Annotated in this window: 43 protein-coding genes and 1 pseudogene (2 of these 44 cut by a window edge); 35 read left to right on the top strand and 9 right to left on the bottom strand. The window is 52.0% G+C overall.

From position 1 onward, the window contains the following. The 6 genes from hflX to ACYQ15_RS13005 form a co-directional block, all read right to left on the bottom strand. A protein-coding gene (gene hflX / locus ACYQ15_RS13030) for a GTPase HflX (RefSeq protein ID WP_459937943.1) crosses the window boundary here: on the bottom strand, positions 1 to 729 show its beginning. Its footprint begins 780 nt before the window's first position; only the first 729 of its 1,509 coding nucleotides appear in the window; it begins with the start codon at positions 727 to 729; its stop codon lies off the left edge, out of view. A 313-nt stretch (positions 730 to 1,042) separates the two neighbouring features. Beyond that, complete coding sequence (locus ACYQ15_RS13025; protein WP_459937942.1) at positions 1,043 to 1,654, bottom strand: IMP cyclohydrolase; 612 nt, start codon at positions 1,652 to 1,654, stop codon at positions 1,043 to 1,045. Between the two features lie 263 nt (positions 1,655 to 1,917). After that, complete coding sequence (locus tag ACYQ15_RS13020; protein WP_459937941.1) at positions 1,918 to 3,261, bottom strand: glycosyltransferase; 1,344 nt, start codon at positions 3,259 to 3,261, stop codon at positions 1,918 to 1,920. After that, positions 3,261 to 5,798, bottom strand: a complete 2,538-nt coding sequence (locus ACYQ15_RS13015) for a glycosyltransferase family 2 protein (RefSeq protein WP_459937940.1) — start codon at positions 5,796 to 5,798, stop codon at positions 3,261 to 3,263. The genes ACYQ15_RS13020 and ACYQ15_RS13015 overlap by 1 nt, the downstream gene beginning before the upstream one ends. Positions 5,799 to 5,943: 145 nt before the next feature. Then, the gene (locus ACYQ15_RS13010) at positions 5,944 to 8,334 is read right to left on the bottom strand and encodes a glycosyltransferase (protein WP_459937939.1); all 2,391 of its coding nucleotides are present in this window, start codon (positions 8,332 to 8,334) and stop codon (positions 5,944 to 5,946) included. Positions 8,335 to 8,424: 90 nt separating this feature from the next. Beyond that, on the bottom strand, positions 8,425 to 9,345 hold the full coding sequence (locus ACYQ15_RS13005) for a DUF4214 domain-containing protein (protein WP_459937938.1): 921 nt from the start codon (positions 9,343 to 9,345) through the stop codon (positions 8,425 to 8,427). 921 nt (positions 9,346 to 10,266) lie between these two features. Here ACYQ15_RS13005 and ACYQ15_RS13000 point away from each other — a divergent pair. From ACYQ15_RS13000 to ACYQ15_RS12940, 13 genes are all read left to right on the top strand, one after another. Continuing rightward, positions 10,267 to 11,019, top strand: a complete 753-nt coding sequence (locus tag ACYQ15_RS13000; protein WP_459937937.1) for a SapC family protein — start codon at positions 10,267 to 10,269, stop codon at positions 11,017 to 11,019. Next, positions 11,016 to 12,803 carry a type I secretion system permease/ATPase gene (locus ACYQ15_RS12995; RefSeq protein WP_459937936.1) on the top strand — a complete coding sequence of 596 codons (1,788 nt, stop codon included), beginning with the start codon at positions 11,016 to 11,018 and terminating at the stop codon, positions 12,801 to 12,803. Before ACYQ15_RS13000 ends, ACYQ15_RS12995 begins: the two co-directional genes overlap by 4 nt. Before the next feature lie 76 nt (positions 12,804 to 12,879). Next, on the top strand, positions 12,880 to 14,514 hold the full coding sequence (locus ACYQ15_RS12990) for a type I secretion system permease/ATPase (protein ID WP_459937935.1): 1,635 nt from the start codon (positions 12,880 to 12,882) through the stop codon (positions 14,512 to 14,514). Between the two features lie 275 nt (positions 14,515 to 14,789). Next, positions 14,790 to 16,112, top strand: coding sequence for an HlyD family type I secretion periplasmic adaptor subunit (locus ACYQ15_RS12985; RefSeq protein WP_459937934.1), 1,323 nt, complete (start codon positions 14,790 to 14,792; stop codon positions 16,110 to 16,112). Positions 16,113 to 17,010: 898 nt separating this feature from the next. Beyond that, a complete protein-coding gene (locus tag ACYQ15_RS12980) occupies positions 17,011 to 17,472 on the top strand; it encodes a GxxExxY protein (protein ID WP_459937933.1) in 462 nt (153 codons plus the stop codon). A gap of 406 nt (positions 17,473 to 17,878) precedes the next feature. Then, positions 17,879 to 18,106: a ribbon-helix-helix protein, CopG family gene (locus tag ACYQ15_RS12975; protein WP_459937932.1), complete on the top strand. Its 228-nt coding sequence runs from the start codon at positions 17,879 to 17,881 to the stop codon at positions 18,104 to 18,106. After that, positions 18,107 to 18,394, top strand: a complete 288-nt coding sequence (locus ACYQ15_RS12970) for a type II toxin-antitoxin system RelE family toxin (protein WP_459937931.1) — start codon at positions 18,107 to 18,109, stop codon at positions 18,392 to 18,394. Positions 18,395 to 18,767: 373 nt separating this feature from the next. Beyond that, on the top strand, positions 18,768 to 19,784 hold the full coding sequence (locus tag ACYQ15_RS12965) for a hypothetical protein (RefSeq protein ID WP_459937930.1): 1,017 nt from the start codon (positions 18,768 to 18,770) through the stop codon (positions 19,782 to 19,784). Between the two features lie 365 nt (positions 19,785 to 20,149). Further along, entirely contained in the window at positions 20,150 to 21,469 is a 1,320-nt protein-coding gene (locus tag ACYQ15_RS12960; protein ID WP_459937929.1) for a tetratricopeptide repeat protein, read from the top strand. Next, on the top strand, positions 21,466 to 23,358 hold the full coding sequence (locus ACYQ15_RS12955; RefSeq protein WP_459937928.1) for a coiled-coil domain-containing protein: 1,893 nt from the start codon (positions 21,466 to 21,468) through the stop codon (positions 23,356 to 23,358). Before ACYQ15_RS12960 ends, ACYQ15_RS12955 begins: the two co-directional genes overlap by 4 nt. 355 nt (positions 23,359 to 23,713) lie before the next feature. Then, positions 23,714 to 24,067 carry a four helix bundle protein gene (locus ACYQ15_RS12950; protein WP_459937927.1) on the top strand — a complete coding sequence of 118 codons (354 nt, stop codon included), beginning with the start codon at positions 23,714 to 23,716 and terminating at the stop codon, positions 24,065 to 24,067. Positions 24,068 to 24,267: 200 nt separating this feature from the next. Further along, the gene (locus ACYQ15_RS12945) at positions 24,268 to 25,491 is read left to right on the top strand and encodes a coiled-coil domain-containing protein (protein ID WP_459937926.1); all 1,224 of its coding nucleotides are present in this window, start codon (positions 24,268 to 24,270) and stop codon (positions 25,489 to 25,491) included. 203 nt (positions 25,492 to 25,694) lie between these two features. Further along, the gene (locus tag ACYQ15_RS12940) at positions 25,695 to 26,975 is read left to right on the top strand and encodes a class I SAM-dependent methyltransferase (RefSeq protein WP_459937925.1); all 1,281 of its coding nucleotides are present in this window, start codon (positions 25,695 to 25,697) and stop codon (positions 26,973 to 26,975) included. Positions 26,976 to 27,125: 150 nt separating this feature from the next. On the opposite strand, the gene ACYQ15_RS12935 is transcribed toward ACYQ15_RS12940, so the two are convergent. Further along, the gene (locus ACYQ15_RS12935; RefSeq protein WP_459936306.1) at positions 27,126 to 28,862 is read right to left on the bottom strand and encodes a hypothetical protein; all 1,737 of its coding nucleotides are present in this window, start codon (positions 28,860 to 28,862) and stop codon (positions 27,126 to 27,128) included. A gap of 65 nt (positions 28,863 to 28,927) precedes the next feature. Further along, a complete protein-coding gene (locus ACYQ15_RS12930; protein ID WP_459935726.1) occupies positions 28,928 to 29,476 on the bottom strand; it encodes a hypothetical protein in 549 nt (182 codons plus the stop codon). 444 nt (positions 29,477 to 29,920) lie between these two features. Here ACYQ15_RS12930 and ACYQ15_RS12925 point away from each other — a divergent pair, with 444 nt between their 5' ends. The 13 genes and pseudogenes from ACYQ15_RS12925 (at position 29,921) to ACYQ15_RS12865 (ending at position 46,391) form a co-directional block, all read left to right on the top strand. After that, positions 29,921 to 30,376, top strand: coding sequence for a hypothetical protein (locus ACYQ15_RS12925; protein ID WP_459937924.1), 456 nt, complete (start codon positions 29,921 to 29,923; stop codon positions 30,374 to 30,376). A gap of 273 nt (positions 30,377 to 30,649) precedes the next feature. Beyond that, a pseudogene (locus tag ACYQ15_RS12920) lies at positions 30,650 to 31,648 on the top strand (PDDEXK nuclease domain-containing protein). 176 nt (positions 31,649 to 31,824) lie between these two features. Further along, positions 31,825 to 32,244, top strand: coding sequence for a four helix bundle protein (locus ACYQ15_RS12915; RefSeq protein ID WP_459939583.1), 420 nt, complete (start codon positions 31,825 to 31,827; stop codon positions 32,242 to 32,244). Between the two features lie 1,080 nt (positions 32,245 to 33,324). After that, positions 33,325 to 38,274, top strand: a complete 4,950-nt coding sequence (locus ACYQ15_RS12910; RefSeq protein WP_459937923.1) for a glycosyltransferase — start codon at positions 33,325 to 33,327, stop codon at positions 38,272 to 38,274. Between the two features lie 16 nt (positions 38,275 to 38,290). Then, positions 38,291 to 38,941, top strand: a complete 651-nt coding sequence (locus ACYQ15_RS12905; RefSeq protein ID WP_459937922.1) for an acylneuraminate cytidylyltransferase family protein — start codon at positions 38,291 to 38,293, stop codon at positions 38,939 to 38,941. Beyond that, positions 38,938 to 39,411, top strand: coding sequence for a NanQ anomerase/TabA/YiaL family protein (locus ACYQ15_RS12900; RefSeq protein ID WP_459937921.1), 474 nt, complete (start codon positions 38,938 to 38,940; stop codon positions 39,409 to 39,411). Before ACYQ15_RS12905 ends, ACYQ15_RS12900 begins: the two co-directional genes overlap by 4 nt. Beyond that, entirely contained in the window at positions 39,404 to 40,156 is a 753-nt protein-coding gene (gene pgl / locus ACYQ15_RS12895; protein ID WP_459937920.1) for a 6-phosphogluconolactonase, read from the top strand. The genes ACYQ15_RS12900 and pgl overlap by 8 nt, the downstream gene beginning before the upstream one ends. Before the next feature lie 38 nt (positions 40,157 to 40,194). Then, positions 40,195 to 40,788: an SIS domain-containing protein gene (locus ACYQ15_RS12890; protein ID WP_459937919.1), complete on the top strand. Its 594-nt coding sequence runs from the start codon at positions 40,195 to 40,197 to the stop codon at positions 40,786 to 40,788. Further along, positions 40,773 to 41,687, top strand: coding sequence for a phosphoglycerate dehydrogenase (locus tag ACYQ15_RS12885; protein WP_459937918.1), 915 nt, complete (start codon positions 40,773 to 40,775; stop codon positions 41,685 to 41,687). The genes ACYQ15_RS12890 and ACYQ15_RS12885 overlap by 16 nt, the downstream gene beginning before the upstream one ends. Before the next feature lies 1 nt (position 41,688). Next, a complete protein-coding gene (locus ACYQ15_RS12880; RefSeq protein WP_459937917.1) occupies positions 41,689 to 42,432 on the top strand; it encodes an inositol monophosphatase family protein in 744 nt (247 codons plus the stop codon). 60 nt (positions 42,433 to 42,492) lie between these two features. Continuing rightward, on the top strand, positions 42,493 to 43,464 hold the full coding sequence (locus tag ACYQ15_RS12875) for a methyltransferase domain-containing protein (protein ID WP_459937916.1): 972 nt from the start codon (positions 42,493 to 42,495) through the stop codon (positions 43,462 to 43,464). A 1-nt stretch (position 43,465) separates the two neighbouring features. Then, positions 43,466 to 44,470, top strand: coding sequence for a Gfo/Idh/MocA family protein (locus ACYQ15_RS12870; RefSeq protein WP_459937915.1), 1,005 nt, complete (start codon positions 43,466 to 43,468; stop codon positions 44,468 to 44,470). A 133-nt stretch (positions 44,471 to 44,603) separates the two neighbouring features. Next, positions 44,604 to 46,391: an FkbM family methyltransferase gene (locus ACYQ15_RS12865; protein WP_459937914.1), complete on the top strand. Its 1,788-nt coding sequence runs from the start codon at positions 44,604 to 44,606 to the stop codon at positions 46,389 to 46,391. A 285-nt stretch (positions 46,392 to 46,676) separates the two neighbouring features. Here the strand turns inward: ACYQ15_RS12865 and ACYQ15_RS12860 are convergent, their stop codons facing one another. Continuing rightward, complete coding sequence (locus ACYQ15_RS12860; RefSeq protein ID WP_459937913.1) at positions 46,677 to 46,967, bottom strand: hypothetical protein; 291 nt, start codon at positions 46,965 to 46,967, stop codon at positions 46,677 to 46,679. On the opposite strand from ACYQ15_RS12860, the gene ACYQ15_RS12855 reads away from it, so the two are divergent. From ACYQ15_RS12855 to ACYQ15_RS12815, 9 genes are all read left to right on the top strand, one after another. Next, on the top strand, positions 46,950 to 50,342 hold the full coding sequence (locus ACYQ15_RS12855; protein WP_459937912.1) for a hypothetical protein: 3,393 nt from the start codon (positions 46,950 to 46,952) through the stop codon (positions 50,340 to 50,342). The genes ACYQ15_RS12860 and ACYQ15_RS12855 overlap by 18 nt on opposite strands. Then, complete coding sequence (locus ACYQ15_RS12850; protein ID WP_459937911.1) at positions 50,296 to 52,011, top strand: aldolase catalytic domain-containing protein; 1,716 nt, start codon at positions 50,296 to 50,298, stop codon at positions 52,009 to 52,011. The genes ACYQ15_RS12855 and ACYQ15_RS12850 overlap by 47 nt, the downstream gene beginning before the upstream one ends. A 20-nt stretch (positions 52,012 to 52,031) precedes the next feature. Next, a complete protein-coding gene (locus tag ACYQ15_RS12845; protein WP_459937910.1) occupies positions 52,032 to 52,784 on the top strand; it encodes an HpcH/HpaI aldolase family protein in 753 nt (250 codons plus the stop codon). Then, on the top strand, positions 52,777 to 53,463 hold the full coding sequence (locus ACYQ15_RS12840) for an acylneuraminate cytidylyltransferase family protein (protein ID WP_459937909.1): 687 nt from the start codon (positions 52,777 to 52,779) through the stop codon (positions 53,461 to 53,463). Before ACYQ15_RS12845 ends, ACYQ15_RS12840 begins: the two co-directional genes overlap by 8 nt. Then, entirely contained in the window at positions 53,399 to 54,112 is a 714-nt protein-coding gene (locus ACYQ15_RS12835; RefSeq protein ID WP_459937908.1) for an HAD family hydrolase, read from the top strand. Before ACYQ15_RS12840 ends, ACYQ15_RS12835 begins: the two co-directional genes overlap by 65 nt. 471 nt (positions 54,113 to 54,583) lie before the next feature. Then, positions 54,584 to 55,351 (top strand): hypothetical protein, encoded by a 768-nt coding sequence (locus ACYQ15_RS12830; RefSeq protein ID WP_459937907.1) that lies wholly within the window; start codon positions 54,584 to 54,586, stop codon positions 55,349 to 55,351. A 341-nt stretch (positions 55,352 to 55,692) separates the two neighbouring features. After that, on the top strand, positions 55,693 to 55,989 hold the full coding sequence (locus ACYQ15_RS12825) for a type II toxin-antitoxin system RelE/ParE family toxin (RefSeq protein WP_459937906.1): 297 nt from the start codon (positions 55,693 to 55,695) through the stop codon (positions 55,987 to 55,989). Between the two features lie 3 nt (positions 55,990 to 55,992). After that, positions 55,993 to 56,298 (top strand): addiction module antidote protein, encoded by a 306-nt coding sequence (locus ACYQ15_RS12820; RefSeq protein ID WP_459937905.1) that lies wholly within the window; start codon positions 55,993 to 55,995, stop codon positions 56,296 to 56,298. 452 nt (positions 56,299 to 56,750) lie between these two features. Beyond that, positions 56,751 to 57,671 carry the 5' portion of a site-specific integrase gene (locus ACYQ15_RS12815; protein ID WP_459937904.1) on the top strand. The gene runs 231 nt beyond the window's last position, so the window shows 921 of its 1,152 coding nt (coding positions 1-921); it begins with the start codon at positions 56,751 to 56,753; the stop codon falls past the right edge of the window.

Here is a 57,671-nt window from a genome sequence, read left to right as displayed (position 1 = left end):
CTGGGTCCGATCCAGTACCTTGCGTTCACTGAGCTGGGTCAGATTGCGAATCTGGGTTGGGCTCAAATCCTGATCAAAGAGCAGAATCCCGGCATTCGTCCGCAAAGCCAGGACCTCAAGTTCGGAAAGCTTTCCCTTGCCCAGAATGTGCTTGGGATTTTGACGCTGAACCCGCTGAATCATTTTGCCGGCAACGGTGATTCCCGAAGTTTTTGCCAAATCTGAAAGTTCATCAAGGTTGATCTCCTGTTCGGCGCGCGGAAGCGTGTCCACACTGACCAACAGGGCCCTGTCGTCGGTGGGCGTCGGCCCTTGGGCGGCTATGGTCCGGCCAAGCTCTTCCTCGATGGCTTCGGTTTGTTCCAGGAAATTGACATGGACCTGATCCCACGTTGTTGGCGGAAAAACCCGGTACGGGCTTTGTTCCGCACCGCCAGGAAGGAGATGTGCCCAGGAGAAAAGGCTGGGCTGCCCCCAGGAATCAAGGCACAAGGCTGAAATGGAATCCAGGCGCAGGAAGATCAGGTCCATCAGGTCTTCTTCATTCAGAGGATCCTGATTGAGGTGGGTGTGAAACAGGCGCAGTCCGCGCAAGCGTCCCGGCCCATGACGGCCGGGCGGGAGTTCAGGTATGACGATTCCGTGGGCATCGCCGACGACGACGATCTGCGGTTTGCCCTGTCGATCAATAAGCAGACCGATCTGCCGTCCCATGTCGACGCTGAGCATGCACAGTTCCCGAGCCTGCTCAGGGGTGTATCCCTCAGCGGAAGGATAACGCCGCTGGTACAAACGATTCAGCGCTTTGAGCTGGCTGGGCTTCAGGCCTGTTGTGTTGCCTTGGATCTGGCTGGCTATGTCGGGACCTCGGTCGGGTGAAGTTAATTGGTATAACGTCTCTAACGAAGCAGGGTAATTTATGGCTCAGTTCTTCAGCTGGCTTGAGAACATCCTGCCCTCTAGAATTTTCTGTTCAGTACCCTATGCGACAAAATAATTCCCAATCAGGAAAAAGCAATACGATATCCGGATCTTCCTTGAATCAATACGGAGAGGCTTCACCAACCTTGGCAAGATGTTGCGCGATCATGGCATCATAACTCGAAGTCAAGCGGAAGGTCCTCGCCGCGGTCTCCTGGCGCAGGGCGAGGCTGACATGATAATGCTGAGAAGCCAGTTCATCCATTACGCGTGGATAGAATTCAGGATCAGGAACCACCAGGACGCTGTGGAAATTCTTCGCGGCAGCCCGGAGCATGGTCGGCCCGCCGATGTCGATCTGTTCGACACAAGCACGGATATCCAGATTTTGCTCAAGGGCGCTTGCGAAGTCGTACAGATTGACGCAGATCAGGTCCAGGGGCAACAAATTACTTTCCGTAAGGGTCTTCATGTGTGCGGGATTACCCTTGTCCGCCAGCAAAGGCCCATGAATATGCGGATGCAGAGTTTTGACCCGGCCATCAAGGATTTCCGGAAACCCCGTGAGCTCGCTTACCGCCCGAACAGGCAGGCCCGCCTCCAGCAACACCTTCCTCGTCCCGCCCGTGGAAACAAGCTGCACTCCTCCTTGGTGCAAAAAAGTCGCGAAATCTTCCAAGCCGGATTTATTTGTAACGCTGAGCAGCGCCTGTCTGATGGGTAATAATTGCATGTGGTCTCTCTTTTTTATGAGAAAATTAAGCTTGCAGGCTGGGCAGTATCATCAAATTGCCGATGCGAAGCGGATAGTATGGCCATGTCCAAGGCTAGTCCGGCGGCGGACAAATGATGCATCCGTGGCTCACGACGGCCAAAGAAAATCTTCGTGTCCTTGCCGAACAGATCCGCATCTAGCGGGTGATGTGCGAATTCACACGGGGCTGGTGGCAGTGGCCAGGATGAAAAGCATGATCTTAGTTTTGTTGACGAACTCGGTTACGCTCGCAATCTTGGTTTCACTCTTCTGACGGAGGGATTCCGTTTTGCTTTGCCGCCGAGCAGTTTGGGGCCGCTTGCCATCGGCAGCTCCTGTTTCTCTTCCAAGACCGAGTCTTCAAGGCGAGGTTCCGATTCCCGTCCAACAATAATTTCTTTCTGCTGTTGCAACGTCTGCATCAAGTCGAGTTCGGACAGGGAGTTGGGGTTATGGTTCGGACGTTGTTCCAGAACGTGTAGAACAACATCGCTGAGTTCGCCGACCTGATGAAAATCGCAAAGGGAAAGATTGGATAATCCTTCGAACTCCATGACCGGGGCTGTTCGGGAAGCCACGATGGGAACTCCCAAGGCGGCCGCCTCCAGAAAGGACCAAGAAAGGACAAAGGGAGATGTCAGGTAGACGTGGCAGGTGCTGATTTGAAGAGCGGCGAGGTAGGCCTTGTGGTTCTGAAACCCCAGAAAATGGATGGTCTCCAGATTCAGTTGGCCTTTAAGTTCCTCCAGGAGGCTCTGCCGCCATGTAAGTCCTTGCGGGTTCGGTCGTCCATAACCACTGGTAGAATCGCCAGCATCGCGCCCCATGATCAGCACTTGAACGTTTGGATTGGCTTTTTGGATGGCCGGTAGGGCGCGCATGAACTTGTGAAAGCCGCGCACCGGCTCCAGATATCTGGCTGCAAAGGTGAGTATGGTTTTGCTTGCATCCAACTCGATCCCCTTGCCAAGTTTGAGTTTTTGCTGGGGGTTGGGCTTAAGTACAGCCATGTTCAGGCCGTCGTGGACGACCTGAATCTTCTCCGCGGCCCACCTTGGGAATCGGCTTTTCTGCCACTTCGTTGGGGAAATCACGGCATCGGCATCGTTTAAAGCGTGCAGCCAGACGGTGTTTTTAAGCTTGAGTCGTTGCCGGTCTTCAAAGCCCAGCGCTTCGAATTCCGGATCAAAATCCACTTCCTGTCCAGCCAGGTTGTAGTACCACTCACCATAGACAACCAGACGGGCCGAGGGCCAGATGGTCTTGACGAAAAGGCATTCACCCCACCCAGGGTGCGCGTAAATTACATCCGGCGTGAACCCCTTGCTCCGGAGATCTTCGCAGATCCTGGCCACTCCCTCCGCGCGCAGCATCTTCGCATCCTGTTCCTGCATCAGGTAGGGCAAGCCCTGCATGGGCTTGCGGCTCAGCTTGTAGGGAAGAATCTTGACACCGGGTATTTGCGGGGCAGGATGCAGGGTCAGGGCCACTACCTGATGGCCGTCCTTGGCCAGCACCGGGGCCAGGTATCCGAACTGTCCCGGAAAGCTCTGGTGAATGAACAGAATGTTTTTCTTGGCGGGCATTAGCGAACGCTCCTTTTTCCAGGCGGCAGGGCCAACCCGTTAAAAACGCCGATGTAAGTGCTCAGGCTGAGGTTGGGGTTGTAAAACGGATCGTTGAGCAGCCTTGCTCCCCATTGTTCCCTGAGCCGATACATTTCGCGCTTGGCCTGGGCTTGTTTGGCAGGGGTGTCATCCTTGCCGCGGCTGGCTGATTCGTGGTGAAAAAAACAGGCATCCGGGGTCCAAAGGACCCTTTTGCCTTCCTGAGACAATTTCAAGCAGTAGTCCACGTCGTTGAACGTGACAGGAAAGTTGATCTGATCCATGCCCCCGATGCGCAGGTAGTCTTCACGACGAGTCAGCATGCAAGCCGCGGTCACCGCGCTCCATTGACCGACAAGCTGGTTTCGGTACAAATAGCCCGGCTCGTCGCTAAGCCAGTCGTTTCCCACATGGGCCGCCAGCTGGTGGATTCCGGTGACGACGCCGCCGTGCTGCACCAGATTGTTGGGCCAGATCAGCTTGGCCCCAACGACCCCGACGGAATCGGCAAGCAGCAGGCCGAGCATTTCTTCCAGCCACTCCGGGGTCAACAGTTCCAGATCATTGTTCAAAAAGCAGCAGATTTCCCCTACGGCCCGATTCACGGCCAGGTTGTTCATGGCGGCGTAGTTGAAGGGGTGGGGATAGGGAAGGATCGTAACGCCCATGGCCCGAAGTTCCGTGAAATACTCGGCGGTTTCCGTTTCCCGGGAGTCATTGTCCACGATGATAATTTCATATGGCTTGTACGTGGTCAGTTCCAGGATGCTGGAGACGCACGGCTGCAGCAGGTCCACTCGATCCCGGGTGGGGATGATCAGGCTGACCAGCGGGGAAGAGCGGAACTGCCTGCGAACCTTGATTACCCTGGGACAAGCCGGATCCGTTTCGGCTATAAGGTCGGGTTCAAAGCGATTGAAGCATTCCTGGAGCTCGTCGCGTCGGACCCGAACCCTGTCCGCTTCCTGCTTCTCTGGAATCGTCGGACCGTGATAGAGCGGAATCGGGAGGTGCTTGATATCCTCGTCCTCGGCCGCGGTCAGGAGCAGATGCAGCCGGAAGCGCTGATATGCCTGCTCGAATTGCATCCCGGCTTCTTGAGCATCTGCCACCACAATGGACGACGCCAAAGCTCGGAATTCCGGGGAAATCCGGGAGAGCAGCCGCGTATCGAGAAGCAACGGTCCGTCGAGGTAGTCATGGCCATAATATAAAAATTTATCCCAGGCCGGCTTGCATCTGGGCAACGGCCGACCACCCGGCCCGAGCAGGACGCCGTCGCAGTAGAGCACGCCTGCTTTGCCGGATTCAGCTCCGAAAACCAGATTGGCGAGGGCGAACTTCTCCAGGACCGTCCCCGCTTCCACCAAGAGCAGATAGTCGAACTCCAGGAGTTGCCCAAAGATGGTTTCCGGCGTACCGGAAGAGATCTGAAGCAGTTTTTTATCCTTGCGATCCCCATGCCCGGGGCTCCAGATCCGCAGTTGATCATATTTTTGGCTTAGCAGTCCGCGCAGGGACTGTTCCTGGCCTTCTCCGGGCAAGAGTACCGCGCAGACAGTTTTCTTCACGTTCAATCTTGGCATCTCCGGCGGATATACCTTGAGCCAGAGGTCGTACATGTCCAAACCAGCGGACTTCGGAAACCAGTTTTCGTAACGGGTGAGCATTGCCCCCAGTAGTTTGAGCTGCTCAGGTTTGGGACGGGAAAGGTTTTCCAGCCAGGTCGACGCGCCCTGGGCCAGGGAGTGGATCTTGACCGGGCTGCCTGGGAGATGCCTCCCCTGGTTGTCCAGAACATCCACAAGGTGCGGCTTTCCGTCCATCAGCCCCAAGGGCAACGTCAGGGCAAACCCGTGCCCGTCGCCTTCCAGGGGGGAAGCCCGCCGCTGGTCCGCTCGGGCGCGCCCCACTTCCTCGCCATTCAAGACACAACGGACGTCCAGGGTCGCCTTGTCGTCTTCCGGATCACGCAGCCAGCCGGTCACCCGCAGCCCGCCGTCGGAAAAGGCTTGGCCCATGACTTTTTTCTGGTCTTCGAGCCGGTCCAACTGAAGCGGTTGTCCAATGGGTTCCCCGGTATTGGCAACGTGCAGGCTGAGGGTCGAGTCAGAACTTAGCACGCTGTCCGGCAACCGCAGCCAGAAGCCGTAGCATCCGTCGCCGAGGCCTCGCGCCTTGGCCTGATCATGAAACTGATCGGCGCGGCATACGGTCAGCGGCGTGTTGTCCACCCGCACCTCGATCCATAATTGCTGATCCAGGGCGCATTTACGACAGACCCAGCCCGTAAGATAGGGCCCTGCAAGACTGTCTATTTCCCCCAACAGTTCATCTTCCTCTTGTGCTGTGGGAAGTACCTCGGAAGCATTGAGAAGATGCGGCTCCTCCGGCAGCACGTCGCTCCAGTGCATCATATGGATCGTCTCGTTGTTGTTTTCAAAAATACTCTCGGAAATTTCCTCGGAGATTTCCTCGGAAACTCCGAGATGATGCGATAGCGAGTCGGGAACCATGAGAGAATCTGAGTGTGCTGAAATAGTGGACTCTTCAGCACTAGCATTAGGGAGCGACGGCTTGCGTCGGGGATGAAAAAAACGAAGCAGTGAGCGCATGCGTTGAATTGTCGTACTTGACGGTTACACCCTGCAAAGGATTTTTTTAAGGCGTGTCATAGGTATAAAAGGTCATGCCCCGCTCTTCAGCCCAAGCTCGCCACTGCGGGTATGAAGCCGGGTCGTCGTCCAGGGACAGCATGTTCCTCATTCCGGCGTTGTGCCAGATTGCGTCGGGGTCATCAAGCGCCAGCGGCGCAGGATGGACACCAGCTGGGAGATGGGCCGGGACCCAGGCCATTAACCCTGCCGCCCATAGGGAAATCTCTTTGGGCTGCAATATCCTGGCCACCACGCCGAGCTTTGACCAGCCTGTCGGGGAATGCAGACCGCAGACCAGCAGCGAAGGGGTTTCCGTTGCATCCAGGGCACCGATATTCAGCCGCGGCGGATCATCCAGCATGGCCTTCGAATCGATCCGAACGCGACAGGCCTGTTGCAGCCAGCGGCCCAGCCCCGCATGGGAGCAGGAAATCTCGCAGAATACGGACAGGACACGTGCATCCGGCGGTTCCCGTCTTTTCCAGGTCTTTAGCAGCCCACCCGGCAAACGGGTCAGCGCAAGGTGTGTCTCACCATGCACACCATGCAGCATTTCGGCCACGGCCAAGGTTCCGCGTCCGGGCCCAAGGGCATAGATTCGGTCAGGATCCAGTCGACAGAGCATGTCCCGTAACAGCCCCGACTCTTCCGGAAGGCTTAAATGGATATCAGCATGGGGCAGATTGGTGTTCTTGATTTTCAGCGTCAGCCGAATCAGCTTCCCTCTGGGTTCGGCAACGAGAAGCGTCCAGGGGCGGCCGCTGGCTGAAAAATCCCGTTCCTGGGACCAGAGCCGCGGCTGGCCGAGATGGGCCTTGTCCACAATCCAGAGCGGACCATCCAGCTTTTGCAGCACATGCCGGCTGATCCGCTCCCGATAGGGGCGCAGGGGATCACGACGCAAGAAATTCAGGTAGTCTGAACGATAATCCGGGTACCTTCCGTAAAGCACTTTGTTGTTCTGCAAGGCCAGTCGGCGCTTGTCAGCACCGAAGGATCGCCCTCCAAGGTGCCCCACGAACACATCCGGCGCACAACAGTTTCGAAACCCCTTGACCGCTCCCCGAAGGCACAATTCGACTTCCTCGCCGTACCCGCGGTGGAGTTGCGTGCTGTCCATTCCGCCGACCTCACGCAACAGTTTGCCGCGGATATACATGCAGAAACCGACCCCCACGGGCAAATCCGGAGTTTGGGACTGGGTTGCTGTGTTGACGGATGCGCAAGCCTGGTCCAGCAACCGAACCTGATCCAGGGTATCGATGCTGCCCGGCGATTGGGGGTGGGGATAGGAGACAAGCTCACCATAGTTAGTCATCGGCGTCACCGTGCCAACATCGTCCACCGAATATGCACGATTGCGCAGCCTGTCCAGCCAGTCAGAGCAGACCATGGCATCGGCATTGAGCAAGACCACGTCGCGGCCCTGGGCATGCCGCAAGGCCTGGTTGACCGAGTTGACAAACCCCATGTTCCAGGAATTCACGATCAGCTTGATCTTTCCTGCCTGGGCCCATCCGGTTAAATAATCCAGCAATGCAGGATCCGGCCCCGCATCCCAGACCACCAGGATTTCAAAACAAGTCGCGCATACAGCCTTGGAATCCTCCAGCGCCTCCAGGCATTCCCTGGTCGCGGCCAGGTCGTCGTAGACTGGAACAATGACCGTGACCTCCGGCTGTGAGGCTGATTGGCGCCGCGCCTTCTTGCTTGCTCCCTTCTTGCCGTTCTGGTCCAGAACCTGGGCGTAGTGTTTGGACACCTCGGTAACGGGTTCCCCATATAAGGGGCTGCCGGGAAGATGGTTCCCGGTGGGGTCAAGGAGGTGAATGGTCAGTGGGGCGGAAAGGCGCAGCGGAATATGAACGCGCCAGATGCTTTTGTCTTTCTGATGAGCCACCGGGGTCAGGCGTAGTTCCACCGAATCAGTGCCCCAGGTTCGCAGTAGCGGATACTGTCCGTTGGGCAGCAGCACCCACCCCGTCACCTTGCCTCCGGCAACCCCCAGTCCGCCCACCAACTCCAGTCCCATCTCCCGGGCCAGGGTCAGAACCCCAGGAGATGGTGGCCGAGTATAGGTTTTTTCAACGCCCTTCAGCCACGAAACCGCCTGCTCATCCTTTCCCGCCGCCAAGGCCGTCCTGACAGCCTTGGGCAACCACGTGTCATCCAGTGGATCGCGCTCAATGGCCGCATCAAAATAGGCCACTGCCTCAGAAAAGGAACCCTGCTCGGCCAAAACATGTCCACATAGGGCATGCCCTTGGGCAAGGTCAGGAAAAGATCGCGTCACCATCAAGGCCGCAGCCAGGGCGCTTTCATGGTTGCCGGCCTGGATCAGGGATAAAACGCGAGTGATCTGTGCGTTGATGTCGTTAAGGGGAGTGGGAAGCATGATTATCTGTTATCAGTAATCAAACAAAAACAGGGGCCGAAAGCCGACCCCTGTTTTGTGTGCTGCTGATAATGGTGAGTTACAGGGAACCTATTCGTCCATATCGTACAGCGGAATGATGTACTTGGTGCCGTCCAGACCCATAGTCTGGTTGGCTTCTTCGGAGTACGCGAAGGCGTAGGTCACGTGGATCTGGGCGTTGTCTTCATCGCCCTTCCAGGTGCCGATGAAGGCTTCAGGATTGGCCATCACATCGAGCCAGTAGGCCATGCCTTCCGGATCCGCATCTCGCCCGGTCATGCCGAGATACAGGTTTGTCAGGAATTCCTCGTCGTCCAGACCAGCGTACTTCTCGTTGAATTCATCGGAATTCATGAAGGCGTGGGTCACGTCCCACATGTCTACGGAGTCATCCTGCAGGGTGTCAAACCAGTATTCCAGGCCTTCCATATCCGGATCCCGGTCAAAAAGAATCTTGTACATCCGGGCCACGATGGCCTGATCTTCATCCTGAGCCACGACGTGGAAGGTGTCCTCGAACATGATCACTTCAACGCCGGTCAAGGTGAAGCTGGAACCGGTAACAATGACGTTGCCGTCGGCGTCAACTTCGAACTCTACGTTCTGACCGGACTTCGTGATGAACACTCCGTCGAATCCGTCCCCGGTGTTGACGGTGGCTTCCACGCCCGGAGCAACAGTAACGACGTCACGACCAGAGCCGGTTTCCACGGTAGCTTGACCATTTCCAGTCAGAATCAATGTTTGGTCGTCGTTGGACTGGGCAATGATGGCTCGGGGCTGTTCGCCTGCTTCAAAGGTCACGCCCTGTGCGCTGCCTTGGAAAATAACCACGGGGGAACCGGGGTCTTGGGTCAACCCAACTCCTTCGGGCACAATCACGATATCGGCGCCTGTCGGCATGGGACCGTCAACTTCAACCGTAGCAATGTTTACCGATTCCTTGTCTGCGAACTTGGCCGCGATCTGCTGCTTGGTCCCCTCACTCATATTTGAATCTTGGATATTTTGGACAACCTCTTCTCTTGGTGCATCATACTGCGCCATAAAAATCCTCCTTAGGAAAATCAAGTAGGGTTAGTGAAATCGCCTGATCAGACATAATGGCATTATTGGTGCGGACACTAGGACCCATTTAGCCATCAAAAAATAATTGATGTCACGTATCGCTTAAGTATAGGCTTGTCAACAGAAAAACAATTTGACATCTGCTGCACTTGAAGCAATTGATGTCAAGAAAATGACAGCGTTGTTAATCCCAGGAGAGTTGAAACCATTGTTCCAGGCTCGCGTACGCTGATACACGAGCGAAAGGCTTGTAATTGTCGCCCATGATGACCTTTGAGAGCTTCCTGCGGACATCGAAAAAGTATAAGGTCCGCGTCCTTCCATAGCGTGGCGGACGGTGCTTTTTCAATATTTCCTTGCCTGGATCCAGATGGCTAAGATGGGTATCATGCAGAATTGAGACGATTGATGATAGGGTGTGTTCCCGCGCTCAGCTTGAAAAATATCAATATTTTTTGAGTTCCATTAAAACAGCGTGGATCTTTTTCCTGGCGCCATAATAGTATTCGATGGTCTTGAACAAAATGTGAAAGGTCTGTAGGGAACAAGGCGCTTAGGCGGCTTTGCGCTAGATCCCTACCGTGCGAGCTCTCCGTTTGTAGTTTTCAACATGACGACATGATCAAAAGCCGCGATTTCCCTGGTTCATCCGACGATATTGACGGTGTATGCTTTGTTTGTCGCCATATCGAATAGCTCGTCAGACGCATGTCGAGAAAGTGCTCGCACCTGGCCAGTGCGGTTTTATAACCATAGAGATGATGTGCTGAATCATTACGTCCGTCTGCCTGATTCTCCATTAGTATTTTCGAAAGCAAAACTTCCCAAACAAGGTCTGATTGCATGTACAAAAATCTCACCGCCCTCGATCCCTCCCAACACGACACGCTCCGCTTTGATCCCAACGCCGGATACGCTTTTGCCGAAGACATCCCCGTCTGTCTCCTGGCCCCGTTCGAGGCCGCGGAGGCGGCCAAGGAGTATCCGGTGGTCTTCAGCAGCAAGCTGCCTTGCCTGCCTCAGGTGCTGCTCTCCGCTGGCCAAGGCCGACACCCGTACATCTCACCTTCCGGAAAATGGCTCGGCCGCTACATTCCGGCGATGCTCCGCACCTATCCGTTCATCCTCGGGGCCCTCGACGAGGCTGACAATTCCGAGGATTTCGTCCTCATGGCTGATCTTGACGCGCCCCATTTTCGCACCAGTCAAGGCGTCCCCCTCTTCGATGCCCACGGTGCGCCCGGTGAACAGCTTCAGGCCAAAATTCAGCTGCTGCGGAAATTTCTGAAGGGTCTGCAGCTGATCAAGGCCTTCCTGGCGCCGCTGCGGGAGGGCAGTTTCTTCTCCGACGATCCCGTTCTGGTTCGGGACAAGCATGACCAGGGGCTGGAACTGAAGGGCTTTGCCACGGTCAGGCCTCAGGCCTTGGCAAGCCTGGACCCACGGATTCTATCGGCCATGGCCCAGAACGGCCTGCTGGGCCTGTTCTATGCCCACCAGCACTCCATGACCAATTTCGGTCCCATCCTCTTGGCTTCCGGGGGGATCATCTCCGCCGCGCCGGCATCGGACCTGGATCTGCCCCGCCTGGCATGACCACCTCCCTTTCACCGCCGCTCAGTGTTCCAGCGCCGAACTCCGCCCAGTCGCGCGCTACGAAGCCCACCACCTCGCCAGCTCCCTCGGGCGCCATGTCGTCCTCCATGGACCAAGTCCGCGAGGTTTCCCGGCGAGTCGTTCGATACACCATTCTCTTCAGCCTGCTGACCAGCATCCTGGGACTGGCCGGGCTGGCCTGCATGTTGGCCTATCTTCGGTTCGTGATTCCCAGTCAGGACGTGGGCAACATTCCGGCCGTGGCCAGCGCCGGCCTGGGCGCCCTGGCCGCCCTGGCCGTGTTCGAGATCCTCCGCTCCCGGATCATGATCCGTCACGGGCTGTTTATTCACCGCACCCTGGCCGACGACGTGCTGTCCGGGATGCTCGAAGACGCGGCCCGGCAGGGTAAACGCGGATTTTCCAGCGCCATGGCCGACCTGGGCAAGCTGCGCGGCTTTGTCAGCTCCCCTCAGGTCTTCACTTTTTTTGATTGCCTCGTGGCCCCTTTCTTTCTCCTGGCGGTATTCTTCATCAGCCCGATCATGGGCTTCGTTGTCCTTTTCGCCATGGCGGCCATCGGAGCCATCACCCTGGGCATCCGTCGACGGATTTCCGGAACATCCAATAGGATCAGTGGGGCCAATCAGAAAAACGACGCCTATCTCAAGGAAGCCCTGCGATGCCGGCAGGCTGTCACGGCCATGGGCATGGACGCGGCCGTGGAGGAGCGCTGGCGTACGGCACGGGAGGGTTCCATCCGCGCCCAGACTCATGCCGACGACGGCATAGCCGGCTGGACGGCCCTGGCGAAATTCATCTCTGTATCCACCCCGGTGCTGGTGGTGGCCATTGCGGCCTGGCTGATCATCAACGACAAAATGGACGTCTTTGCGCTTATCGTGGTCAAGGTGCTGTCCCTGCGGGCCATCATGCCGGTGCATGGCGTGGCCAACAACTGGGGAAGTCTCCAGAAGGCTCTCGAAGCTTACGCATCTTTGAAAGAACTGCTGACCCAGGCCTCCGACCACTCTCCGGTCATGGCCTTGCCACCTCCCAGTGGTGAGCTGCGGGCCGACCAGATCACCTATACGATCCAGGGGCAAACCCTTGTACGTACCGTCAGCCTGGACTTGGCCCCAGGTGAATTCCTGGGTGTTATCGGGCCCATGGCCGCCGGAAAAACCACCCTGGCCCGCCTGCTCACAGGAGTCCTTCGTCCGGTCATGGGCAAAATTTCCCTGGACCAGGCCGACATGTACCACTGGGATCAGACCAGGCTGGGCCGACATATTGGCTACCTGCCCCAGGAAGTGGACCTGTTCCCCGGCACCTTGGCCGAGAACATTGCCCGCCTGGACCCGCCGGATTCCGAGGAATTGGGCCGGGTCTTGGCCCTGGCCCGCCTGGATGACCTGATCAAAAGGCTGCCCCAGGGTTTGGACACCGTAATCCGCAAAAACAGCGCCGACCTGCCCGGCAGCCTGCGTCAAAAGATTGGCCTGGGCCGGGCCCTCTACGGCCGACCTTGCCTGGTGGTTCTGGACGAGCCCGACGCCAACCTGGACCAGACCGGGACTCAGGATCTCCTGGCCACCCTGGACGATCTCAAATCCGCCAGCACCACCATCGTCATGATCACCCACAAACCAGAACTCCTGGCCCAGGCTGACAAAGTGCTGGTCATGAACGACGGCCGCGCCGTCCACTACGGACCGAAAAAACAGGTCCTGGCCAAACTCCAAGCCGCAACCGGGCAGGGCCCGGTCAGGGTGAAGTTGTAATGCGTGATGCGTGAAGCGTGAACCGTGATGCGACAAAACCCATTACCCATTACCCATAACCCATAACGAACCCCCCATGCTCCGCTTCATCCCCAAATCCCTCCTGCCCATGTACGGGGTGGTCTTCCTGTTCAGCATGGTCATCAGCGTGCTCAGCCTGTTCAGCATGTGGCACTTTCTGTTGGTCATCGACCGGGTCATTCCTGGCCGCAACGAGGCGACGCTCATGGTCATCACCGTGCTGGTCCTGGCGGCTCTGGGCATGATGAGCGTGATGGAGGCCGTGCGTACCCGGCTGCTGACCCGGATCAGCAACCGCCTGGAGGGTCTGATGGCCGGGCCGACGGTGCGGGCCATGCTGGCTCGGGGCCAGGATACGGACTATGATCAGGGTGCGGCGGACCTGCAGAAGATAAAAACCTTTCTCGGCGGGACGGGCATCATCGCCTTTTTCGATCTGCCCTGGCTGCCCTTGTTCCTGGGCGTGATCTATCTTCTGCATCCCTTGCTGGGCCTTGTGGCCACCATCGGAGCCGGGGTGCTGCTGCTGCTTCTTGTGGTCAATCAATTGCTCACCGGGCGGGCCGTAGCCGAGCATGCCCGGTCCACGTCCCGCGCCGACGCGTTGCTGGAAACGGCCGGTCGGCATGTCCACGCCGTGTACGCCATGGGTATGCTGCCCGCGGTGGTGGCCCGTTGGAAACAGGCCGGCGCCCAGGATCTGGCCCTGGAAACCCGGGCCCATCAGCGGGTCGGAGTCGCGGCGGCCATGAACAAATCCGTGGGCATGTCCCTGCGGGTGGTGATCTTGAGTTTTGGGGCTATGCTGGTCATAGCCAACGAAATCACCTTCGGAATGATGATTGTGGCCAGTATGCTCATGGGCCGTGCGCTATCTCCGCTGACGGAGATGCTTGGAGGCTGGAAGCGCTTTCAGGACGCCCGCCTGGCCTCGAGGAGGCTGTGCGCGGCCCTGAATCACGCCGATTCGCCCGTCCCATCGGAGACCTGCGGTCTCGACCTGACACGCCCGGAAAACATGTTGGTGGGGCAAACACCTTCGACCTCCAAAAAGAACGGCCTGGTTGTCCGCAACCTGTGCGTGGACTTTGCCGACGCAGTGGTTCATGACCGCCTTTCATTTTTCGCGCCGCCGGGAACCATCGTCTCCGTGGTCGGTCCCGGTGGTTCCGGCAAAACCACTCTGTTGCGTGTCATTGGCGGTGTGCTGGCCCCCCGGTCCGGCACCGTGACCCTGGACGGCATTGACCTGCTGACTCTGAACGATGGAACTCTACGATCCGCGGCCCTTGGTTATCTGCCCCAGGACGTGGAATTGCAGGCCGTGACCGTGGCCGAGAACATCGGGCGGCTGCGCACCGACGATTCCGAGGCTGTGATCAAGGCGGCCCGGGTGGCCGGAGCCCATGAGATGATCATGCGCCTGCCCAAGGGCTACGACACCCCTATCCAGCCCAAGGCCGCGAATCTTTCCGCCGGGCAGCGCCAACGGATCGCTTTGGCTCGGGCACTTTACGGAAACCCGCGGCTGCTTCTTTTGGACGAGCCCGACGCCAACCTGGACCAGGACGGCCGCGACCATCTGGCCCAAGCTTTGGCCAAACTGAAGGAACAAGGTTCCATCATCCTCATCGTCTCCCACCAATCCTGGATCACCTCCCTCCGCGATCAGGAATTGGCGCTGACGTGAGTGACGGGTAACCCATAACCCATACATAACATACCCATTACGCATAAACCCATTACCCATTACCCATTACCCATTACGCATTACGCATTACGCATTACGCATTACACATTACGCATTACGCATTACGCATTACACATTACGCATTACGCATTACGCATTACCCATTACGCATTACGCATTACGCATTACGCATTACACATTACACATTACGCATTACGCATTACACATTACACATTACGCATTACGCAATACACATAACCCAAAACCCACAAATAATGTCCACCCCCACTCCAAATACGAAATTAAAAGACGACCCACGTCCCCTCATCACCATCGGCCTGCTGTTTGTCGTGATCACCTTTGGCGGGCTGGGGGCTTGGGCCGCGTTGACCAAGGTCAGCGCGGCGGTCATTGCCCAGGGCGTGGTGGTGGTGGATACCCATCGCCGAACGGTGCAGCACCTGGAGGGCGGCATTGTCAGCGAGATTCTGGTCCGTGAGGGCCAGCACGTGACCAGAGGCCAGGTGCTGCTGCGCTTGCAGGCCGAGGAGGTCTTTTCATCTTACGATCTGCTTGCGGGTCAGCGGGAACACCTGCAAGTCATCAAGGCCAGACTGGAGGCGGAACGCGATCGGCTCACCGTTATTCTGTGGCCGGCGGTCCTGCGCGTTGATGGGATCGATCCCAAGACCCGCGAGGTGATGAACGTTCAGGAAAAGGTCTTCCGAGCCAGACTCACCGCCCTGGACGACCAGCTCACCCTTCACCAGAGCCAGATCGACCAGCTCCAGGTGCAAATCCAGAGCCTCCAGGAGCAATCCGTGGCCAACGACAGGATTATCGCCTCCCTGAGTCAGGAACTGGCCCTGATCGAAGAGCTGGTGGAGGGTAAATATCTGGACTTGTCCCGGCTGCTGGAGAAGCAGCGTACTCTCGACACCCACCTTTCGCGAAAAAGCCAATATGTTGGGGATATTGCCCAGGCCCGGGAGCGGATCGAGGAGCTGCGCCTGCGCTCCCGGGAGGCCGTCCACCGTTACGTGCAGGAGGCGGTCAACGAACTCAGTCAGGTGGAGCGGGAATTGTTCGAGCTGGAGGAGCGCCAAAGGCCGTCCGCGGATCAGGCCCGCAGACTGGAGATCATGGCCCCGGAAGACGGCATCGTCGTGGATCTGCGCGTAAACACCGCCGGCGGGGTCATCGGCCCGAGGGAACCGTTGATGGATATCGTTCCCGGCGATTTCCCCCTGATTGTCGAGGCCGGCGTGGCCGTGGACCGGATCAGCCAGGTCCACACCGGCATACCCGCCGAGCTGGTTCTCAGCGCCTTCAAGCAGCGCCTGACTCCCAGGGCCCAAGGCCTGGTCAGCTACGTCTCCCCAGACCGTCTCACCGGCCCCCCCCCCCGAGACTACCCGCATTACCTGATCCATATCGAGATCGACCAGGAATCCGTGCGTCAGGCCATTGGGGACCAGCGCTTACTCACCCCGGGCATGCCAGTGGAAGTGTTTATCAAAACCCGGGCCAGAAGCATCCTGGAATACATGATCGAACCCTTCACCGACGTGCTGCGCCGGGCTATGACTGAGGAATAGGCTTCATCATGCCTAAGGAAACACAATCAGACTCTTTTCCGGCCGACTGGAACGAAAACGAATATCTGGCCAGGAACCAGGACGTCGCCCAGGCAATAGCAGTTGGGAGATGTCGTTCCGGCTATCATCATTATTTAAATTTTGGCCGCTTCGAAGACAGACCTGCTGCATGGATGCCCGAGCCGGATGCCCGCCCGACACGGGACTGCACGGACCCCTGGCGGTATCTTGAAGTTGATGTGAGCGGCAACCTTCGGCCCTGCTGCATCCATCCACCTGTTGCGTCGCTAAACACAGAAGGCGATCTGGGTAATTCAAGCTATTCACGCAATCAGCCACCCATCAGGCAGCTACGGACCAGCCTTTTAACAGGCGAACTGCCTTCGCACTGCCGGACCTGCCATATCCGTCCCATGACCTCGACCTCGCAGCTTCGCCATCGAGTGGTCAATTTGCTACCTCAAAACGCTGAGTTAGCAGATCCGGGCCCTCTGCTGGATCTGCGACTGGATTTGACCACGAAATGCAATTTACGTTGCGTCTATTGCGCAGCAAGCCAGCCGGGGTATCAAGGGGAACACATGTCGCGACACGTTTTTGACCGGGCCCTCTCCCTGATTCGGGATGCCTCAAGTCCCGCAGCGGGCCTCGAGACGCAGAGGGCGCAGAGAGAGAAGAAATATTTTGGCCGTAGGCCGGTTCCCCCTCCGCGTTCTCCGTGCCTCTAGCGAGTCCACGAGCGAGCGAGAGAAAAAAATGAATGTCTCTCGCCCGGCCCGCAGCGGGCCTCGAGACGCAGAGGGCGCAGAGAGAGAAGAAATATTTTGGCCGTAGGCCGGTTCCCCCTCCGCGCTCTCCGTACCTCTAGCGAGTCCGCGAGCGGGCGAGAGAAAAAGTAATGGCAAATATGCAGCTCACTTCGCAGATAATAAATGCAGCCATAGCCGTCCACCAAGAACTCGGACCAGGGCTGCTGGAAAATGTCTATCTCAAATGTTTATCCATGGAACTCAAAGACAGAGGCCTTACCACATTGTCGGAAGTGGATCTGCCTGTCGTCTACAAAGGCCAATACATACAGGGTTTTGGGTATCGCTTGGATTTGTTGGTAGAGGATGAGGTCATCGTAGAACTGAAATCTGTACAACATGTTGAACCTATACATAAAAAACAGTTGCTGAGTTATCTACGTTTATCCCGAAAAGAGGTCGGCCTATTGATCAATTTCAACGAAGTCCTCCTCAAAAACGGCATAACCAGAATTATTAACAGTACAAAAGACGACGGAACCACTCACTCGGCCCGCAGCGGGCCTCGAGACGCAGAGGGCACAGAGAGAGAAGAAATAATATGGCCGTAGGCCGGGAACTTTTTGTAAAGCAGATCTTTCTCCTGCTTTGCAAGTTATTCTCCCCCTCCGCGCCCTCCGTGCCTCTAGCGAGTCCGCGAGCGAGCGAGAGCCGAAGAAAAAGAAAATCTCTCGCCCGGCCCCAGCGGGCCTAGAGACGCAGAGGGCACAGAGAGAGAAAAAATTATGGCTGTAGGCCGGGAACCTTTTTGAAAGCAGATCTTTCTCCTGCTTTCCAAAATCCTCCCTCTCCGCGTCCTCCGTGCCTCTAGCGAGTCCGCGAGCGGGCGAGAGATAATGAAAAAAGAACACCTCTCGATCTACCCGGAGCGGACCTCGAGTCGCAGAGGGTCGAACGGAGAGCGCTTGTCCTGGTGTATCGAAAGCGATACACTCTGAGGCTTGTAAGGAGGACGACATGCCGACAAAAAATCCTAGGGTGAATGTGGTTCTGGATGTCCAGCTTTATGAAGCGGTCAGTGAACTTTCTCAAGGGTATGGTGTTTCCATGTCTATGGTCATGCGCGATCTTGTCAGGGAAGCCGTTGAAATTCGGGAAGATGTCGCATTGGCTCAAATAGCCGAACAAAGAGATCTTTCCTTTGAACAGGACAATGCATTATCCCACGAAGAGGTTTGGGATTAAATGCCGTATCGGTTGCTCTACCACCGTGACGTCAAAACAAAGGATCTGCCGAGGATTGATGCGCGTGTTCAGCAACGGATCAGGATTGCCATTGAGTCACGAGTACAGATAGCGCCGGATGTGTACGGGCTTCCGCTACGCAAAACGTTGAAAGGCTACTGGAAAATTCGGATTGGTGATTACCGTGTGGTTTACAAAGTGGATGGCTATTCGATCCTGATTTACTGCATCTGTCACCGCAGAGATGTTTATCAGGTGGCAACCGCAAGAGAAAAAGCAAAAGAATAGCTCTCGCCCGGCCCGCAGCGGGCCTCGAGCACGCAGATTTCGCAGAGAAGAGAAAGAGAATATTTTTGGCCGCAGGCCGTGGAACCCTTTTATAAGCAGATCTTTCTTCTGCTTATAAAAATCTTCCCCTCCGCGCCTCTAGCGAGTCCGCGAGCGAGCGAGAGCCAAAGAAAAAGAAAATCTCTCGCCCGGCCCCAAAGCGGGCCTCGAGACGCAGAGGGCACAGAGAGAAAAAAAATATGACTGTAGGCCGGGAACCTTTTTGAAAGCAGATCTTTCTCCTGCTTTCCAGAATTCTCCTCTCCTCGCCCTCCGCGCCTCTAGTGAGTCCGCGAGCGAGCGAGAGAATAAAATCAGCCAGCAAAGTAAATACATGAAACGCTCCCTTCTGAAACAACCCAGCTTCAGCCATACCCCCTATGTTCTCAGCGCATGCATCTGTGGTCTGCTGGTTCTGCTGGCTTGGCAGGTTTGGGCCGCGGAAGACTCGGCAATCCCGGACCAAATCATCCTGGACAACGGGATCATCGAACTGCGTCTGGGTATCGCCAACCACGGCGGAGCCATCACCTTCCTCGGACCCTCCGGCGAGGGCCGCAACCTGATCAATAACCACGACCACGGCCGGCAGATTCAGCAATCCTACTACGCCGGAACGGACCGGGACCGCAGCGACCAAGGCCAGCATCCGGCCTGGTCCCCCTGGCCCTGGAACCCGACCCAGGCTGGCGATGCCTTTGGCAATCCCTCCAAAGTACTTGAAGTCAGTGCCGACGAGCAGCAGGCCTATGTCAAGACCGTGCCAAACATGTGGGACATGCCCGATGAGCTTTGCCAGTGCACCATGGAAACGTGGGTCGAGCTGAGCGACAATGTTGTTATGGTCAAAAACCGGCTGCGCATCGACGAAGACGCCAGAGAGTGGGGGGACGCCCCGCGCCACCAGGAAATGCCCGCGATTTACACCGTTGCCGAACTGTCCAGGATCAAGACCTATATCGGCGACGAGCCGTGGACCAATGCCCCCCTGACCCGGATCACCAGAAAGCCCATGCCCGGCAGGGAGGACTTCCTCTGGAACTACTGGCCATCCGAGGAATACCCTGGTGAGACCACGGAAAACTGGGCTGCGGCCGTGGATGAAAGCGGCTTCGGCCTAGGCGTATTCATGCCGGAAACCGAACTGTTCGTCGGCGGCCAGGTCGGCCAACCGACCGACGACGAGTTCGCCTTCTCTACGACCTACATTGCCCCATTGAGAACCATGATTTTACACCCAGGGGACGAAATGAATTTTGTCTACGAATTGATTCTTGGTTACATAGACACGATCCGTGCTCACGCAGCGCCATCAATCCCCCAACAATCCAAACCACAACTAGATAAATGATAACTGGTAAACAATAACAGTCATTCACCCCCCCCCAGATTGCCATGACTCCTATGATGAAACTACCCTCGCGGAAAATGAATCAGTTCCTCTCGAACAGGAACCAGCCACAGCGACTTCCATTGGAATGCCGACTGCTTCGTCAAAGATTGCTCGTAAAGACCCAATCCATTCCACCCTCTGAGCAACCCGTCCAAGAATTTCAAGATAACGAATCCGGTGCTTCCCATGTTCGACCTGCCCCCCCGAGCTCAGGCAACCATATCAAAGGCAGCCCGTCCCAGGCGGAACACGAGGTGATTCACTCCGAGCCCGCTGCCGTTTCTTCTCCTATCACAGGTTTATTTGAACAGATTCATGATGATATGGCATGCGGGTGGGCGTACAACCCGGAATATCCCGACCGCCGACTAAACGTTGAGATCCTCTGCAACGGATCGGTCATAGCCACGGGGCGGGCCGAAAGGTTCCGGGAGGATCTCCAGCAAGCTGGCATAGGCGATGGCCGATATCAGTTTCACGTACCCATTGGCCCCGAGCTGTTCGATGGAAAGAGCCACAACCTGACTGTCCGGGATGCGGAGAGCGGTCAGGAAGTGCCTGGAGGACCCCTTGTTTTTCTGCGCGTTCCGATACATGGCAGTTTTGATGTCATTGCCGATGATCAGGCCCATGGATGGGCTTTTGACCCGGTTCGACCCCACCAGCGACTGGAGGTGGAGATCATCTGCGTTGATTACCCCGACAACCCCATGGTCGTGGCCCGTGGAAGTGCTGAAATGTTTCGCGAGGATCTTCCGGAAGCCGAAATTGGTGATGGCCGGCATGCTTTTATTCTTTCTATTTCCCGGGAACTCTTCGACGGACAACCCCACAATCTTCAGGCCCGGGATGCCCGTACCAAGCAAGTGCTGTCCGGGTTACATGAATTTCAAGCAGAACCCAGGCAATATGATTTCGACCTGATCCCCCGCGACCAAAGCCTGGAAATGATGCGCACACTCTTCGGTCTCCCGGAGTTTGCCGCCCACGCTTCTGACGCCCGGATGCACCTGGAGGCATTTCAGCTCGCCTGCCTGCTGGCCGAGACAGACCGATTCGAGGAGGCCCGGGATGCTTTTGCCGACCTGATTCGGATCATTGGCGACAACGCCATCTGCCAATGCAAAATTGGCGAGACATGGCTGCTTCAGGGGCGGCCGGACAGGGCTTTGGAAGCCTATCAAAGCGCGGCAAAGCTGGACGTGTCACAGCACTGGGCGTACCGGGGCATGGCTCACGCTCTGCGCGACCTCGGGCGCTACATCGAGGCTGAGGACGCTTTTCAATTGGCCATGGACCAGCAGCCCGAGGACCAGACTTTGCGCAGATGGCTGCGTGACCTGGAGACGTACTCCATTCCGGCGCGGGCTGATGAGCTGCTGGCAAAAGGGGAGACGGACGAGGCGATCAGGATGCTCAAGAGGCAATTGATCATCGATCCGGATTCACGCCTCGTGGCTGATCGTCTGGCGCAACTCCTGACAGAAAGGGATAAGCTTGCCATTGATCAGGGCCTGCCAGGTGCAAGAGAGTTCCGGGAAGCCGAAAATGCCCGCCTTCTACTGGATTTGATCCTGAATGAGGAAGAATCATGGGCGAATCCAAATGGCGAGAATACGGCAGTAGTGGGAGGAATGGAATGAAATCGTTTCTTGATTACCTGGCGGAGCAGGGCCTAGCTCCATGCACAACCGCCTTCGTTGTCGGCGCCGGACAGGGAGGCGACCTATCCATGCTACGGCGTCTGGCATTTGATCGCCTGATCCTGGCCGAGGCCCATCCACGGTTGGCCGAGGACCTGCAACAGCGCATCAACCCGGAGGCCGGCGAAGAGGTCTGGCCGATGGCCATCACGCCGCATCCCGGAAAACAGGTCATCCTGAACGTCCTGAACAACACCAGTCACAGCAGTCTCAAAACAGTGCGGGGCCTTCTGGACCATGCCCCTAACCTGCGCGTCACCAACACCCTCAATGTCCCGTCCCGCTCCCTGGCCCAATCCATCGAACTCCTGCACCTCGATGCCGAAAAACGCAACCTGCTCGTCCTGGATGCCCCGGGACTGGGACTGGAATTGATGCAATCCGTCCCCGTCCATCTGCTGCACCGCTTTTCCTGGATCATCCTGCATGGCGGTGCGGTAGCCCACCTTCACGATGATGAAGGCTCACTGCCGGATGCCGCGGATACACTCCATGAAATGGGCTTCGATCATGTCCAGGATGACCCGGAAGCTATTTTCCCCCATTCCGCGGTGCTGCTGCGGCGCAACGATACCCGAGTGGCCATCCTGGAACGAGACGCTCGAATCACTGCGCTCCAAGCCGAGCTTGCCGCATCCAGGGATGAGTCCGCTTGCGCAGTTGCCGACATTCAGGCCCAGCTTGAGGCCCTTGAGACGGACAAAACCCAACTGAACAAAGAGCTTCAAGCCCAAATCACCAAGCTGACCCAGGACCGCGACCAGCAAGGCAAAGCCATCGCCGAGCAAAAAGCCCAACTGGATAAAATTACCCAGGATCGCGACAACCAGCGCAAGCAGGCCGAAGAGCAGAAAACCCTGGCTGAGAAACACGCGGCCCAGTGCGACGACCTGACCAAGGTCCGCCAGGAACTCGAAACCAGGATCGCCGAGACGAATAAGCAACTGGCCGACCTCCACAAACTCGCCGACGAACGCCAGGCACAAATCACCAAGCTGACCCAGGAACACGACCAGCAAGGCAAAGCCATCGCCGAGCAAAAAGCCCAACTGGATAAAATTACCCAGGACCGCGACATCCAGCGCAAGCAGGCCGAAGAGCAGAAAACCCTGGCTGAGAAACACGCGGCCCAGTGCGACGACCTGACCAAGGTCCGCCAGGAACTCGAAACCAGGATCGCCGAGACGAATAAGCAACTGGCCGACCTCCACAAACTCGCCGACGAACGCCAGGCACAAATCACCAAGCTGACCCAGGAACACGACCAGCAGGCCAAAAACATCGACGAGCAAAAAGCCCAACTGGATAAAATTACCCAGGACCGCGACATCCAGCGCAAGCAGGCCGAAGAGCAGAAAAACCTGGCTGAGAAACACGCGGCCCAGTGCGACGACTTGACCAAGGTCCGCCAGGAACTCGAAACCAGGATCGCCGAGACGAATAAACAACTGGCCGACCTCCACAAACTCGCCGACGAACGCCAGGCCCAAATCACCAAGCTGACCCAGGAACACGACCAGCAAGGCAAAGCCATCGCCGAGCAAAAAGCCCAACTGGATAAAATTACCCAGGACCGCGACATCCAGCGCAAGCAGGCCGTGGAACAACAAGCAAAGGCGAAAAATGCTGCGGCTGAACGTGACGCCCACGCCAAATCCATTGCTGAACTCAAGGAAGAAGTCCGTCGAAAAGACGCCAGCATCACCCAGTTGGATGCCGCTAACAAAGAATTGGAACACCGACAGATGCTGATGAACGAGGAAATGGTCCGCGCGGAAGGCCAGATTGATTTGATCAAGGACGTACTACTTCGGGAGCAGGGATTGTAGGTCGTGATGCGTGAAGCGTGAGGCGTGAAACGTGAGGCGTGAGGAGTGAAGCGTGAGGCGTGAAGCGTGAGGCGTGAAGCGTGATGCGTGAGGCGTGAAGCGTGATGCGTGATGCGTGATGCGTGAGGCGTGAGGCGTGAGGAGTGAGCTGTTATTACCCATCACCCATTACCCATCACGCATCACTCCCAACCCATCACGCATCACTCCCAACCCATTACGCATCACTCCCAACCCATCACGCATCACTCCCAACCCATTACGCATCACTCCCAAACCATTACGCATCACTCCCAACCCATCACCCATCATGCATTCGCATTACCCATAACACATTACGCATTACGATAAAAAAATGCAGACACACAAAGACCTTGATCTCTGGAAAGCAGCCATGGTTTTGGTCAAGCAAACGTATGTGGCGACCTCCTGTTTTCCCAAAGAAGAGATTTACGGACTGACATCGCAGATGAGGCGGGCAGCTGTATCCATTCCCAGCAATATCGCGGAAGGAGCTGCCCGGCAGGGCAACAAGGAGTTTTGCCATTACCTCTACATCGCTCTCGGCTCTCTGGCAGAACTGGAAACCCAGCTGCTTCTTGCTCAAGATCTTGGCTATACGAAAGAGTCAACGTTGCTCCAGCACCTCGAATCCGTCCGAAAAATGCTCCTTGGAATGATACGTCATTTAAAAAAACGTGATGCGTAATGCGTGAGGCGTGAAGCGTGAGGCGAAAGGCGTGAAGCGTGAGGCGAAAAACCATCACCCATCACCCATCACGCATAACGGTTCCCCCATCACCCATAACCCATCACGCATAACGGTTCCCCATCACCCATCACGCATCACGCATCACGCATTACGCATTACGAATTACTTGTAACCCACAACCCATCACGGACCCACCCATGCCCACAACCACCATCTCCGGCCTCACTCACGAAGCATCCCATCCCTTTCTGGACACCGATACCTCACGCTGGATATCTTCCGAGGATTTTTTTCTTCATGCCCGGTCCCCCGAGGCTTCCGACGCCGACCACCAGTGGATCTGGCTGTATCGCGCCCCATGGATGCAGGTCGTTGCAGGCGGCAGCGACGACGAAATGTCCATCGCCGGATTGTTGGATCAGTGGCGCCATGAGCAACGAACGGTCCTTAATCTGCGCCCGATCCTGGGTAATCGGTTGGTGCTGATCAACGTTGATCAGGTCGCTGTCCAAGAGATCCGCACTAAGCTTGGCCTTGCGTTATGGCAAGGCGATCCAGCTGAGGAGACCTCGCTCCCCCCAGCTACAGCAACCTGCGCAGCCAAGCTATTCGAATGGTGTCGCCCCCGGGACTGGGATCTCTTTGAAGCCTTGGAAGCCTCGGCATGGCACGGCGAAGGAAAACCCTGCTTCCGTCAGGATCTTCAGCCTCCGGACGACACCGCATTTACGGGCATACTCAGCGTAATCCAAAACGGCCTGGGGTACTCCCTGCTCCGGGATCAGCTCCAAAAGGCTGAACAGGATCTTGAACTTCTGCAAGCCGAACGCGACGCCCAAGTCGGCAAGCTCTCCCACGCTGAAAATGAAAAGCGGGAACTCGCCCAGGAAAATGAACTGCTCCTGGCCCAATTGCACCAGGTGCAGGAAGAACTGGAGCGCTCCTATCTTTCCCAGACAGAAGCAAAAAATGAACAAGATCGACAAACCCAGGCGCTCGCGGAGAAAGATGCCCAGATCGCCAAGCTGACCAGAGAGCGCGACAACTTGAGTAAAGATCAGAAAGAGCTGCAACAAAAGTCTGCTGCGGAGGGAAAGCAAATCCAAGAACTCCGCAAAAATGCCGAAGAACACCAAGCCCAGATCACCAAGCTGACCAAAGAACGCGACGCCCAAGTCGACAAGCTCTCCCACGCTGAAAATGAGAAGCGGGAACTCGCCCAGGAAAATGAACTGCTCCTCGCCCAATTGCACCAGGTGCAGGAAGAACTGGAGCGCTACTACTTGGCCAACCAGGAACTCATCGCCGGTCTGGACCGCTCCACCCTAACCATGCACCGCGCCCGCGCGGCCATCAGCCGCAAATTATCCGCACAACAGCCTCGACAACAAAGAAATGGCAAGGTGGTTGTCAGCTTATAGTTGCCGAGCCACGTGAAGGGTGATTCGTGATGCGTAATGCGTGATGCGAGAAACGTTATGCGTGATGCGTGAAACGTGACGCGTGACGCGTGATGCGCGAAACGTAAACCTATCACCTATAACGCATCACCCATAACGCATCACGCATAACCCATCACCCATCACCCATCACCCATAACTCATCACCCATCACGGACCCCAAAATGCTCACCTACCTCCGCTCCCTCGCCGGCCGCATCCGGGCCATGCTGCCTTCCCGTGCGGTCCTGCCATCCACATTCGATCAGTCCGAGGCGACGCTTGCCCAGCCCGTGCCCTACGATGAAAACCTTCTGGAACGTTCCCGGACCCAATGGCAGTTCGGGGATTGGGATTCTTTGGCCGGGATGGATCGGGACACCTTGCAGCATCATCCGGACCGGGCAAAGCTGGCGCTGCTGGCCGCGGCCGGACATGCCCAACGGGGCAGCCTGGAACAGGCCCGCCGGTTTGTTCGTCTGGCACGGGACTGGGGTTGCGGGCGGCAGTTGATCAGCCAGGTGCTCATTTCCGGGGTGCATAACAGCCTGGGTCGGGTCGCGGCCGTGGCCGGCGGCCAGGAGGGGAGGGCTCTTTACCATTTCGAAAAGTCCATTACCGTGGGCATACCCGGAGGGGACGGTCGTCTGCTGACCGAGGCCCGGGTGACCCAGCAGGTGCGCGGCCTGTCCATGCCCAAGACCTCCCGGATTGCGGTGAACATTCTGTCCTCTGAATCCAAGTTACCTCGACTTGGCTTCGCCGCTGCCTCTTCGCAGGCTCTGGCTTCGTCCGAAGGTCGTCGGTTCACGCCGGAAAAGGACAAGTACGCGGTCCTGGCCCTGATCCATCAACTCCACGAACCAGCCTCGTACCTGGAAATCGGGGTAGGGCAGGGCAGGAGCTTGGCCCTGGCCGCCTGCCCGGCCGTGGGCGTGGACCCGGCTCCTCGGGAACTGGCTGGTCTGCCGGACTCGGCCCGCGTGATCACCGCCACCAGCGACGAATTCTTCGCGGACATGGCGGGCCAGGAGCTGCCCCAGGCGCCGGACCTGATCCTGCTGGACGGCATGCCCCTTCTGGAATACCTGCTGCGGGATTTCACCCATGCCGAAGGCCTGTCGCATGCCGACACGCTGATCGCCGTACCCGGTGTCCTGCCTCCGGACCCGGCCCAGGCCACGCGCCGCCGCACCGGCCCGGACTGGACCGGCGACGTCTGGAAACTCCCCGAAATTCTGCGCACCCACCGCCCGGACCTGCGTCTGCTCCTTCTGAACAGCACCCCCGCCGGTCTGCTCCTGGTCGCCGGTCTTAATCCTGCCAGCACAATCTTGAGCGACAACACCCAGGAAATCCTGTCCACATACCAACCCCAGGAAACTCTCCCCGACGACATCCTCCACCGCACCGCCGCCACCCCACCGGACAAACGCGTGATTGCGGATTTTTTGGGCGGGATGTAGGGTGTATATAATTATCTGTTATTAGTTATCGGTTAATGGTTACCCCGGTTCTCTCCCCCCTTACACAGCGCATAGTGCCCTCACCCGCCAACAAATAACAGATAACAGATAACAGATAACTGATAACAGATAACACTATGGTTACAAAATTCAGTTGGATTGACTGTCTTGAGCTGATTTCGTTTTCATGAACAACTCGAGGATCTGTTGTGGTAACCCTTGCTTTTTGATGATTGCACGCCCACCAGGGAGTATCCGGTCGGTGTCTCCGTTTGAACTGTTGCTGTCCTTTTCGTCCTCGTACCTGATACTGGCAAAGAGTTCCTCCAGGCTGTCTTTTCCGTTGAGAAGCACTTCCATGTATGCGGGATTGTCCAGGTTTTTGACAAGCGGAGTATCGGCGATCATCGCCTGTAGTGTTCTTCGCATGGAATTGTTGCCGGTTTTGCGGCGATGGCCTCTTCTCAGGCCGCGGAATAAGCGTTCGAGAATGTTATTGGTCCGCTGAGGGTAGATTGTGACAAAGCCTTGCGGACTGGCTACCATAATGGGGTCGGCAAAGAGCTTTTTACCGTATTTATCAATTTGTTGCTCCATTTTGAGGCAAAGCTGGTCATCAGCCAAACGGCTTTCCTTTTGGAGCCTATGTCGGAACTTTTCAACACCCTGGCGGATGGTTGACATGGCTTCAGACGAACCGTCATCGTTGAGGCCGTTATTTTCGTCCGGCGTGGCAATGCGCATGGCGTTGCGCAGATCGTCAAACACTTCGACGCGCCATCGCAGTTCTGTCGTTGCCTGGACCAATTCGGGATCATTGGCGATGTTGGATATCTTTTTTGCCAAGACGCGCAGAGGTTTGTGGTTATCTTCAAGGCCGCAGGGGTGTTCAAGGAGCCTGGGCAAATACCGGTCTAATTCAAGCATTCGCTCAGTAAACTCCAGCAACGGACGATCAAAGGGAAAGCCATATCCGTTGCCGTTGTTTTTGCCCTGCAAGGCCCATAGCGCCAGAGAATACGCGGACAAAGACGGCAGCATTTCGACATTATGGGGCGGAGTTTTTGTATTCACTGCATCAACCAGCAAGGGTAAATCAGGGCTTTGCCCCAGCGATTGCCGTATTTGCCGAATGAGTGCTCGCAGGTTGGTAGTCGCTGCAAATGATTTCAGGCGGTTTCTCAATCGCGAGTATGCCGGTTCCAGGAAGTCTTTGCCGGCATCACGCAGAAAGTGGAAATGGCAGATGAAGTCGGCAATGCCGGGGAAGGTTTCGTTGACCGCCTTGCAAATGCCGGTGCCCATGTCATGGACGCAGGCAACCGGCGTACCATACGTGTCTTGAATGTTCTTCAGGAACGGTTTGATGTGGACGGCGTTTTCGCTGGGTGCTTTGATGTTGCCCAGAACAAATTGACTCAGACTGTCCAGGCCGCTGAACAAGGTTGGCGCATCTCCTTCATGGGCGGCGTCCAGGTGGAGGACATATCCGCCGGCCATCCGCATTTTCTGGCGGATGCAGGGCGCGGCTTGGGCATGAGCAAGGGCCAGATACTTGATGAACTTGCGGCCCAGGTAGTCGATCTCTGAGAGGCTGATGTGCGTGTTGCGCATTTTCAGTTCAGTTTGCACTTCGTCGAGTGTGCGGAAGTTTCTGAACAGAGCCTGGCCGACAAAGACCAAGACGTCATAGGCCACGTTGCATCGAGTCGGCACCATTCGGAGCAGCGTTTCGGAGCCCATGGCTCGTGAGCATTGAGGGCAGTTAAGTACGGTTTCATGTGCGATGAATGGTCCGGCCATGCTGTAAACAACTTTTCTGCGCGTTTTCTGGACAAGTCGCGGATGGGTGCATGTGCAGTTTTCCTGCTCCGGAACAAAAGACACCACTGGCGGTTTTGGGAATAATGCCGCCGGGGATATTTCCCGTTGCAGAAGCGCCTGACATCGTTTCAACGCCTCGATTGCTTGCGGGCCGTAGTTTCTGGAGTTTTTTTTAACCCGTGCTGCGCAAACAGCTTTTCGATCTGGGCTGCTTTGATGCTCACATGCCTTGTGCGCTTTATATGCATTGCCAGTTCCTCGAAGCTGAGATTGGGGGACCGGATGAATTCCGCCAAGACGAAAACCGCGATCTCGGCAGGAAGCAATTCCGATGGCATGGCCCGATTTGCCGCGGATTGGCGTTGCTTGTCGGCAGTGGTCATATCCTGGGAAAAATAGACGAAAGAACGTCCAATTTTGTCCCGCTGCAACCGCCCCTGCCTGCACAACTGGACAAGCACCGAATGACATCGACAACGCAGTATTTCTCCCAAGGCCTCGGCAGTAATTCCCTTGGGGCTGCGATTGACCAGCCTGACAAGGGTTTTGTTGAGATTGCCTACCCTGGAAAAGCCGATGTCGTCCGAAAACCATAACCCGTCGTGGCCGAACTTGGGAATGCTTTTCAGAGTGTACCATTTGCCATTGTGGGAAAAGCTTCTGTGGTATCCAACCACGCTCAAAAAACGCCGTGTAGAGGGAACTGAGTAGTTGAGTCGAGTTGCAAGGGGTTCGATTTGCCAGCATGGTTGTTCCGAGAAGGGAGGGGCAAGCTTTTGATCTGGCGATAGACAAGAAGACATGTTGGCCTCCTGGTAAAGTATTGCATATCGTAGCGAGAGGGATAGCATCATGCAATACTTTGTCAAATTTCAAGCCAACAAGCTGGATCACGATCGAATTGCCCCCACCTCAAAAACCAATTAAATCATCATTGATTTTAAATAATTGTTTGCAAATTATTAAAAAGGTCGCCGCTCGCGCTTTGGTGAATCACTAAACAATAAGATGAGAAAGTATAGCACAGCTTGCCGCCTAACATACTGAAATTTAACGATCCAACCGTATATTGTAATCATAGAGATAACAGATAACAGATAACAAATAACCCAGGAACTGCCATGGACATCAAGGAAGCCATCCGCTCCGGACTACAGGAACTGATCCTGCCGCAACTGAAACGGCTTGAGGACGGCAACAAGCAGATCAGAACCATCCTCGACCTGACCAACAAGCGCCTGGATGACGTGAATAAACGCCTGGACGACATGAACGCCCACATCGTGGACCAGAGCCGACGCATCGACGCGCTTCGCTCCGAACTCAAAGGCGAAATCCATGAATTACGCACGGAAGTCAAAGGCGAAATTCAGAAACTGCGCTCCGAACTCAAGGGTGAAATTCATGCCCTATCCTTTCGCATGGACGCCATGAACAAACGCCTGGACGACCAAGCCGACCGCATGGACCGAATGACCGAAGCCATGGTCCGTCGTGAAGAACAGGAGCGCCTGACCCAGCGGGTGATCTCCCTGGAGCACAAGTATCAATGGGTGGAGAAGCGCTTGGCGGTATGATTCGCTCACTCTCGTGATTCCATAGGCATGCGAGAGGCCAAAAGAAGTTATCTCTCGCCCGGCCCCAAGGCGGGCCTGGAGCACATGGAGTAAGGTTATCCGTTAATAATTAATAGTTATCAGGATGAAGAACCAGATAACAGATAACAGATAACCGACAACAGATAACAGTTTTCAAACTTTACGCCCCCCGCGCCCTCGGCGCCTCTAGCGAGTCTTCGAGCGAGCGAGAGACAAAAAAAATAAGAACCAAATAGCCAATAATAGATAACCATGCCCGCTGAAGTCACCTCCCTAAACCATGGCTATCCGGAATTCCTGGCCCAGCTCAAAGCCAGCATTAGCCGGCGCCAATACCAGGCGCTGCGTGCCGTCAATCGAGAACTGGTCAGCCTTTACTGGGAAATCGGCCAAGCCATCCACCAAAAGCAGGAAGAACTGGGCTGGGGCAAAGCGGTTGTCGAGAACCTGGCGCGTGACCTGCAAGCAAAATTCCCGGGGCGCAATGGATTTTCTGCACGCAACTTGTGGAACATGCGGGACTTCTACCGCAGTTACGTAGATCAGCTAAAACTGCAACCACTGGTTGCAGAAATTAGTTGGGCCAAAAATCTTGTTATTCTAAGCCGTTGTAAGGATCTGCTTGAACACGAGTTCTACCTGCGGGCCACTGCGCGCTTTGGCTGGACCAAGGCTGTGCTGCAGCATCAGATCGACAACAAAAGTTACGAAAAATATCTGCTCAACCAAACCAACTTCGATCAGGTGCTGCCCGATGAAGTTAAAAATCAAGCGTCACTGGCGGTCAAAGACCATTACACCTTCGACTTCCTAGAATTGGCCGAGGAACACAGCGAGCGGCAGCTTGAGCAAGCCTTGGTCGCCAACCTGCGCAATTTTCTGGCTGAACTGGGCGGAGCTTTTGCCTTCATTGGCAACCAGTATCGCCTTGATGTTGGCGGCCAGGAATATTTTATTGACGTGTTGCTCTTTCATTGACGCCTGCGCTGCCTGGTGGCTATTGAACTTAAAATTGGGGACTTCAAACCCGAACACAAAGGCAAGATGGAGTTCTACCTCGAGGCGCTGGAGCATAACGAAAAACTCCCGGAAGAAAATCCACCCATCGGGATAATCATTTGCCGCGTCAAGAACAAAACCATCGTCGAATACGCCCTGCGCAATGCCGCCCGCTGGGTGTTGCCACCTATTCCGTCGTACCCACGCTGCCGGAACACTATCAAGCAGAACTCCCCAGCCCCGAAGAGATAGCCCAGCGCCTGCAGCAATGGAATGCCTCAGATCTTGCCACGATCTCAACGGCAAAGAGAAACCGATAACCGATAACCGATAACAGATAACAGATAACCGATAACCGATAACCGATAACAGATAACATGAAAATCCAAACTTTCGAAGACCTCAACGCCTAGCAAGCCTGTCGAGCCCTGCGCATATTCGTCGCCAAGCAGGTCATTCCATGTCTGCCCAAATACGAACTCTACCGCCTCGGCGACCAGATCCTCCGCTCCGCCCGCTCCACAACAGCCAATCTGGCGGAGGGCTACGGACGTTTCCACTACATGGATAACGCCAAATACTGCAGCAACTCCCGCGGCTCCTGCTGGGAAACCCTCGACCATCTCATCACGGCTCACGATGAAGGCTTTATCACCAACGAACTCCTTGCAAAAGGCAGAGAACTCGCCCATGAAGCAATCAAGCTCATCAACGGCTACATGAACTACCTCCAAAAAACAGCGAAGTCGAAATCATCTGGCGCTGGCGAACAAACAGAGTCGTATGGAGATGAAGGTTATCGGTTATCAGTTAATAGTTATCGGGGGGAAGAACCAGATAACAGATAACAGATAACAGATAACCGATAACAGATAACTGTCCATTCGCGTTATTCGATTCCAATTGTCTTAATTTATTGCTAAAGTTGGAGGATGAACAACACAACTACGACAATCGTGCGTGCTGGTTTCACGGATCATGACGGGCTTGATGATAACCCAAAAGAACAAAAAATAATTGAACCGCCCGCTGCTTCCATCTGCGTCAATCTGCGTCAATCTGTGGACCAGAATCTTCTGCCCACCGATCACACAGATGTACACAGATTTTGAAAAACCAAGAAGAAGTTCCCCTGTTGCGGTCCTGCCACAACAATATCTCCCATCTGTGTCAATCTTTGTGAACCGTGGAAAAAAATCCTCATCCAACTATTAACATGATTTCAACGTATTGAAAAAAACGCTCAAAAAAGCAACCTCTGAGGTTGTTTTCTTTTTTACGGGATCTGCTACATAAATTTCGTTATGTCTCGTCGGCAACGCAGTATGCCCCTGGAAAACCTTCATATGCATCGTGATGCAATCCCAACACGTGTTAATGGTTTGACATCCATTCCAGCAGCGACTAGACGCTGTGTTTCTTGAGATAATCGCGACACACTGGACAAAGCCAAACCTGTCGCAAGGCAGGGAAGGAAAGCACGGGTCCACGAATAAGTCATGTATTGCGCGGACAGGCGGGTGACCCCTTAACCGTCGACAATACGCTGCGGGGTAACTTTTTTTTGTGCGAGAGGTGATAGATAATAGTTATCAGTTATTTGTTGTCAGTTACTAGTTCTCCGGATTCAGAACCAATAACCGATAACAGACAACCGATAACAGATAACACTTCAGCCGGACTGAAGGTATCATCATCACCCACCAGAAATTGGCCAGTTTTCGAAAAAGTGCCTGAATAGCACAGAAAGCACACTTTGAAGAATTATCCCTATGAAGCAAAACGAACAATTTATCCCCGCTTCGATTCGCCCTGCCGATCCCACCCGGACCGTCTAGCTACCGCTGCGCCATAATTGCCCCCTAATGAAGCCCGCACACACCATTTACGCCTTACTACCCAAATAAACGAAACAATATCGGATAATCATGTCCCTCGCTAACGCCAACTCCGCCCTCCGTTCCGGCGAACTCACCAAGGCCCTCCCACTCTACCTCGATGCCCTTCGCAATACCCCAGGCCTGTCCAAGACAATCACCGCGAACATCGCCCTGGCTCGCAAGAAGTACCGCGCCCAACGCCAAGGCCAGAAGCCATTGGTGCTGGTTTGCCTGCCGGAAAAGATGATTGATGCAGCAACACTGAAAGTCTTGTCACAGGCCTATCAGGCTTTTGGCGTTGTCGAGTGCGTCGCTGGAACGCAGTCTGGTGACTGGACGGAATTGCCTGGCATTCCTGTGCATAGGGTTGCGGCGGATGGGTTTGAGCAATTTGTTGGGGAGCATCCTTGCGACGTGGTTCATCTGTTAGGCCAGGATCAGGACTGTCTTGCTTTTGCCGCGCTGTCTAAATTGATTTGGGGAGCAGCTGTGATCGGGCAGGGGAATGTCGGGATGGGGTGTGTGGATGCGGTTGTTGATAAGGGGATTGATGGTGGCAAGCTGGAGGGGATTGTTCGGGAGGCTTTGGGAAGGCCGTTTGCAATCGGTCAGGGTTTGCTGAATGCAATCACCGGAAGCGCCGTCGGACTCGAAACTTACGCACTACTTACCGGCGACGAGAAAGCCAAACCGGCACCTCGCCTCAGCCCCCAGATAACAGATAAAAAGATTACAGAAAAATATTCATCAGTAACCGCAACCTCACCCATCACGCGTCACCCATCACACATTACGCTTCCCCTCACCCCCCTGGAACGCATTCAAGCAAACTCGACGCCCCCAGCGGTCATCGTGCCTGTATATAATGCGGCCCAGGAGTTGGAACTTTGCCTGTCGTCTCTGGTCATACATACACCACCGGACGTCAGGGTCATCGTCATCAATGATGCCAGCACCGATCCTCAGGTTCAGAAGATCCTTGACCGCTACAGTCGTCAGTCATCGTTTACAATCCAACAAAATCCCGAAAACGTAGGGTACACGAATACTGTCAACAAAGGCCTGGAGATTGCCGGGACGGCAGACGTCATCTTGCTGAACTCAGATACGCAAGTAACGCCATTCTGGGTCCGCAATCTCCGGCTTGCCGCTTATTCAGAAGATAATATCGGAACTGCCACGCCGTTTTCCAACAATGCCGGTTCGTTTTCCGTACCCGAGCCAGACCAGGACAATCCACTGCCATCAGGCATGTCCCTGGATGACTATGCCCGCGCCGTTACCCGGTCGTCGCAACGCACCTATCCCCGTGTCCCAACCGGCAACGGCTTCTGCATGTATATCCGTCGGGATTGTCTCAATGACGTGGGCCTCTTCGACGCCCAGGCCTTTCCGCGCGGATATGGCGAGGAAAATGATTTCTGCATGCGGGCCGGGCAAAAGGGGTGGAAGCATGTCATTGACGACGCCACGCTGATCTACCATGAGCGGTCCGCGAGCTTCGGAAATGAAAAAACCGCCTTGATCGATGTCGCTCGGCAGGTCATTGCTGACCGCTACCCGTCCTACGAGTCCGAAGTGCGTGCCGCGTTTTCAGGTAAGGCATTGATCAGCGCTCGAGAACGGGTCCGCAGCATCCATACAGCCAAGGCTTCTCGTGTCAAAAAGAGAGTCCTGTATGTGCTCAGCCCTCCGACCGGAGGCACCCCGCTGACCAATCAAGACCTGATGAGCGCCCTTGCCGGATATGCCGAAACCTTGGTTCTGCACTGTGATGCAACCACGCTCACGCTGACATCCTATGAGCAAGGTCGCCACGTGGAACTGGAACAATACCGACTCTCGGAACCACTCCAACCGTTTCCGCACCGTGCGGAGGAATATGACCGCATAGTCTCGCAATGGCTGCTTCGATACGGGATAGAGTTGGTCCATGTCCGGCATATTGCTCTGCACGGACTGGGATTGATAGATGTCGCCAAAAACCTTGGGCTGCCGATCGTTTTTTCGTTGCATGACTTTTATACTGTTTGCCCGTCCATTAAGCTTGTAGATGAGCAAAACACCTTCTGCAAAGGTCAATGCACGCCTGGCCCCGGCCCATGCCAGCACGAACTCTGGCAATGCGAAGCAATCCCCAACTTGAAGCACACGGCCATCCAGGACTGGCAAAGGCAAATGGAAGTGGCCTTGAAGCAGTGCGATGCCCTGATCACCACATCACCGTACTGCAAAAGCCTCGTATCAAAGACATATCCAAGCCTCATCCACAAGGCGTTTCCCATCATCCCCCACGGTCGAGATTTTTCTACATTTTACAGTTTGGCTTGCCCTTTCAAGCCCGGAGAACCCATCAAGATTCTGGTTCCCGGACATATTTCTGTGCGTAAAGGCAGCAAGATTATTGCTGAACTCAGTCGCTTGGGGCAGGACATAGGCCTGGAAATCCATGTCCTTGGGTATATAGAAGATGTTGCGGCGTCCGACACCTCAGTCGTTTTACACGGTGAATATGAGCGCGAGAGATTCTCGGAAAAAGTCCGGGATATCAGGCCGCACCTAGGCGGAGTTTTTTCAATCTGGCCGGAGACCCATTCCCATACCCTGACGGAATTATGGTCCTGCGGCATTCCTGTGATCGGGTTTGATTTTGGGGCCATTGGCGAGCGTCTGCGAGAGACTGGAGCAGGGTGGCTGGTTGAGAAACCTTCTGCGCTGGCAGTTTTGGAAGTGATCAAGCAATTGCTTGATGATCCAGCACAATGGCAATCCACCGTGAACAAGGTAACGGCGTGGCAGAGGGGTACGGGAAAAGAATGGACTTGTGGGCGAATGGCCCAAGAATATGTGCGGGTTTATGAGACGCTGTCGCCGGGATGGGAAAGCAAGGGCGTTCCTCTGCCGTTTATGGTGGGAGGACTTCCAGCTAGTTCTCGGTACTCAACGCAATTTAACCTCACCCCATTTAGTAAAAGGCTACACACAATAGGAACCGCCGTTTCGGTAATAATATTAACCCATAACTCCGCACATCACCTCGATACCTGCTTAACCACCTTCTTCCAAAAGAATACGCATAAGCCCGTCGAACTGATCATCATCGACCACGCCTCCACGGACTACACCGCACAAATCGTGGCCAAACACAAGAGCAAGGGCGATATTAATTACATCCGCCGCGACAAGAACTACACCTTCTCCGAATCCTGCAACTTCGCCGCAACCAAGGCCAAGCATCCGTATTTGTTGTTTCTCAACGACGATATCATTTATACTGATGATGTGCTGGGAAAAGCCCTGGAAATGCTGGGGAAAGATGAGAAGATCGGCGCGGTGGGAGTGAGGCTCGATGACGTGCCTGCCGAAGGCAAGGAGCAGGGCATTCAGCACCTCGGAGTCGAGTTCAAATGGAATGAGAAGCGAGGCTATCACCAGCCGGAGCAGATCCGCCACCCCAACGTGAAGCAGTACCTTTCCGACCCTTCCCGCTTACCCCTTGCCCCTTACCCACCAGCTGTAACGGGTGCATTCCTGCTCTGCCGCAAGTCAGATTTCGATGCATTGAAAGGCTTCAGCGAAGAGTACAACTACGGCCTGGAAGATATTGATTTTTGCCTGCGTCTGGGGCGGGATCTGAAGAAGAAGTGCTGGTGCATGAATGAGGTGGGGTTGCAGCATGTTGAGGGGGCGACGCGGAAGGAATGGTATAAATCTAAAAAATCAGAAATTATTGAAAACAACCACAAGATATTCAAAAAGAAGTGGGCTGAATTTGTCCGCGACAACTTCATCCAAGCATTACAGGCAAAATCCGCCCCTCAGCAGTCACCTATAACTAGGCAAGAAGATAACGCAAGCGAAGCGCCACGCATTCTTTTCGTGCTTCCCCAGACAGCCGAAGGCAACAATGGCTACCAAGTCCAGCTCCTGTCCCGCATGCTCCAAGCCCAAGGAGCCACCTGCACCATTGCCGTGCCAGATTCTTCCCCAATAACTAATATCGATTCCCAAATACCCATTCTCCCCTATTCCAAAATATCAAATAAAAATTCATTAGATTACAATGTAATCCGCGCCTGGACACCCCGCGAGATCGTCCGCGAGTTCACTGAAAAGCTTCTGGCCAAGCACAACTGCCCCTTGATCATCCACCTGGAGGACAACGAGGAGTACTTGACCGAGGTGACACTTGGCAAAGCCTATGCCGACCTGTCCAAGATGTCTGAGGCTGAGCTGGACAAGATCATTCCCAAGAACAGATTTCATCCCATCCGGGGTCGGAAGTTTTTGAGCAAAGCCCAGGGCCTGACCATGGTTATCGAGACCCTGAACCGATACAACCCCAATGGGCTTCCCTACCAAGTCATACCGCCGATTGTTGATGAACGACTGTTCTACCCCAGGCCTCTGAACAAAGAACTGCGTAAGAAGCACAACATACCTGACGATACGACAGTCCTGGTCTATACCGGCAATGTTCACGCCGGAAACAAAGATGAAGTATTTGAACTGTACAAGGCCGTGGACCTGCTCAACCAGCAGGGCAGACCAACGAAACTCTTGCGCACAGGACAAGACAACAAGACCCTGGATACGTCTTCCTGGCCCAGGAAACATGAAATTCATCTGGGATGGGTAAAGCGGGAAGAGCTTCCGGAGATTATGGCCGCTGCTGATATTTTTGTTCAGCCCGGAAAGCCGGGGCCGTTCAATGACGAGCGTATTCCCTGCAAACTGCCGGAGTATTTTGCCATGGGGCGGCCTGTGGTGTTGCCCAGGACGAATGTGGGGTTGAAGGTGGAGCATGGGGTTGAGGGGTATGTGCTGGAGAAGGTGGATGCTGAGGGGATAGCGGGAGCGGTCCAGGAAATCTGTAAGCAGCCGAATACGCAAGGCAATTTAGCAGTAGGCTCCATGGTCTTCTATCGTAACGAACTTTACAGCAATTACACCGATACTCTGACTAATGTTTATCCATCCTATAAGCGAGCGGCATAAAATTATGATAATCGCCATGATCCCAGCCCGCATGGGCAGCCAGCGGTTGAAGCAGAAGAACCTCAAGCCCCTCCAGGGCATCCCCTTGATTGCGCATGCCATCCGTAAGGCTAAGTCAGCCGGGGTTTTTGATGAGATTTGGGTTAATTCGGAGCATCCGACTTTCGGTGAAATCGCCGCGCAAGAAGGGGTGGGTTTTCATCGCCGACCTGAAGAGCTGGCCAGCAACACGGCTACCAGCGAAGATTTTGTACATGAATTCCTGAATCAGCACCCATGCGACTACTTGATTCAGGTGCACAGCATAGCGCCTCTATTGACCACGGCACAGGTTGCGGATTTTACCCGCACTTTGTCCAAAGGACCGTTGGATGTTCTACTCAGCGGCGTTAATGAACAAATCGAATGCATGTGTCAGGATCAACCAGTCAACTTCTCCTTTACAACCAAGACCAACTCCCAGGAATTGCCTCCTATCCAACGCATAACCTGGAGCATCACAGGTTGGAAGTCCGCTACTTACCAGAAAGCATATTTGGCGGGTCAATGCGCGACATATGCAGGCAAAGTAGGCTTCTACCCTCTTGACCGCATGGCGGGACACATCATCAAGACGGAAGAAGACTTTCAGCTTGCGGAAATGTTTTTGCAGGTAAGACAACCATGATCCACGACACACTCCAAAACTGGCAACAGTATTTTCACACTGCTCCATGGCGAACTGCCTTCGAGTTCCTGCTCGGGCTCAGCGCAACAACGCCTGACGCAGACAGAATCAATCTGCACATGGAAAACATGTACGCCGCGGTCATGTCCTATCAGACATGTCTGCCCGATGACTCCGTACTGGAAACCCATGACGCGCACGTCGACATCCAGGTTTCACTCAATCATTCCGAGACCATTGATTGGTACACCCGTGATGCTTTGTCCGTGGTGTCGCCCTATGATGCCGCGCTTGACCGAACGTTCTATGCATGCCCCGGATCGGCTCCTGTGCGTATTGCCAACCATCCTGGTCGATTTTCTGTCTTTTTCCCTAATGACGCTCATATGCCCAAGTTGATCACGGATAATGCTTCACAATTGGTCAAGAAGGTCGTGGTCAAACTTCCTGTGAGGCTTTTGCATGGTTGAGACGCTGTTACCAGTTGTTGGCCAGCGCACCTTCTCCAGCCGGGAAACCTTGCTGGATCATCTCGCTCTGGCGTTGTTGGATGCCGTACACGCCGGACTCCAATCGCAGGAGCAGTTCCGTCTGGTCCTTGGTGGTGGCCGGACTCAGGCCGCTTTGAACGAACGGATCGTGGCCTTGTCCCAACCAGCGCCGGACTGGTCCCGAGTGCTGATTCTGCTCAGCGATGAGCGCTGTGTGCCTCTGGACCATGTGCAAAGCAACTTTCGTTTGAACCTGGAGACCCTGGTCAGGCCTCTGGGCATGCCCGAGGAAAATATCAAGGCCATGCTCACGGACTTGGGGCCAGAACGGGCGGCCAAATCGTACGCCGACCTGTTGGAGAGGCTTTTCGCGGTAAACCGTGATTATCACCTGGATCTGGCTTTGCTGGGTCTAGGTCCTGACGGGCACACAGCCTCCCTCTTCCCTGGCTCCCCGGCACTGGATGTCGTTGATGCCTTGGCCGCTCCAGCCGGCCCCGGTCCAGAAGGCCATGACCGGATCACCCTGACCTTCCCGGCACTGAATATGGCTAGGCAACTCTGGATCATGGCTACTGGCAAGGAAAAACACCCGCCAGTAGCACGGCTCCTGAAAGGTCCGCACACCCCACCGTTATACCCGGTCCAAAGCCTCAGCCCCTCTGGCGGCTTGACCCTTTGGTTAGACTCCGCGGCTCACGATCCCACGTCTCACAAAGACTAGCCGATAAATTACAATTAACAGACAACAAAGGATCTCCCATGCCCCTCTACACCACGTACATCAACGACCTGAAGCAATGCCTGGATGCCACCGAGGCTACCACTACGGGTGGCACGACATTGCCCATGGAAGAGGCTCTCAAGGCTTGGTGCTCCATGACCGATGATCTGCGCTGCTCCGGTAAGACCATGTACTTTGTCGGCAACGGTGCAAGCGCCATGATGGCTGGACACATGGCCGCTGACGCGAGCAAGAATGGCGGGTTCCGGTCCTTGGCCTTCAACGATGCAGCCCTGATGACAGCGGTGAGCAACGACATCTGCTACGAGCAGTGCTTTGCCATGCCTCTGAAGCGGTTTGCCAACCCAGGTGACGTGCTGGTGACCATCAGCAGCTCCGGCAACTCCCCCAACGTGGTTGCGGCCATTCAAGCGGCGCGAGACTTGGGACTGCGCGTGGTTACTCTCTCGGCCATGAAGCCGGACAACAAGTCCAGGCAGGCCGGGGACCTCAATTTCTACGTACCTGCCGCCACCTACGGCTTGGCCGAGGCGGGGCATCAGGCCCTTCTGCATTGTTGGTTGGACGTTTTCATGGCCGAACACCCGGAGCCGACATGCAACGCACAGTAGCCATCGGCCCGTCCTCTTTCGCGGCCAAAGACCAAACCCCTTTACGCATGCTGGAAGAAGCCGGCATGCGCATCAAGCCAAATCCCTTCGGCCGTCGGCTCACGGAAGAAGAAATCATCGCTCATCTCGAAGGCGTGGACGGACTGATCGCTGGTTTGGAGCCCTTGAACCGCCGTGTACTGTCCTCGGCCCCACAGTTAAAAGTCATTGCCCGAGTGGGCATCGGCATGGACAATGTTGATTTTGCCGCGGCTAAAGATTTGGGCATCAAGGTATCCAACACGCCGGACGGTCCGACCCAAGCCGTAGCCGAATTGACCCTGACGTGCATGCTGGCCTTGTGCCGCCGCCTCTTGGAACTGAACACTGCCCTGCATGCCGGGCAGTGGGAAAAAGCCATTTGCACCGGCTTATCCGGCACTCCGGTGCTGTTCATTGGCTATGGCCGGATCGGTCAGACCGTGGCCAGGCTGACCCGTGCTTTTGGTGCTGAAATTTTGGTTTGCGACCCAGCGCTGTCCAAGGATGAACTCGCACATGGCGAAACCCTGGTTACGCTGGACGAGGGATTGGTAAGAGCCCGTATTATTACGCTGCACGCAGGAGGTGATGCGGTCATTTTGGACCAGCAGGCATTTTCAGCCATGCAGGACGGCGTGATTCTTCTCAACTCGGCCCGTGCCGGTTTGGTGGATGAACAGGCCCTCATCGAGGCTTTGGCTTCAGGCAAAGTTGGTGGTGCTTGGTTCGACGCATTTTGGCGTGAGCCGTACCAGGGTGAACTGCAAGATTTTCCCAATGTCCTGATGACTCCCCACGTCTGCACTTACACCAGTCAGTGCCGGTTGGGCATGGAATCCGAAGCTGTGCATAATTTGCTGCGGGATATGAGTGAGTAACGTGCCCTTTCACAATGAACTCAACGCAGCCAAAACCGCGGCATTAGCTGCTGGACAGTATCTGGCTGAAAATCGTGAATCGGTTCAGGAACAGCGAAAGGCTGGATCAAGGGATGTCAAGCTCAAGGCTGACCAAGAGTCAGAGACCATTATCCTGGGCATTCTATCACGACTGGCCCCGCATCCAGTGCTGGCAGAGGAAAGCGGAGCAAGCAACGATCTGGATCAAGACAGGCCTGTATGGATTGTAGACCCCTTGGATGGGACGGTGAACTACAGCAAAGGTTTGGATTTGTGTTGCGTTTCCATTGCCTTGTACCGTGGGCTGTCGCCGCTGCTCGGGGTTGTGTACGACTTCACCCGCAAAGAGATGTTCAGCGCCATGCAGGGTGGAGAAGCCGCATGCAACGGCAAAGCTATTCAACCCTCAAAAATAGCTGACCCTTCCCAGGCAATTCTGGCTACAGGCTTTCCGGTCAACCGTGATTTTGGCTCGGCTCCACTGCAAGCCTTTCTTCATCACGTCCAAGGCTTTAAAAAAATCCGGCTTCTTGGCAGCGCAGCACTTTCCCTGGCGTATACGGCTTGTGGACGAGTGGATGCCTACATGGAAGAAGATATCATGTTGTATGATGTAGCAGCCGGACTGGCCATCGCCCAGGTAGCCGGTTCTCCGATTACGCTCACACCCACCAATACCCGTCCATGGTCAATGCTGGTTAAGGCCGGACATGTTTGGGACTAGCTGCCAGCGCAGGCCTCTCATGAAATGGATCTCATATAACCTCACCACATCGAGCACATCATGATACGTCACGAAGTCGTCGCCCCATCTATCCAGGTTAATGATCTACACCATAACTCCTTGTACCTAAAAGAATTGAATTTGGCGAAAACCTTTACGAATCAGTTACCCCAGACACTACACATGGACCCCTGTCCGGTTTCTGGCCAGGGACGTTATGAAGTTTTGTTCGTGAAGTGGGGGCAAAAATATGCCTTGTGTCCCCAAACCTGGTCCTTGAGTCTGGGAGCAATGCCCGATAACGCGACAATGCATCGATACCTGCACGACTCGGACTTGGCGAGATATCGCCAAACACAGGATTATCAAGATACATTTACTCAGTTGCGTCAGGAGCTTTGGGCCGGTCAGATAGAGTGGGTGGAAGGCAGGGTACGACGTTATCTCGGCATGGAAAAATATGTCGTGCAGGACTGGGGGCCACGCATGCGTGGTTGGACAGAGATCGTATCCACAAATAACTCATTCATTTCCGAATATGTCATTGCTGACCCGCTTCCACCGGTCGCTCCTCAAGGCCGTGCTGAGAATGGGCATGTAGCCATCCTTTTTGATGTAATCCAGCGTTGTACACGACCGGCAGAACTGTTGAAAAAAGTACATAAAAGCCTCGTTCCAGGTGGCCTTTTGCTCCTTTCAAGTCGTTCAGGATCTGGCTTTGACGTACTAACACTGGCCGGAGAATCTGACAGCATTTATCCCCTTGATCATATCTGCCTGCCGTCTCCACAAGGCATAAACCTTCTTCTGCAAAGAGCCGGTTTTGATATCCTGGAGCTGACCACGCCAGGATTGTTGGATGCTCAGTTGGTCCAGCGTGCCGCTGATCGCATTCCCACACATCAATATTTTCAGCGCTATCTCTCCAGCTTGAACGATGACTTGGTGTTTGAACGTCTCCAAGCCTTTCTTCAGCAAAACAATCTCAGTTCACATCTCCGGGTAGTGGCGGTGAAGCGGGGGGAGGCCTAAGATGCTCAGAATAGCCATCATCGGTATGGGCAAGATGGGTCGCATCCGCAAGCAAACCATCGACAACCATCCTGACTGCGAAGTTTGCGCACTGTGCGACGTCAATCCGGAAGTCGCTCGTGAATTTCCTGGAATTCCATTTTATACGGATTGGAAGGCTGCTCTAGAACACGAAGCCGACGCGGTCATGGTTTGCACGTATAACAATATTATTCCAGAAATCGTCTGCGCTGCACTTGCAAAAAACAGGCACGTCTTCAGTGAAAAGCCCCCTGGTCGCTCCGTCGGTGATGTGAAAATGATGATAGAAGCCGAGAGAAAAGCTAAAGACAGTATTCTTAAGTTCGGCTTCAATCACCGTTTCCATTATGGAGTGATGGAAGCCAAGGCCATCGTGGCCAGTGGACGTTACGGCAACTTGCTCTGGGCCAGAGGTATTTACGGGAAGGCTGGCGGGTTGACCTTTGAGAACTCCTGGCGTTCAGACAAGGATCTGGCCGGAGGCGGCATCCTGTTGGACCAGGGTATCCATATGGTGGACTTGCTTCGCTACTTCCTTGGCGATTTCACGGAGATCAAAAGTTACGTCCAGAACTGCTATTGGAAGGGTATGTCACTAGAAGACAACGCCTTTGCCCTGATGAAGACCGCTGAAGACAAAGTCGCCATGCTCCATTCCAGTGCAACACAGTGGAAGCACAAATTTAGTTTGGACCTGTTCATGGAGGATGGATACTTGTGCATCAACGGCATCCTGTCCTCTACACGAAGCTATGGAGATGAAAGCATCACGTTCGCCCGCAAGCAGTTCGAGGATAGCGCCAGCGCCATGGGCAAACCCAGGGAGGAAATCATCTATTTTGATCGGGACGACTCTTGGAAGCATGAGCTTGACGAATTCCACAAATGCATCCAGGGAAAGAATTCCGTGTCAGTAGGGAGTTCCACAGACGCTTTACGTGTCATGGAACTCATCGAGCGGATCTACGAGGCGGGTAAGGAGTAGCCTTTTTGCTTCTGTGTCATTGGGTCTTTAAATATGCTTGTTGTAGTTTGATATTTGATTGCAATATACTATTAAACCGACAACATACAAGAAACTTTCTCCGTAACCTTACCCACAAATAACAGATAACTTAATGCTTCACATCATCACCGGCCCACCTAGATCCGGCCTGAACCTCCTGTCCAATTGCCTCAACCTTCTGGGTATACCTACCTTAGATGCTAAATCCACTATGACAGCGGAGGCCATCAACAACCAACTCCTTCAGGACCTTGGCGTTTCTCCCTGGACACCGTCCCTACACCAAGACTGGATGTCCACGCCCGCAGCAATCAACGCCAAGAAACGTATTCACAAACTGCTCAGTGACAAACCGTTATCAAGGAAAACATTCCCCCCTCACACATCTACCCTGAAAACAGATACAAAGATAACTGAGAACAGCCAATATCAATTAACTATTAACAACTCACTACTAACAGCCCTTTGGCTCCAAACCGTTACCGAAGTCGGACTCAAACCACACTGCATCGTTATAATCCGCCACCCATACGAAATTGCTCTGGCTCTCCATAACAAACACAACTTGGACCTGACTCAGGCTCAAATCCTCTGGCTGGCACATATACGAGCCGCTACGCGGGCTCTGGAATGGCAGGAATATTCTTTAGTCACTTTTGACCAGCTTCTTGCAGATCCTATCTCGATTTGTAATTCTTTTATTAATTTTTCTCCGAAGAAGAAACAATTCTTAGCAGCTAACATTCCAGCTTTGCTAGACTACGTTCAACCAAACCTCAAACATTACCATACCTCCGACTACTCGGTACAAGCCAAAAAGTTGCACAAGCCGTTTGTGAACATCTACACGCAACTTCGTGATGATCCACTGTCTGTCGGTACAAATGACCAAGTAATCGAAATACTTCTTGATGCCCAAAGCCAAATTAGTAAGCTCCTATCCAGTGATATTTCATCTGTTCAGCAGTTTCTAGCTGAACCATTGATCTGGTCCAGGACTGAACATGTCCATGCTTTGAATGTATTGCTGACTACTCATAAAAACATGGAGGTGTTGAAGTCATTTTTACCATCTTTGCCTGAAGAGAAAAAGGCCAAAATGTACAGAGATTGCCTTAATGTGGAACATGTTAACGCAGGCTATCATGTTATCATGAAAACGATTGCTGACAACAATAAAATTGTTTTCAAGGATGCGGAGATAACCTATTATGACGATTGGGGTATTTGGACCTGCATGGATGAGTTGCTGGTACATCAAGAATATTATTTCACCGCTGAGACGGATGAGCCGAGGATATTGGACTGCGGTGCAAACATTGGGTTGGCAGTATACTATTTTAAGCATCTATACCCAAAAGCAAAAATTACGGCCTTCGAGCCGGTACCTGCATTTCGTGAGTTGATAGAAAAGAATGTCGCTGACAATGAGTGGCAAGATGTCGAGGTGTTACCGTATGCTATAGATGGCACCGATGATGAAGTAATTTTTTATGTTTCGAAAAAAATGTCTTTGGCTGGAACATTAACCGAGAGAAGAAAAGTTGCTGGCGATGAACTGGAAATTATTACTGTACAAAAAAAACGATTACGCCATTATCTTAAACAACCTATCGACTATCTCAAGCTTGATATAGAAGGATCTGAGGATGCAGCTCTTTTGGATGCAGCTCCTTTACTAGGAAATGTACAATATATTTTTTGTGAATACCACCATGCTCTAGGAATGGAGACAGACCGGCTAAAGAAAATTTTGAATGTGCTGGATCTGGCTGGTTTTGACTATCATGTCAGCAAATCAGTTAACTTTGTAAAAACATCTTCATTTAAGCCAATGTTAAAAGTTGGAAAACCCTATTCCGCACTTGTATTTGCTAAAAATAAGAATTGGAAGAAATGAAACGATAATTACATAAAGAGACACATGCTACTAGGTGAAGTATCAATTAACTAAGTATTGCTCAAAAAATGTATCAAAATGACATAACGTCGTATTTTTTCAGACTCGGTGTGATTGAAAAACTAGCCAATTTGCTGCATTCCAGCGAGTGCTTGAAAATCAGCACAGAGGACTTCAAGTCTGCGCTAGGCATTTTAAAAAAGTTGCTTAATTTTATGTGACGATCCGTAGAAAGAAGATTAACTTGCTATTAAAAAATTATTTAAAAATTATACGAAAAATTAGTTACATATTATGTATTTTTTGGAATAGCATGGCAACATTTATTTTCAAAAAGCCTAAGCATGTACCGTATACACAAACTTCAACAGTTAAAAACAATTTATAATCAAAATCAACATGACTAGAGAAATCTACATCCTCGGCAATGGTCCATCCCTGCGCGGTTTTGACTTTCACCAACTCACCGGCCATGACTGCGTTGGCATGAATGTAGCCTATCGCCACTGGCATTGTATTAACTGGTACCCCAAGTACTACACCTGCTTGGATACGGTGATGATCGAGCATCATCATGCAGCTATCCGGGATCTCGTGCTCCAGCACGGGAACCGCATCACGCTTTTTTTCTTGCGGAAAAAACTTTTAAATTTTTGCCCTGAGTTGAAAGGCCATCCTCAAGTTTTGTATCTTGATGATTACCTAGACCACCCTTTCTATGCTGGTATCACGGATAAACTAACCACCGGGAGCTTTTCCTGTCTTTTTGCTTCCATGTTAGGGTACAGAATCATTGGACTGCTAGGAATTGATTGTGATTATGTTCAAATGATTCCCGAATCAAAAAAAATAAGTGGAAATATATATGAAATAAGAGAAACACCAGTTGCAAACCCAAACTATTTTGTTGACGATTATCAGCAAAGAGGGGATCGTTTCAACATTCCTGATTCAATTCCAAATTTGCACTATGAAAGTTGGAAAATTGTAAAAGAAAGATTAGAGAAATTTAATGTAGTAATTACTAATTACAGTCAAAAGTCTAGTTTAGACATATTTGATAAAGTTGAACTTTCTCAAAAGGTTGTAATGCAAAATGCAAATATCAATTCTATTAATATTGTAATAAAAAAACAATACAAAAATTATAACAAAGAAAAAATAATTTTAGTAAGCGGTTTTTTTCCTAAAGAAAAAAAAGAATATTTTGAAAAACTTGATGATAACTTGAAATATTATAATTATAGATTACTTCTGCAAGAGCAAACCGAAAACATTGTAAACACCAAATGTCTATCAGTATCGACTCCGATAAAATGGTTTTCAAAAAACGAAAACTTTATTTATAACGAAAATGAAGATTTTGTTCCACATTATGAGGTTGGAAAAGACATATTCCCGGGGCATACATTTTCTTTTGATCTGATTTATGCTGCATTAAGTCATTCGAAAGAAAAAGGGAATATGCCTGATCTCTACTCTTTATTGAAAATGAAAAGCTATGAAAGCTATTTGCAAAAACTATTTAATCAATATGAAATCGCACTTTGCCTTATTTGGCATCAATTTACTGGTAGAAATCATGTATTAAGTCATATTTGTCGCAAATTTAATATACCTTATTTGTTTATGGAATTTGGCTCCTTGCCTGGTTCAATTGTGTTTGAAGCAGATGGAGGGATGGGTGAAAGCAGGGTTACAAGAAATTCAGATGTTTTCTGTAGGTTGCCGGTTGACAATTCTGATATACAAAAAGCAGAAAATTATTTAAAAATATGTAGAGATCAAAAAGTAAACAGACCTCTTAGGAACGAAAATAATATACAATGTATAGATGATATTATAAAAATAACTAAAATAAAAAAAAGGAAAATAATATTTTTTGCAGGACAAAATGATTGGGGTGCTGGTATTTTTCCTCAACCTTGGCCTAGGCGAGATCTGCATAGTCCTTTGTTCAGACACACTAAAGATGCATTAAATTATTTATCTATCATTGCTTCAAAAAACAACTGGCAGATATTATTCAAACCTCACCCTTTTGTATCAAGGTACCAAGCAAATATCGGTATATCAGAAGCAATATATTCTGATATTGAAAATCCAGAATTCATAGATATAGTAGCTGATGCAGATATTTTTGATTGTATCGATGCAGCAGATGTATGTACAACTATTTTATCTCAATCAGCTTATCTTTTTTTAATTTACAATAAGCCAACTGTCTTGCTGGGAAGAATGCAGTTAACTGGAAAATCATGTTTGTACGAACCAAAAAACTTGAAAGATGTCGAAAGATATATCAAAAAAGCACTTGATGAAGGTCTTTCTAAACATCAAATGAGTAATTTTGTTAAACATGTAGCTCAGCTTTGCATGTACAACCTTTTCTCAGCAGATAAGTCGTTCGCTGATTGTTTTGGACGCAATTACGATCATGCTTCAGCTTCAATTGTGCATTATATAAATAACGGACATATAAATAATTTATTGCCATTTGGATATGAAAAATTAGATTATCTTAGAGAAAGAAATAGTGTTAATGATAAGTGTGGATCAAAAAAAAATGAGACAAAAATCAATATTAATTTAGAAAAATATGATGATATTATATTTTTAGGTTACTTTTTGTCTGGAAGCACATCTCATCAAAATGCAAATAAAAGTAAATTTTGGTTTTCAGGAAATGATAATTTTATAAATCGTTTTAATAGAACCGTTTATGTTGAACATTCATCTTCTAAAAATTTGAAAAATGCTACTGACGATATGCTTATCAAACGTTTTCCAAGCACTTTTCAAGATTTTCAAGATAAAAATTTTAATACAGATAAAATAAAAAATTATTATAACTCACTTTTAAATTTTGTTGATACAGATATTATTGATCAAGTTTTTAACTGGGAAGATGCTATTTACAGAGGTGCTAAGGAATGTATCCCCCCCAATAATTTTCGAGGTCAAATATTACACTCAATAAACAATTTGTTAAGTTTTACAGAATCTGTTAAATTCGGTGAAGGTAGTTTACTCATCACGCACGGGCACACACCAATATCATTTTTACTGCGATCAGTTTCTAAAAAATTTAAAACAAAAAATGTTTTTGCTGAACATGGTGAACTACCTAATACCATGATGCTATCAGAAAATGGTTTTTTTTATGATTCATGGCCAGCTATAGAACAAAAAACTTTTATGAGCCTTCCATTGGATGAGAAGTTAATCAATTCAGCTGCTAATATTGTTAATCAATTATCATCAGCAAGGATCGCACATAAAAATTACGATGTTTCAGATAAAAATTTTCTAGAATTTCTCGACAAAAAAACGGTAATTTATCTTAACGGAATATTACCTACCAACTCAGGAATACTTCCAAGAAGCTCGCGTGAGTCTAAGGTAATGTCACCTTACTTCGAAAATAACATAGATCTTTTGATACACTTACAGAAGATTGCTGACCTTAACGGATGGCATATAGTTTATAAAGATCATCCGTTGGTTTACACTAACTCACCTGGATTTGCCATTAAACCAGAAAAATTTAAATTTCACAATGTACATATTCTTAGGAATATTGATATTCATGATGTTTTTGATGTAACAGATGTAATGGTTACTCTAGCTTCAAAAAGTGTCATTCTAGCTTTGGCGCGAGGTGTGCCTGTTTGTATACCAGGGCGGTTCACTATACCTAAAGATGCTATCACTCCAGGCTTTTTGGAATCAAATAATTTGGAATTAGATATAAAAATTTTACTTAATGAAAAAAAAGAACATCGCGTAAATTTTAATGATTTTTATAAATTTGTTGCACGACTTCGCAAGTACTACCTATATCCTATACCTGGCACAGAAGATGAAGGTACCAAAAAAAATGGTGAAGCTTTTCATGATTTAAATGAGTTTATGCAAGGAAGAAGACGTAGAATTTCTCTCCCTGATTAAACTTTTTATGCTTTATTTATTAACTTTTTATATTATTTATAGGGCTAATATTATGATACAATTTCTCGACTGCACATTACGCGATGGTGGGTATTATAATTCATGGAATTTTAATCCAGAATTAATTGTAGATTATCTTAAATCTATGGCTGCTTTACCAGTTGACATGGTAGAAATTGGATTTCGGCTTATGCCTGATTCTGGAGGCAAATTCAAAGGTGGATGTGCATTTTGCACTGATAATTATATTAGAGCTTTAAATTTTCCTCAAAATGGACTAAAGCTGGCTGTCATGATCAACGGTGCTGATCTGACAAAATATCAAGCAGGGCCTGCCGAAGCTGTAAAGCGGTTATTTGGCCCTTCTGGTGAATCTCCTCTTGATATGGTGCGCGTAGCTGTGCATGTTCATAAAGCTGAAGAAACTTTACCTGCAATTAACACACTTCATGAAATGGGCTATAAGACTACAATTAATCTTATGCAAATTGCGGGTTTGTCTCAAAAAGATATTAGAAATCTCGCCAAAGTATGTTCAGAATATCCGATAGACGTACTCTATTTTGCAGATAGCCTGGGTAGCATGGTCCAAGACGACATCAATTCAACCGTAGATGCTCTGCGTGCCCACTGGCAGGGAGAACTTGGCTTTCACGCTCACAATAATATGGAATGGGCCTTGGCCAATTGTATTCGTGCCGTGGAGCAGGGAGTGAACTGGATAGATTCCACAGTGCTTGGCATGGGCCGCGGACCAGGCAACTGTCGAACTGAATACTTGGCTATTGAATTTGAAACTAGGTTTGGGCGAAAAATGAATCACACACCTCTGCTTGAATTGATTGATAAACACTTTAGGCCGATGCAGCAATTATACAGGTGGGGACCGAATGCGTATTATTATATGGCTGGAAAGTATGGCATCCACCCAACATATATACAGGAAATGATGGGTGACGCAAGGTATGATGGCGAGGATATTCTGGCTGTCATCAACCATTTAAAAAAGGCTGGCGGCAAGCATTATAGTCTGGGTACTCTCGAGTCAGCCCGAAATTTTTATTCAGGAGATCCCCGAGGCACATGGAATCCTGCTGATGTTATCAATGGTAGAGATGTCTTAATTATTGGCACAGGACCCGGGGTTTCTACCCACAGAACTGCTTTGGAACAGTTTATCAGATTAACTAACCCTTATGTCATGGCTCTTAACACTCAGACCAGCATTTCACCTGAGCTGATTAACGTTCGCTTAGCCTGTCACCCTGTTAGACTTCTGGCTGATTACGAACAGCATGCAATGCTGCCGCAACCTCTCGTAACACCTGCAAGTATGCTTCCAGCGAATGTTCAAAATTCTTTAGAAGGAAAGACACTTTTTGATTTTGGTATTAGAGTCAAACCTGAAACTTTTGATTTTTTCGAGAATTACTGCATTATGCCTTCATCAATGGTTGTAACGTATGCGTTAGCAGTTGCCACCAGCGGACAGGCACGCCAGATAATGCTTGCTGGTTTTGACGGATACGGTCCTGAAGACCCAAGAAATATGGAAATGAATAATTTAATCGAATTATATAACAAACATGAGAGAGCACTGCCCATTGTTGCTATAACACCTACAAAATACCAAATGCATCAGCTCAGCGTATATAGCTTGTTAGCTTAAATTTTTTAAAGGGTATGTCAATGAATTTAAAAACTAAAATGAATAGACAGGCCTGCCTTGGGATTTTTAGTAAAACTACTGACAGCGCTATGGTTGAGGTGGCCGGTCTGGGTGGACTTGATTTTATCATCCTGGACACAGAGCACGGGCCTGCCAGTTGGGAAACAATTCATCACCATGTTAAAGCAGCACGATTAACTGACATGTCTTCTGTTGTTCGGGTCAAAGGAGTTGATGTTGGTGCCATCGGAGCAGCTTTTGACACAGGTGCTGACGGTGTTCAGGTCCCAAATATTAATACTCCTGAACAGGCTGCGGAAGCCGTCAAAGCAGCACGTTTCCATCCACTTGGCAGTAGAGGTGTGTGTCGTTTCGTTCGTGCAGCCGGATTTGGCTCCACACCAAAGGATAGATATTTTAAAGAGGCCAATGACAAGTTGCTTATCTTGCAGGTTGAGGGCCTGGAGGGAGTACGCAATCTTGACGCTATTTTAGATATTCCAAACTTTGATGTGTTATTTATAGGCACTTACGATCTTTCTCAATCGATTGGTAAGCCTGGTGAAGTTGAATCTCCTGAGGTAGTTTCATTATTGAATGAAATCGCAGAGAAATCCAGAAAAAAAGGTATTTTAACTGGTGCTTTTTGTGATTCCTTGCAAGTAGCTAAACGCCTTAAGAATGAGGGGTTCAGCTACATAGCCTACTCTGTTGATGTCAGCATATATATGGACCAGATACTTAACATAAGGAGCGTGTTCACAAATGAGTAAAAAAGTTGTAGCAGTCGTACCTGTCAGAAAAGGCTCTCAAAGAGTTAAGTCAAAGAATACACGTCCTTTTGCTGACACTAATATACTTGAATTAAAAATTCAAGTATTAAAAAATGTTCGTGGTTTGGATGATATTATTATAAACACGGATTGTGAGATATCTATTGATATCGCAAAAAAACACGGAGTCTCATATCACAAGAGAGAAGAATACTTTGCCAGCTCACAAGCTACTAACGATCAGCATTGGAAACATATTGCTGAAGTAACTCACACTGATATCCTTATGATGACTCAGACTACGAGTCCACTAGTTAAGGTAAGTACGCATCAACAGGCTTTGGATTCATTTCTTGACGATTATGGTCGATATGATAGTTTCAACTCTGTTACCAGTGAAAAAAAATTTTTATGGCTTGATGGGAAACCAATAAATTACAAGGCTGATGAAACACCGAAGAGCCAGGATCTGCCTGACATTGTTTCTCTAAATTTTGCCATCACAATAATTGATCGAGGATCTATGATAACCCGTAAAAACGTTGTTGGCTTCAAACCAAAGTTTATCACATTATCCCGAATCGAGTCTGTTGACCTGGACGAGGAGATGGACTTTGAATTTGCAGAATTTTTATACAAAAAACTTGGATATGAGTGGCTCACAGATGGAACTGAGTAATTATAAAACCTTGATTTGTGATTGCGATGGAGTTGTTCTAAACTCTAACAAGGTAAAGACCCAGGCATTTTACAACACCGCGTTACCTTATGGTCAGGAGTCCGCGGAAACATTAAGAAATTATCACATAAATCATGGTGGCGTATCCAGATATAAAAAATTTGAATATTTTTTAACGGATATTTTAGGCATTGGGATTGATCAACACACCCTTGAAACCTTGCTGAATGGATTTGCCAGAGAAGTAAAAAAAGGGCTTATGGCTTGTGAGGTAGCTGAAGGTTTGCATGATTTGCGTGATAAAACAAAGCAAGCTCGATGGATGATAGTATCAGGTGGCGACCAAGAAGAGCTACGAAATGTATTTGAACATAGAGGATTGTCAGATTTATTTGATGGCGGCATTTATGGTAGTCCTGATGACAAAATTGACATACTGAAAAGAGAAATTGGGCGAAGTAATATTGTTCGTCCAGCCCTTTATATTGGGGATAGCAAGTATGATCATCAGGCTGCTAATAATTCTGGGATTGATTTTATATTTGTCAGTGGATGGAGCGAATTTTCTGGATGGCAAGATTACTGTTCAAAGGAAAGGTTATTATGTGTCCAACATTTAAAAGACATTTTTACTTGTAATGCTGAATAAAACACCGGACCATTTGTAGCGAATGCTCGCCATGAATTTTCCAGTCGATCCCGCACGTTTTCTTCCGCATGCACTACGAAGCAGAATTGGGGACAGTTAAATAAATGACAACTTCCTCAAACATCGCCAACCTGTAATGTCCAATAAGGGAGCATTACGCGTTTCTGACAACCTGGTCTGGGATAGATTAGAAGCCCCGAATAGTTGTAATGTCCAATAAAACGCCGCACCCTTTCCAGCGACTAAGTCGCATAATTTTATAAGAATCGTGCCATCAAAGGCCAGTATATCGCGCTCACTTTCCCTGCTCGGTCACAGGTTTTTCCCGTTCCGGGATCGCGCCCAGCTCAAATACCAGCACCCAAGCTATCCAAGCCAGCCATTGGATACAGTAATCCCTCGGCTGCCCTGCGCCGATTCGAAGTCTTCGAACACTTTCAGGCTTTTGCCCTATGCCCAGGCGTAGCTGTGATGCAGGCCGTTCAGCCAGGAATACGACACAAGCTTGCGGCCAGCAAAACCTTGCGGCAGAACGCGACTCTGGCATTTCTATTGAACACTTTAAAGACAAAAATAACGGACAACTGGATGACACAGAAGCTTGATCCTTCACTTGTTGCCGTACTGGTCAACCGTGAGCACAGCCGACTGTCCAGCCAAGTCAATTCCCTGGAGAAGCTGCTGCACACACCGTACGCCGACAAAGAACACCAGCGCTTACTGACCCTGGCTGCCAAGTGGCGAGTGCTGCTGGCGTTTGACGATGGTGCACCGAAACTGACCGAAGAGCTGGAAACCTTCGCTGCCGCCTACCAACAGCGGTCACCCGAGCAGGGGAGGCTGCACGACGAAGTGGTCTTTCAGGCTGGCATCTACCGCATGGGTCATTGGGGCTTCGTCAAGCACTTCATCCCCAATGTCACTGATTGCTTGGATAACTTCGGCAACGTTCTGCCCAGCCATCGTGACACCTTCAAACGTCGCTACGAGACCGAGGGGAAACTCAGCGTTGAAGCGCAATCACAGCTCCTCAAAGCGCAATACGCCCTGATCCCCAACCGACGCGATCCTTACCGGCACGAAGAGTTGAAGCGCAGAGGCCTGGTCACTGATGACGGCATTGTGCCGATGGGCGTGAAGGAAGCACTGGCGCTGATCGAGCGAGAAGAAGCGCAAGCCGCGCGTCCGGCCAAGCGCGGTTTGCTGGCGTGGCTGACAGATTGGATTCGGCGACGGTGAGGGTCCCACACGTTGAAAAGGTGTTCAAGGACAATTGAAGCCGACCAGTCGAAAAGACCAAAACCAGTGAAGGGGGAAGCCATCGAGCTTCCTTTTCTTTTTTGCCTGCAACCTGAGAAAGCCCATCACCTTTCCGACTCCGGGATCATTGGCTCAAAAGATTTCGTTTCCGAGGTATTCGACGGCGTGAAGCACCTGCTGGATTCCAAGAATCAGCGGAGGTTTACGCCGTTTGGGGAGTGGAGGGGGGGGTATTCGATGAAGAGGTTGGTGGACGCAGGTGGTTGGTAGCCTGACAGCTCTTTCTTGACGAACTGTATTCGGTCGAATACAATCCAAACATGTTCACGATCAAACAACTTCCAGAGTTTGCCGAATGGCTGTTGTACATTCGTGATACTGTGACGCGATTGCGCTTAGCCAAACGGCTGGACAAAGCGGAGCGCGGCCTGCTGGGAGATGTAAAGCCGGTGGGCGATGGTGTTTATGAGATGCGCGAGGACTTCGGACCTGGCTGGCGCATGTACTATGTCCAGAAGGGCTCGACGTTGATCGTGATGCTTGGCGGAGGTGACAAATCCACTCAGAAAGCCGACATCGCCAAGGCCATCAAACTTGCTGCCAACCTGGAGGATTGAACCATGTCCCAAAAAATCAAAATAGCTGACCTGCCGAAATTCGACATAACTGAACACTTGGACAGTGAGGAAGCCATCGCTGCCTACCTGACTATGGTGATTGAAGAAAATGACTCTTCCGAACTAGCCCACGCACTCGGCGTAGTGGCTCGGGCTCGTGGCATGACCCAAGTGGCTCGGGATGCTGGACTGGGCCGAGAGGCGCTTTACAAGGCGCTACGACCCAATGCCCATCCTCGCTTCGAAACAGTGGCCAAAGTTTGCTTGGCACTCGGAGTAAAATTGGTTGCGCAGCCAATGCATACCTGAAGGGTTGGAAAGAATGAGATCAGTAAAAGGGAAGACATCGAGCTTCCCTTTTTTATTGCCTTCATTCTGATAACGCCCATCACCATCACCTTCCTCTTGCCCGTCCCCGCAGCAACTGAGGTCTTATCATCGGACCTTCGATAACCTGCCCTCCCCGCTCAGAACCATCCCCTTATTCGCCCTACACCGAATTTTTGCACATCCTGCCAACCCGGTGCATGCCAAATATCAGTGAACACCACAGAAACAATCCTAGCGCCTTCTAGCCATATGTAGCCACAAGCAGGCCAAATCCAAGCACACCAATCCACACCACGTCTGTAATTTTCGAAAACACCTCCTGAACTTTGTTATAAGCTCCAAAGGGACCTCTCTAGCATCCCAAGGAAACCATCACCAAGCCGCTCTGGAACCATCCAGGGCGGCTTTAACTTTTTCAGGAGGTATATATCATGCCCAAGGTACACTTGCGTCCGGCGTTTGTTGCTGACCCGCCTTTGCCTAAAGACAAAGCCAAGATCGATTACTTTGACACTCAACTTCAGGGCTTTCTGCTGGAAGTGCGCAGCACAGGCACGTCCACATTCTATCTGAGATACAGAGACAATTCCGGGAATCTGAAACAGATCAAGATAGGCACACCGCAAACCATCGGGGTTGAAGATGCTCGCAATATCGCAAAGACAATGAAAAGCCAGTCAGTGATCGGCTTTGATCCCCACCAGGCCCAGACAAAGCTGAAGGCGATCCCGACATTTCGTGACTTCGTGAAAAATAATTACATTCCGTACATCAAAACCTACAAGAGATCCTGGGAGTACGATCAGACTGCCATCGAGCAACGCATGATGAAGCTGTGGGGCCAGAAGAAGCTCACCGACATCAGCAAGCATGACCTGGTGGACCTACAGAACAAGCTTTCCGCTGGAGGCCTGAAACCGGGTTCGGTAAATCGCAACATGGCCATAGTGAAATACATTTTCAGCCTGGCCGAACGCTGGGAGATTATCGACAAGTCCCCGGCCCGGCACATCCCAAAGTTGGCGGAGAACAACCAAAAGGAGCGGTTTCTCACCGTCGAGGAGATGCAGCGCCTGCTGACCGCGCTCAAGGAATGTAGCAGTGACGTTGTGCCGGATATTGTTGAGTTACTAATGGTTACCGGGGCCAGAAAATCCGAAGTTGTCGAACTGGAGTGGAAGGAGCTGAACCTGGAGAAGGCCACATGGACGCTTCCCGCATCACGCAACAAAGCCAAAAGGCCCAAAACCATTCCCTTGTCAGACAGAGCGGTGGAAGTGCTGACACGGAGGCAAAGCAACGGCTCCAAGTATGTTTTCCCGAACCCCAAAACCGGTCAGCCCTTGCAGTAC

It is taken from the genome of Desulfonatronum parangueonense (assembly GCF_054656975.1).
The sequence above is the reverse complement of the archived record's forward strand: the minus strand, read 5'-3'. Positions and strand labels throughout refer to the sequence as shown.

Bases quoted from the DNA above. Each gene is read 5' to 3' on its own strand.
- ACYQ15_RS13025 (WP_459937942.1), bottom strand. From the start codon at position 1,654: ATGCAATTATTACCCATCAGACAGGCGCTGCTCAGCGTTACAAATAAA.
- ACYQ15_RS13020 (WP_459937941.1), bottom strand. From the start codon at position 3,261: ATGCCCGCCAAGAAAAACATTCTGTTCATTCACCAGAGCTTTCCGGGA.
- ACYQ15_RS13015 (WP_459937940.1), bottom strand. From the start codon at position 5,798: ATGGTTCCCGACTCGCTATCGCATCATCTCGGAGTTTCCGAGGAAATC.
- ACYQ15_RS13010 (WP_459937939.1), bottom strand. From the start codon at position 8,334: ATGCTTCCCACTCCCCTTAACGACATCAACGCACAGATCACTCGCGTT.
- ACYQ15_RS13005 (WP_459937938.1), bottom strand. From the start codon at position 9,345: ATGAGTGAGGGGACCAAGCAGCAGATCGCGGCCAAGTTCGCAGACAAG.
- ACYQ15_RS13000 (WP_459937937.1), top strand. From the start codon at position 10,267: ATGTACAAAAATCTCACCGCCCTCGATCCCTCCCAACACGACACGCTC.
- ACYQ15_RS12995 (WP_459937936.1), top strand. From the start codon at position 11,016: ATGACCACCTCCCTTTCACCGCCGCTCAGTGTTCCAGCGCCGAACTCC.
- ACYQ15_RS12990 (WP_459937935.1), top strand. From the start codon at position 12,880: ATGCTCCGCTTCATCCCCAAATCCCTCCTGCCCATGTACGGGGTGGTC.
- ACYQ15_RS12985 (WP_459937934.1), top strand. From the start codon at position 14,790: ATGTCCACCCCCACTCCAAATACGAAATTAAAAGACGACCCACGTCCC.
- ACYQ15_RS12980 (WP_459937933.1), top strand. From the start codon at position 17,011: ATGGCAAATATGCAGCTCACTTCGCAGATAATAAATGCAGCCATAGCC.
- ACYQ15_RS12975 (WP_459937932.1), top strand. From the start codon at position 17,879: ATGCCGACAAAAAATCCTAGGGTGAATGTGGTTCTGGATGTCCAGCTT.
- ACYQ15_RS12970 (WP_459937931.1), top strand. From the start codon at position 18,107: ATGCCGTATCGGTTGCTCTACCACCGTGACGTCAAAACAAAGGATCTG.
- ACYQ15_RS12965 (WP_459937930.1), top strand. From the start codon at position 18,768: ATGAAACGCTCCCTTCTGAAACAACCCAGCTTCAGCCATACCCCCTAT.
- ACYQ15_RS12960 (WP_459937929.1), top strand. From the start codon at position 20,150: ATGGCATGCGGGTGGGCGTACAACCCGGAATATCCCGACCGCCGACTA.
- ACYQ15_RS12955 (WP_459937928.1), top strand. From the start codon at position 21,466: ATGAAATCGTTTCTTGATTACCTGGCGGAGCAGGGCCTAGCTCCATGC.
- ACYQ15_RS12950 (WP_459937927.1), top strand. From the start codon at position 23,714: ATGCAGACACACAAAGACCTTGATCTCTGGAAAGCAGCCATGGTTTTG.
- ACYQ15_RS12945 (WP_459937926.1), top strand. From the start codon at position 24,268: ATGCCCACAACCACCATCTCCGGCCTCACTCACGAAGCATCCCATCCC.
- ACYQ15_RS12940 (WP_459937925.1), top strand. From the start codon at position 25,695: ATGCTCACCTACCTCCGCTCCCTCGCCGGCCGCATCCGGGCCATGCTG.
- ACYQ15_RS12925 (WP_459937924.1), top strand. From the start codon at position 29,921: ATGGACATCAAGGAAGCCATCCGCTCCGGACTACAGGAACTGATCCTG.
- ACYQ15_RS12910 (WP_459937923.1), top strand. From the start codon at position 33,325: ATGTCCCTCGCTAACGCCAACTCCGCCCTCCGTTCCGGCGAACTCACC.
- ACYQ15_RS12905 (WP_459937922.1), top strand. From the start codon at position 38,291: ATGATCCCAGCCCGCATGGGCAGCCAGCGGTTGAAGCAGAAGAACCTC.
- ACYQ15_RS12900 (WP_459937921.1), top strand. From the start codon at position 38,938: ATGATCCACGACACACTCCAAAACTGGCAACAGTATTTTCACACTGCT.
- pgl (WP_459937920.1), top strand. From the start codon at position 39,404: ATGGTTGAGACGCTGTTACCAGTTGTTGGCCAGCGCACCTTCTCCAGC.
- ACYQ15_RS12890 (WP_459937919.1), top strand. From the start codon at position 40,195: ATGCCCCTCTACACCACGTACATCAACGACCTGAAGCAATGCCTGGAT.
- ACYQ15_RS12885 (WP_459937918.1), top strand. From the start codon at position 40,773: ATGCAACGCACAGTAGCCATCGGCCCGTCCTCTTTCGCGGCCAAAGAC.
- ACYQ15_RS12875 (WP_459937916.1), top strand. From the start codon at position 42,493: ATGATACGTCACGAAGTCGTCGCCCCATCTATCCAGGTTAATGATCTA.
- ACYQ15_RS12870 (WP_459937915.1), top strand. From the start codon at position 43,466: ATGCTCAGAATAGCCATCATCGGTATGGGCAAGATGGGTCGCATCCGC.
- ACYQ15_RS12865 (WP_459937914.1), top strand. From the start codon at position 44,604: ATGCTTCACATCATCACCGGCCCACCTAGATCCGGCCTGAACCTCCTG.
- ACYQ15_RS12855 (WP_459937912.1), top strand. From the start codon at position 46,950: ATGATCGAGCATCATCATGCAGCTATCCGGGATCTCGTGCTCCAGCAC.
- ACYQ15_RS12860 (WP_459937913.1), bottom strand. From the start codon at position 46,967: ATGATGATGCTCGATCATCACCGTATCCAAGCAGGTGTAGTACTTGGG.
- ACYQ15_RS12850 (WP_459937911.1), top strand. From the start codon at position 50,296: ATGAGTTTATGCAAGGAAGAAGACGTAGAATTTCTCTCCCTGATTAAA.
- ACYQ15_RS12845 (WP_459937910.1), top strand. From the start codon at position 52,032: ATGAATTTAAAAACTAAAATGAATAGACAGGCCTGCCTTGGGATTTTT.
- ACYQ15_RS12840 (WP_459937909.1), top strand. From the start codon at position 52,777: ATGAGTAAAAAAGTTGTAGCAGTCGTACCTGTCAGAAAAGGCTCTCAA.
- ACYQ15_RS12830 (WP_459937907.1), top strand. From the start codon at position 54,584: ATGCAGGCCGTTCAGCCAGGAATACGACACAAGCTTGCGGCCAGCAAA.
- ACYQ15_RS12825 (WP_459937906.1), top strand. From the start codon at position 55,693: ATGTTCACGATCAAACAACTTCCAGAGTTTGCCGAATGGCTGTTGTAC.
- ACYQ15_RS12820 (WP_459937905.1), top strand. From the start codon at position 55,993: ATGTCCCAAAAAATCAAAATAGCTGACCTGCCGAAATTCGACATAACT.